The 57,671-nt window shown below is 44.6% G+C and carries 51 protein-coding genes, 1 rRNA gene and 1 other annotated feature (1 of these 53 running past the window's edge); of the genes, 32 read left to right on the top strand and 20 right to left on the bottom strand.

Annotation, left to right across the window (positions count from 1 at the left end):
- Positions 1-6 carry the beginning of a flavodoxin FldB gene (fldB, locus tag R7Q46_RS08795; protein ID WP_005381790.1) on the bottom strand. It extends 513 nt beyond the left edge of the window, so only the first 6 of its 519 coding nucleotides appear in the window; it begins with the start codon at positions 4-6; its stop codon lies off the left edge, out of view.
- A gap of 157 nt (positions 7-163) precedes the next feature.
- Between fldB and xerD the strand changes: the two genes are divergently transcribed.
- The 7 genes from xerD (at position 164) to R7Q46_RS08760 (ending at position 8,896) form a co-directional block, all read left to right on the top strand.
- Entirely contained in the window at positions 164-1,081 is a 918-nt protein-coding gene (xerD, locus tag R7Q46_RS08790) for a site-specific tyrosine recombinase XerD (RefSeq protein WP_005381788.1), read from the top strand.
- Between the two features lie 59 nt (positions 1,082-1,140).
- Positions 1,141-1,929, top strand: a complete 789-nt coding sequence (dsbC, locus tag R7Q46_RS08785) for a bifunctional protein-disulfide isomerase/oxidoreductase DsbC (protein WP_213960837.1) — start codon at positions 1,141-1,143, stop codon at positions 1,927-1,929.
- Positions 1,930-1,972: 43 nt separating this feature from the next.
- Positions 1,973-3,712: a single-stranded-DNA-specific exonuclease RecJ gene (recJ, locus tag R7Q46_RS08780; RefSeq protein WP_017821504.1), complete on the top strand. Its 1,740-nt coding sequence runs from the start codon at positions 1,973-1,975 to the stop codon at positions 3,710-3,712.
- Positions 3,713-3,885: 173 nt separating this feature from the next.
- Positions 3,886-4,984 (top strand): peptide chain release factor 2 gene (prfB, locus tag R7Q46_RS08775; protein WP_100068604.1). Its coding sequence is split into 2 segments (ribosomal slippage): positions 3,886-3,960 and positions 3,962-4,984, totalling 1,098 coding nucleotides; the frame shifts between segments, so codons are not numbered across the junction.
- Between the two features lie 34 nt (positions 4,985-5,018).
- Positions 5,019-6,536 carry a lysine--tRNA ligase gene (lysS, locus tag R7Q46_RS08770; RefSeq protein ID WP_005382861.1) on the top strand — a complete coding sequence of 506 codons (1,518 nt, stop codon included), beginning with the start codon at positions 5,019-5,021 and terminating at the stop codon, positions 6,534-6,536.
- A gap of 244 nt (positions 6,537-6,780) precedes the next feature.
- Positions 6,781-8,115, top strand: a complete 1,335-nt coding sequence (gene vpsR, locus R7Q46_RS08765; protein WP_017635067.1) for a cyclic-di-GMP-binding transcriptional regulator VpsR — start codon at positions 6,781-6,783, stop codon at positions 8,113-8,115.
- Between the two features lie 529 nt (positions 8,116-8,644).
- Positions 8,645-8,896, top strand: a complete 252-nt coding sequence (locus R7Q46_RS08760) for a hypothetical protein (protein WP_005381776.1) — start codon at positions 8,645-8,647, stop codon at positions 8,894-8,896.
- Between the two features lie 131 nt (positions 8,897-9,027).
- On the opposite strand, the gene R7Q46_RS08755 is transcribed toward R7Q46_RS08760, so the two are convergent.
- Entirely contained in the window at positions 9,028-10,062 is a 1,035-nt protein-coding gene (locus R7Q46_RS08755; protein ID WP_262647678.1) for an NADP(H)-dependent aldo-keto reductase, read from the bottom strand.
- 154 nt (positions 10,063-10,216) lie between these two features.
- Here R7Q46_RS08755 and R7Q46_RS08750 point away from each other — a divergent pair, with 154 nt between their 5' ends.
- Entirely contained in the window at positions 10,217-10,528 is a 312-nt protein-coding gene (locus R7Q46_RS08750) for a DUF6482 family protein (RefSeq protein WP_005381772.1), read from the top strand.
- Between the two features lie 15 nt (positions 10,529-10,543).
- Here the strand turns inward: R7Q46_RS08750 and mutH are convergent, their stop codons facing one another.
- Positions 10,544-11,224, bottom strand: a complete 681-nt coding sequence (gene mutH / locus R7Q46_RS08745; protein ID WP_213871853.1) for a DNA mismatch repair endonuclease MutH — start codon at positions 11,222-11,224, stop codon at positions 10,544-10,546.
- A gap of 619 nt (positions 11,225-11,843) precedes the next feature.
- Here mutH and rppH point away from each other — a divergent pair.
- From rppH to R7Q46_RS08720, 5 genes are all read left to right on the top strand, one after another.
- Entirely contained in the window at positions 11,844-12,365 is a 522-nt protein-coding gene (gene rppH, locus R7Q46_RS08740; RefSeq protein ID WP_005381953.1) for an RNA pyrophosphohydrolase, read from the top strand.
- A gap of 2 nt (positions 12,366-12,367) precedes the next feature.
- A complete protein-coding gene (gene ptsP / locus R7Q46_RS08735) occupies positions 12,368-14,614 on the top strand; it encodes a phosphoenolpyruvate--protein phosphotransferase (RefSeq protein WP_005385966.1) in 2,247 nt (748 codons plus the stop codon).
- 6 nt (positions 14,615-14,620) lie between these two features.
- A complete protein-coding gene (locus R7Q46_RS08730) occupies positions 14,621-15,412 on the top strand; it encodes a sulfite exporter TauE/SafE family protein (protein ID WP_005385965.1) in 792 nt (263 codons plus the stop codon).
- A gap of 87 nt (positions 15,413-15,499) precedes the next feature.
- The gene (lgt, locus tag R7Q46_RS08725; protein ID WP_005381948.1) at positions 15,500-16,321 is read left to right on the top strand and encodes a prolipoprotein diacylglyceryl transferase; all 822 of its coding nucleotides are present in this window, start codon (positions 15,500-15,502) and stop codon (positions 16,319-16,321) included.
- Between the two features lie 9 nt (positions 16,322-16,330).
- Positions 16,331-17,182: a thymidylate synthase gene (locus R7Q46_RS08720; RefSeq protein WP_005381947.1), complete on the top strand. Its 852-nt coding sequence runs from the start codon at positions 16,331-16,333 to the stop codon at positions 17,180-17,182.
- A 70-nt stretch (positions 17,183-17,252) separates the two neighbouring features.
- On the opposite strand, the gene R7Q46_RS08715 is transcribed toward R7Q46_RS08720, so the two are convergent.
- Together R7Q46_RS08715 and R7Q46_RS08710 are read right to left on the bottom strand one after the other, a co-directional pair.
- The gene (locus R7Q46_RS08715; RefSeq protein ID WP_053306894.1) at positions 17,253-18,395 is read right to left on the bottom strand and encodes a flavohemoglobin expression-modulating QEGLA motif protein; all 1,143 of its coding nucleotides are present in this window, start codon (positions 18,393-18,395) and stop codon (positions 17,253-17,255) included.
- A 147-nt stretch (positions 18,396-18,542) separates the two neighbouring features.
- The gene (locus R7Q46_RS08710) at positions 18,543-19,688 is read right to left on the bottom strand and encodes a Na/Pi symporter (RefSeq protein ID WP_025768431.1); all 1,146 of its coding nucleotides are present in this window, start codon (positions 19,686-19,688) and stop codon (positions 18,543-18,545) included.
- Between the two features lie 386 nt (positions 19,689-20,074).
- Here R7Q46_RS08710 and nhaR point away from each other — a divergent pair, with 386 nt between their 5' ends.
- Both nhaR and R7Q46_RS08700 read left to right on the top strand, forming a co-directional pair.
- Positions 20,075-20,965, top strand: a complete 891-nt coding sequence (gene nhaR / locus R7Q46_RS08705; RefSeq protein ID WP_005381942.1) for a transcriptional activator NhaR — start codon at positions 20,075-20,077, stop codon at positions 20,963-20,965.
- A 288-nt stretch (positions 20,966-21,253) separates the two neighbouring features.
- Positions 21,254-21,562, top strand: coding sequence for an ArsR/SmtB family transcription factor (locus tag R7Q46_RS08700; RefSeq protein ID WP_005381940.1), 309 nt, complete (start codon positions 21,254-21,256; stop codon positions 21,560-21,562).
- Positions 21,563-21,866: 304 nt separating this feature from the next.
- On the opposite strand, the gene rpsT is transcribed toward R7Q46_RS08700, so the two are convergent.
- Complete coding sequence (gene rpsT, locus R7Q46_RS08695) at positions 21,867-22,127, bottom strand: 30S ribosomal protein S20 (protein ID WP_005381938.1); 261 nt, start codon at positions 22,125-22,127, stop codon at positions 21,867-21,869.
- 305 nt (positions 22,128-22,432) lie between these two features.
- Between rpsT and murJ the strand changes: the two genes are divergently transcribed.
- From murJ to ispH, 6 genes are all read left to right on the top strand, one after another.
- On the top strand, positions 22,433-23,995 hold the full coding sequence (gene murJ / locus R7Q46_RS08690) for a murein biosynthesis integral membrane protein MurJ (RefSeq protein WP_318077443.1): 1,563 nt from the start codon (positions 22,433-22,435) through the stop codon (positions 23,993-23,995).
- Positions 23,996-24,064: 69 nt separating this feature from the next.
- Positions 24,065-25,000 carry a bifunctional riboflavin kinase/FAD synthetase gene (gene ribF, locus R7Q46_RS08685; RefSeq protein WP_005381933.1) on the top strand — a complete coding sequence of 312 codons (936 nt, stop codon included), beginning with the start codon at positions 24,065-24,067 and terminating at the stop codon, positions 24,998-25,000.
- 64 nt (positions 25,001-25,064) lie between these two features.
- Positions 25,065-27,893 (top strand): isoleucine--tRNA ligase, encoded by a 2,829-nt coding sequence (gene ileS, locus R7Q46_RS08680; RefSeq protein WP_167415020.1) that lies wholly within the window; start codon positions 25,065-25,067, stop codon positions 27,891-27,893.
- A gap of 73 nt (positions 27,894-27,966) precedes the next feature.
- Positions 27,967-28,476 (top strand): signal peptidase II, encoded by a 510-nt coding sequence (gene lspA / locus R7Q46_RS08675; RefSeq protein ID WP_025768433.1) that lies wholly within the window; start codon positions 27,967-27,969, stop codon positions 28,474-28,476.
- A 156-nt stretch (positions 28,477-28,632) separates the two neighbouring features.
- Positions 28,633-29,064 (top strand): FKBP-type peptidyl-prolyl cis-trans isomerase, encoded by a 432-nt coding sequence (gene fkpB, locus R7Q46_RS08670; RefSeq protein WP_005381922.1) that lies wholly within the window; start codon positions 28,633-28,635, stop codon positions 29,062-29,064.
- A gap of 23 nt (positions 29,065-29,087) precedes the next feature.
- Positions 29,088-30,053 (top strand): 4-hydroxy-3-methylbut-2-enyl diphosphate reductase, encoded by a 966-nt coding sequence (gene ispH / locus R7Q46_RS08665; RefSeq protein ID WP_005381920.1) that lies wholly within the window; start codon positions 29,088-29,090, stop codon positions 30,051-30,053.
- A gap of 46 nt (positions 30,054-30,099) precedes the next feature.
- Here the strand turns inward: ispH and R7Q46_RS08660 are convergent, their stop codons facing one another.
- The 4 genes from R7Q46_RS08660 to R7Q46_RS08645 all read right to left on the bottom strand — a co-directional run bounded on the left by R7Q46_RS08660 (position 30,100) and on the right by R7Q46_RS08645 (position 34,753).
- Positions 30,100-30,573, bottom strand: coding sequence for a low molecular weight phosphatase family protein (locus R7Q46_RS08660; RefSeq protein WP_213871856.1), 474 nt, complete (start codon positions 30,571-30,573; stop codon positions 30,100-30,102).
- Between the two features lie 71 nt (positions 30,574-30,644).
- Complete coding sequence (btsR, locus tag R7Q46_RS08655) at positions 30,645-31,373, bottom strand: two-component system response regulator BtsR (protein ID WP_005381917.1); 729 nt, start codon at positions 31,371-31,373, stop codon at positions 30,645-30,647.
- A gap of 31 nt (positions 31,374-31,404) precedes the next feature.
- The gene (locus R7Q46_RS08650; protein ID WP_005381915.1) at positions 31,405-33,075 is read right to left on the bottom strand and encodes a sensor histidine kinase; all 1,671 of its coding nucleotides are present in this window, start codon (positions 33,073-33,075) and stop codon (positions 31,405-31,407) included.
- A gap of 193 nt (positions 33,076-33,268) precedes the next feature.
- A complete protein-coding gene (locus R7Q46_RS08645) occupies positions 33,269-34,753 on the bottom strand; it encodes a carbon starvation protein A (RefSeq protein WP_005381914.1) in 1,485 nt (494 codons plus the stop codon).
- A gap of 280 nt (positions 34,754-35,033) precedes the next feature.
- Between R7Q46_RS08645 and R7Q46_RS08640 the strand changes: the two genes are divergently transcribed.
- Positions 35,034-35,375 carry a DUF2799 domain-containing protein gene (locus R7Q46_RS08640; protein ID WP_213871859.1) on the top strand — a complete coding sequence of 114 codons (342 nt, stop codon included), beginning with the start codon at positions 35,034-35,036 and terminating at the stop codon, positions 35,373-35,375.
- A 114-nt stretch (positions 35,376-35,489) separates the two neighbouring features.
- Entirely contained in the window at positions 35,490-35,762 is a 273-nt protein-coding gene (locus tag R7Q46_RS08635; protein ID WP_005381911.1) for a hypothetical protein, read from the top strand.
- 51 nt (positions 35,763-35,813) lie between these two features.
- On the opposite strand, the gene murQ is transcribed toward R7Q46_RS08635, so the two are convergent.
- Both murQ and R7Q46_RS08625 read right to left on the bottom strand, forming a co-directional pair.
- Complete coding sequence (gene murQ / locus R7Q46_RS08630) at positions 35,814-36,743, bottom strand: N-acetylmuramic acid 6-phosphate etherase (RefSeq protein WP_213871860.1); 930 nt, start codon at positions 36,741-36,743, stop codon at positions 35,814-35,816.
- Positions 36,744-36,779: 36 nt separating this feature from the next.
- On the bottom strand, positions 36,780-37,892 hold the full coding sequence (locus R7Q46_RS08625) for an anhydro-N-acetylmuramic acid kinase (protein WP_213871861.1): 1,113 nt from the start codon (positions 37,890-37,892) through the stop codon (positions 36,780-36,782).
- 99 nt (positions 37,893-37,991) lie between these two features.
- Here R7Q46_RS08625 and nagZ point away from each other — a divergent pair, with 99 nt between their 5' ends.
- The 3 genes from nagZ to tyrA all read left to right on the top strand — a co-directional run bounded on the left by nagZ (position 37,992) and on the right by tyrA (position 41,408).
- Positions 37,992-38,975 carry a beta-N-acetylhexosaminidase gene (gene nagZ / locus R7Q46_RS08620; RefSeq protein WP_005381905.1) on the top strand — a complete coding sequence of 328 codons (984 nt, stop codon included), beginning with the start codon at positions 37,992-37,994 and terminating at the stop codon, positions 38,973-38,975.
- A gap of 207 nt (positions 38,976-39,182) precedes the next feature.
- Positions 39,183-40,259, top strand: a complete 1,077-nt coding sequence (locus tag R7Q46_RS08615) for a 3-deoxy-7-phosphoheptulonate synthase (RefSeq protein WP_005381904.1) — start codon at positions 39,183-39,185, stop codon at positions 40,257-40,259.
- Positions 40,260-40,280: 21 nt separating this feature from the next.
- Positions 40,281-41,408: a bifunctional chorismate mutase/prephenate dehydrogenase gene (tyrA, locus tag R7Q46_RS08610; RefSeq protein WP_213871862.1), complete on the top strand. Its 1,128-nt coding sequence runs from the start codon at positions 40,281-40,283 to the stop codon at positions 41,406-41,408.
- A gap of 77 nt (positions 41,409-41,485) precedes the next feature.
- Here the strand turns inward: tyrA and R7Q46_RS08605 are convergent, their stop codons facing one another.
- The 3 genes from R7Q46_RS08605 to ettA all read right to left on the bottom strand — a co-directional run bounded on the left by R7Q46_RS08605 (position 41,486) and on the right by ettA (position 44,784).
- Positions 41,486-42,487, bottom strand: coding sequence for a M23 family metallopeptidase (locus R7Q46_RS08605; RefSeq protein ID WP_005381900.1), 1,002 nt, complete (start codon positions 42,485-42,487; stop codon positions 41,486-41,488).
- Between the two features lie 39 nt (positions 42,488-42,526).
- Positions 42,527-42,886 (bottom strand): PilZ domain-containing protein, encoded by a 360-nt coding sequence (locus R7Q46_RS08600; RefSeq protein ID WP_031781006.1) that lies wholly within the window; start codon positions 42,884-42,886, stop codon positions 42,527-42,529.
- A 230-nt stretch (positions 42,887-43,116) separates the two neighbouring features.
- A complete protein-coding gene (ettA, locus tag R7Q46_RS08595) occupies positions 43,117-44,784 on the bottom strand; it encodes an energy-dependent translational throttle protein EttA (RefSeq protein ID WP_005381894.1) in 1,668 nt (555 codons plus the stop codon).
- Positions 44,785-45,148: 364 nt separating this feature from the next.
- Here ettA and sltY point away from each other — a divergent pair, with 364 nt between their 5' ends.
- Together sltY and trpR are read left to right on the top strand one after the other, a co-directional pair.
- Positions 45,149-47,095 carry a murein transglycosylase gene (gene sltY, locus R7Q46_RS08590; RefSeq protein WP_411978763.1) on the top strand — a complete coding sequence of 649 codons (1,947 nt, stop codon included), beginning with the start codon at positions 45,149-45,151 and terminating at the stop codon, positions 47,093-47,095.
- Between the two features lie 13 nt (positions 47,096-47,108).
- The gene (trpR, locus tag R7Q46_RS08585; RefSeq protein WP_005381892.1) at positions 47,109-47,417 is read left to right on the top strand and encodes a trp operon repressor; all 309 of its coding nucleotides are present in this window, start codon (positions 47,109-47,111) and stop codon (positions 47,415-47,417) included.
- Between the two features lie 111 nt (positions 47,418-47,528).
- On the opposite strand, the gene yjjX is transcribed toward trpR, so the two are convergent.
- The 5 genes from yjjX to bamD all read right to left on the bottom strand — a co-directional run bounded on the left by yjjX (position 47,529) and on the right by bamD (position 52,518).
- Positions 47,529-48,062, bottom strand: a complete 534-nt coding sequence (yjjX, locus tag R7Q46_RS08580; protein WP_318077442.1) for an inosine/xanthosine triphosphatase — start codon at positions 48,060-48,062, stop codon at positions 47,529-47,531.
- Between the two features lie 24 nt (positions 48,063-48,086).
- Complete coding sequence (gene pheA / locus R7Q46_RS08575) at positions 48,087-49,265, bottom strand: prephenate dehydratase (RefSeq protein WP_017636154.1); 1,179 nt, start codon at positions 49,263-49,265, stop codon at positions 48,087-48,089.
- A gap of 12 nt (positions 49,266-49,277) precedes the next feature.
- Positions 49,278-49,399 (bottom strand) — a sequence feature (Phe leader region).
- A gap of 108 nt (positions 49,400-49,507) precedes the next feature.
- The gene (hpf, locus tag R7Q46_RS08570) at positions 49,508-49,834 is read right to left on the bottom strand and encodes a ribosome hibernation-promoting factor, HPF/YfiA family (protein WP_005381889.1); all 327 of its coding nucleotides are present in this window, start codon (positions 49,832-49,834) and stop codon (positions 49,508-49,510) included.
- A 325-nt stretch (positions 49,835-50,159) separates the two neighbouring features.
- The gene (locus R7Q46_RS08565; protein ID WP_318077441.1) at positions 50,160-51,641 is read right to left on the bottom strand and encodes a lytic transglycosylase F; all 1,482 of its coding nucleotides are present in this window, start codon (positions 51,639-51,641) and stop codon (positions 50,160-50,162) included.
- A gap of 148 nt (positions 51,642-51,789) precedes the next feature.
- On the bottom strand, positions 51,790-52,518 hold the full coding sequence (gene bamD / locus R7Q46_RS08560) for an outer membrane protein assembly factor BamD (RefSeq protein WP_005381876.1): 729 nt from the start codon (positions 52,516-52,518) through the stop codon (positions 51,790-51,792).
- Between the two features lie 136 nt (positions 52,519-52,654).
- Between bamD and rluD the strand changes: the two genes are divergently transcribed.
- The 4 genes from rluD to R7Q46_RS08540 all read left to right on the top strand — a co-directional run.
- Positions 52,655-53,632: a 23S rRNA pseudouridine(1911/1915/1917) synthase RluD gene (gene rluD, locus R7Q46_RS08555; RefSeq protein WP_005381875.1), complete on the top strand. Its 978-nt coding sequence runs from the start codon at positions 52,655-52,657 to the stop codon at positions 53,630-53,632.
- Between the two features lies 1 nt (position 53,633).
- Complete coding sequence (gene pgeF / locus R7Q46_RS08550; protein ID WP_213871864.1) at positions 53,634-54,362, top strand: peptidoglycan editing factor PgeF; 729 nt, start codon at positions 53,634-53,636, stop codon at positions 54,360-54,362.
- Between the two features lie 144 nt (positions 54,363-54,506).
- Entirely contained in the window at positions 54,507-57,080 is a 2,574-nt protein-coding gene (gene clpB / locus R7Q46_RS08545; RefSeq protein ID WP_005381873.1) for an ATP-dependent chaperone ClpB, read from the top strand.
- 522 nt (positions 57,081-57,602) lie between these two features.
- A 16S ribosomal RNA gene (locus tag R7Q46_RS08540) occupies positions 57,603-57,671 on the top strand; the annotation flags it as partial.

Raw genomic sequence — 57,671 nt, 5'->3', positions numbered from 1 at the left:
TTTCATTATATTCGTCGTTATTTGTGTTGCTGTTGTGGAAGATTCTAACCATAAATTGAGGAAGATTGCAGCGAATATCCTATGTGGGATGATTTTTTATGGTATTGGATTGGCAGGTGCTTTAATCTAAATACTGTAAATATAAACAGATAAGGAAGCATTCATGACGGCACAACAGCCTGTCAATCAACAGGATTTTTCGCTTGTTGAGCAATTCTTAGATGCGATGTGGATGGAGCGTGGTCTATCAGAGAACACGTTGGCTTCCTACCGAAACGATTTAATGAAGCTGCTCGTGTGGATGGAAAAACATCGATACCGTCTTGATTTTATCAGTTTGTCTGGCTTGCAAGAATATCAAAGCCACCTTGTAGATTTAGATTACAAACAGACGTCTCGTGCGCGTATGTTGTCGGCTATTCGTCGTTTATTTCAATACCTGCATCGTGAGAAGGTGCGTGCTGATGACCCGAGTGCGCTCTTGGTTAGCCCTAAACTGCCACAACGTTTACCCAAAGATATTAGTGAAGAGCAAGTGGACGCGTTGCTCGAAGCGCCAGACCCGAATGACCCTATAGAATTGCGCGATAAAGCGATGCTAGAGCTACTCTACGCGACAGGGTTGCGTGTGACAGAGCTCGTCAGTTTGACCATGGAAAATGTTAGCTTGCGCCAAGGGGTGGTGCGCGTGACTGGTAAAGGTGGTAAAGAACGTCTGGTTCCTATGGGGGAAAACGCGGTCGATTGGATCGAGACGTTCATTCAACAAGGGCGCCCTGCGTTACTTGGTGATACATCATCTGATATTGTTTTTCCTAGTAAACGCGCAAGACAAATGACTCGTCAGACGTTTTGGCACCGTATTAAGTACTATGCTTTGATAGCAGGGATTGATACTGATCAGCTGTCGCCGCACGTACTGCGTCATGCCTTTGCCACGCATTTATTGAACTATGGCGCAGATCTCAGGGTCGTACAGATGCTTTTAGGACATAGTGACTTATCGACCACGCAAATTTATACTCACGTGGCGACTGAACGATTGAAGCAGATCCACAGTCAACACCACCCAAGAGCATAACAATGGTTAGATTCATCCATGTCTTCTTGGAAAAACGATTTTACATTAAGGTGAATTTCATGAGCGTATTACGCCGACTAACTCTGCTGACTTTACCATTTTTTGTTACCGCTTGTGGTGCAGAAGAAAGTCAGGCTCAAACGGAGACTCCTGCGCAACAAGTGGCGCCAGCTGCACAAAGCGGCTTTGATGAAGCAGCATTAAAAACTAAGTTCTCAAAGCTTGGTTTATCTATCGTTGATATTCAACCATCAGACGTCGCTGGCTTATTGGAAATTCAAACCAATGGCGGGATCCTGTTTGCTTCAAATGATGGTAGCCATTTTATCGCCGGTACGCTTTATGCCATTAATGATGATGGCAGTTACAAAGATGTCATAGCAGAGCGTCAAGCGCCACTTAACGCCGAGAAAATTGCGCAGTTCTCCGATAGCATGATCGAATACAAAGCCAACGATGAAAAGTATGTTGTGACCGTATTCACTGATATCACATGTGGTTACTGTGTGCGTCTGCATAGCCAAATGCAAGGCTATAATGATCTAGGTATTACAGTGCGTTACATGGCTTACCCTCGCCAAGGTGCAACTGGCCCTGTGGCAGAGCAAATGGCAACGATTTGGTGTGCTGAAGATCCGGCGTCGGCAATGCACAACGCGAAAGTGAATCGTACATTTGATAACCCTGCGAAAGACTTGAAACAGTGTAAAGAAACCATCCAGGCGCATTACAATCTAGGTCGCCAATTGGGTATTTCTGGTACGCCAGCAATCTTCTTACCGAATGGCGAAATGGTTGGTGGCTACCTACCACCTGCAGAGCTATTGAAACGTTTAAAGCAACTATAATCCATTAGGAGCAGAGCCGGCAAAGTTGTCGGCTCTTTTAAGCATGATAGAAATTCAACGACGTCCTGAACCTGATCTTTCCCTTCTTCCTGATTCCATTCCTCCGATTCTTAAACGTATCTACATCAACCGTGGGATAACGGATCTTTCACAATTAGAAACGTCGGCCCGTGGGTTGCATTCATATCAAAAACTCGGGGGGATTGAGCAAGCTGTCGATCTTTTGTTTCAGGCGATAAAAGAACAAAAACGCATCATCGTTGTCGGTGATTTTGACGCTGATGGCGCGACAAGCTCAGCATTATCAGTGCTCGCGCTGCGTATGCTTGGTAGTCACAATGTGGATTACCTAGTGCCAAATCGTTTTGAAGACGGTTATGGGTTAAGCCCAGAAGTCGTTGACCAAGCCTTAGAGCTTGGCGCTGAGATGATCATGACGGTGGATAACGGCGTCTCATCAATCGAAGGCGTGCGTTACGCAAAAGAAAATGGCATTACCGTGCTCGTTACCGATCACCACTTACCAGGACAAGTGTTGCCTGATGTGGATGCAATGGTGAACCCAAACCTTGAGAGCTGTAGCTTTCCATCTAAAGCGCTTGCGGGTGTAGGGGTCGCGTTTTATCTCATGATGGCACTATGCGTTCATATGCGAAAACACAATTGGTTTGCAGAACAGGGGATGCAAGAGCCCAAGTTGATGGAATTGATTGACCTTGTTGCACTGGGTACCGTCGCCGACGTCGTTCCATTGGATGAAAACAACCGCATTCTTGTACACCAAGGTTTGCAACGTATTCGTGCGGGCAAAGCGCGTCCCGGCATCCAAGCGTTAATTGAGGTCGCTAAGCGCGATGCGCGTCGTTTAGTTGCGTCCGATTTTGGCTTTGCTTTAGGTCCACGTATTAACGCAGCAGGCCGTCTTGATGACATGTCTTTCGGTGTTGAACTGCTGATGTGTAACAACATCCACGCAGCTCGTCGCATGGCAAGTGAATTGGATGGCTTGAACCAGACTCGTAAAGAGATTGAAGAAGGCATGAAGCAAGAAGCGATGGCTTTCTGTGAGCGCCTTCAGTTTGGTGAAGGCAATGAGCTTCCTTATGGCTTAGCCTTATTCCAACGTGATTGGCACCAAGGTGTGATTGGTATTTTGGCTTCGCGCATTAAAGAGAAGTTTCATCGTCCAGTCATTGCATTTGCTGATGGTGGAGAAGGGACGATTAAAGGCTCGTGTCGTTCTATTCCGGGGCTACACATGCGCGATGCGTTGGATTTCATCGACACGCAAAACCCGGGTTTGATCATCAAGTTTGGTGGACACGCCATGGCAGCAGGCTTAACGATTAAAGAGCAGGATTTTGAGCGTTTCAGTCGTTTGTTTGATGAAGTGGTAAAAAAGGAACTCGATGAAGCGGCGCTAAAAGGCGTGATCATGTCAGATGGCGAACTTAAGCCGGAAGAGTTCTCTATGCATGTTGCTGAACAGCTGCGATCGGGTGGCCCTTTTGGACAAGCTTTCCCAGAGCCAATCTTTGATGGTGAGTTTAAAGTACTGCATCAAAAGCTGGTGGGTGAGAAGCATCTTAAATTGATGTTAGAGCCGCTTTATAAAGGTCACCCTACCAATGTGATGATCGACGGTATCGCATTCAATGTTGATCTACGTCGATGGCCAGATGCATCGGTTAAAACAGTACGTCTCGCGTATAAGCTGGATGTGAATGAATTTCGTGGTAATCAATCATTGCAATTGATGATCGACCATATCGAAGCTAAGTAATACCTAGATCAACCTTTCTTATAGAGTACGGTTGCCCCTAAGTGGGCGTAAAATTTTATGACCGTGCTCTCTCTCACCGCAATCTGATTTCTCATCCGAAATTTTCCTGTATCTCGGTCACATTTTTCAGTAGAATTTCTCGGTTAAATTCTATTCTAAAATGTTGAGTAAACATGTTTGAAATCAATCCAATTAAAAACCGTCTGCAGGACGTGTCTCAGCGCACAAATGTCCTGAGGGGGTATCTTTGACTATGACGCGAAGAAAGAGCGTCTAGAAGAAGTCAACGCAGAACTTGAACAACCAGATGTATGGAACGAACCTGAGCGTGCGCAAGCACTGGGTAAAGAGCGTGCATCACTAGAAGCGGTTGTTGAAACCATTGATCAACTAGAGCAAGGTGTGGAAGATGTAGAAGGTCTTCTTGAGCTGGCTGTAGAAGAAGAAGATCAAGAAACATTTGACGAAATTGAACCAGAACTTGCTGAGTTGGAAGAGAAGCTAGAAAAGCTTGAATTCCGTCGTATGTTCTCTGGCGACCACGATAGCTCTGATTGTTACATCGATTTGCAAGCTGGCTCTGGTGGTACAGAAGCACAAGACTGGACTAACATGCTGCTGCGTATGTACCTACGTTGGGCAGAAGCGAAGGGCTTCAAAGCTGAAGTGATTGAAGTCTCTGAAGGTGAAGTCGCGGGTCTTAAGTCGGCAACAGTTCGCATCTCTGGTGAATATGCGTACGGTTGGTTACGTACTGAAACGGGCGTTCATCGTCTTGTTCGTAAATCTCCGTTCGATTCAGGCGGTCGTCGCCATACGTCATTTGCTTCTGCGTTCATCTATCCAGAGATTGATGAAAACATCGACATCGACATTAATCCTTCCGACCTACGCATTGACGTTTATCGTGCGTCAGGCGCAGGTGGTCAGCACGTAAACACCACAGAATCTGCGGTACGTATTACGCACGTACCTACGAACACAGTGGTTCAGTGTCAGAATGACCGTTCTCAACATAAGAACAAAGATCAGGCAATGAAACAGCTTCGAGCGAAGCTATTTGAGCTTGAATTGCAAAAGCAAAATGCGGAAAAACAAGCTAATGAAGACGCTAAGTCTGACATTGGCTGGGGTAGCCAGATCCGTTCTTACGTATTGGATGACTCACGTATTAAGGACCTCCGTACGGGCATTGAAAACCGTAATACTCAAGCGGTTCTTGATGGCGATCTGGACAAATTTATTGAAGCTAGCCTGAAATCAGGTCTATAAAGCTTTTCACCGACAAAAACAGGATACATCGAAAATGACTGATGCTGTTCAAAACGAAACTGTACTAGAAGAAAATAAGCTGATTGCTGAACGCCGCGCTAAACTGGATGCAATCCGAAAGAGCTGCAAAGCGAACGGCCATCCAAACGACTTCCGTCGTGACGCACTAGCGGGCGACCTTCAGAAAGAGTTCGGTGAAAAGACGAAGGAAGAGCTAGAAGAGCTTAACCACGTAGTAGCAATCGCTGGCCGTATCATGGCTAAACGTGGTCCATTCTTGGTAATTCAAGAAACTTCTGGCCGTATCCAAGCTTACGCTGACAAAGCGGTTCAAAAAGTACTTAAAGAAAAATACCAAGGTCTAGATATCGGTGACATCATCGGTGTTAAAGGTGCACTTCATAAGTCTGGTAAGGGTGACCTATACGTGAACATGGAAGAGTACGAGTTGCTAACCAAAGCACTACGTCCACTTCCAGAGAAGTTCCACGGTCTAACTGACCAAGAGATGCGTTACCGCCAACGTTACGTTGACCTGATCGTTAACGAAGACTCTCGTCAAGCGTTCGTAGTACGTTCTAAAGTCATGTCTGCAATCCGCAACTTCATGATCTCTAAGCAGTTCATGGAAGTTGAAACGCCAATGATGCACGTTATCCCTGGCGGTGCGAGTGCGCGTCCATTCATCACGCACCACAACGCACTAGACATGCCAATGTACCTACGTATCGCGCCAGAGCTATACCTGAAGCGTCTAGTTGTTGGTGGTTTTGATCGCGTATTCGAAATCAACCGTAACTTCCGTAACGAAGGCCTTTCTCCACGCCACAACCCAGAATTCACAATGATGGAATTCTACATGGCGTACGCAGACTACAAAGATCTGATGGACCTAACTGAAGAACTACTAAGCTCAGTGGCGCAAGAAGTTCTAGGTTCAACGTCAATGCCTTACGGTGATGAAACGGTTGAGTTTGGTGGTACTTACACTCGTATGAGCATGTTCGAAGCAATCAAGCACTACAACCCAGACCACGCGCAAATCCAAGCGCTAACAGAAGAAGACCTACAAAACCGTGATCTAATGGTTTCTATCGCGAAATCTGTTCACGTTGAAGTAGAACCTTTCTGGACATGCGGTCAGCTTCTTGAAGAGATCTTTGGTGAAACAGCAGAACCTAAGCTAATGCAGCCTACGTTCATCACTGGTTACCCAGCAGATATTTCTCCGTTGGCTCGTCGTAGCGACGATAACCCGTTCTTTACAGACCGCTTTGAGTTCTTTATCGGTGGCCGTGAAGTAGCGAACGGTTTCTCAGAGCTTAACGATGCTGAAGACCAAGATGCACGCTTTAAAGCACAGGTTGAAGCGAAAGAGTCTGGTGACGACGAAGCAATGTTCTACGATGCAGACTACATCACTGCTCTAGAGCACGGCCTACCGCCAACAGCAGGCCAAGGTATCGGTATCGACCGTTTGGTTATGCTACTGACTAACACGCACACTATCCGTGACGTGATCTTATTCCCTGCAATGCGCCCGCAAGCGTAATTCGATAGGATGAGTAAAAAAACCACCTTCGGGTGGTTTTTTTTTGCCTTTTAGTTAAGGTAATTCAAGTTGTTGCACTTGCCTTTTAATGGGATATGCAAATAAACATTCGCCAAATCTCAATCTATTGCATAGTCTTAATACTGAGACAGACGTGAGGGGGCGGAGTCTCGATAATGTTACCCGCTCGCAAAGATAAGTTTGTGGCACAAAATTTCTATTAACAATGAAAAAGGGTTAGAGAATGGCTGGGCAGTTTAAGATGGATTCCATCCCGGGATCGCTTGTGGTAGTTGGCGGTACTTATGAGCCTTGGTTATCGGTACTGGAGCAAGTGGGCTGGAAGTGTCACCAAGTAGGTGATTTACGCAAAGCTAATACGCTGTTAGAAGATATTGGTCCATGTATCGGTATTGTTGATCTCAGCCATGACGAGTTCAGCTTGAATGGCTTGGCGAACTTAGTCAGCTCTCACAAACACGTACGTTGGTTAGCGTTTATTCGTGAATCTCAGCTTGGCACTGACACCATATGCCAGTTCATTGTTAACTTTTGTATCGATTTTTTCACAGCGCCGATCCCAGATGCACAGTTATTAAGCACAATAGGTCACCAGCTTGGCATGCTTAAGTTGGAGAAAAAAGTTTGGCCTAGTTTTGGTAGCAGTTTAGATATGGGTTTGATCGGTGAATCTATCCCGATGAAACGTTTACGCGATCAAGTGAAGCGCATTGGTCCAACGGACGTCAGCATTCTGATTTCTGGGGAAAGTGGGACTGGTAAAGAGGCGGTTGCTAGGGCCATCCATAAAGTCTCTTCACGCTCTCATAAACCGTTTATGGCAATTAACTGTCGCGCACTCAATGAACAACGTTTCCAAGCTGAAGTATTTGGTATTAACGCCGATGAAGATATGGAAGCATGCCTGCTTGAACAAGCAGATGGTGGCACCGTGTTGTTTAATGACATTCTTACCATTTCAAAAGAGCAGCAAATGAATCTGCTGAGATTCTTGCAAGAAGGCACCATTGATACTAAAGATGGCGTAAAAGCGGTTAACGTGCGTATTCTTGCTGCTAACTCGTCGGATGTTGAAAAAGCTTTGATTGACGGTGACTTCAATGAAGAGCTTTACCATTACATCAACGTTCTGCGCATCAATGTCCCTAGCTTGAAAGAACGTGCGAGTGACATCGCATTGCTGGCTCGTTTCTACTTACAAGAGTTCTCAAAAGAGTACAACTCGCAAGCAAAAAGCTTTTCTGAGGATGCATTCAAGGCACTGACACGTTATTTCTGGCCTGGAAATGTGCGTGAGCTTATGAACCAAGTGAAGCGAGCGGTATTAATGTCCGACAGCGTAATGATTGAAGAGCATCACTTAGATTTACCTCAACGTAATGACTCAAAGCGCAGCTTGAAATCAATCCGTGAGAAGAGTGAACGTGATGCGTTGCTGGTTGTTTTGGAATCTCATTCTGGTCAAGTTTCAAATGCGGCGAAAGAGCTCGGAGTTTCGCGTGCAACCATGTATCGACTACTTAATAAACATAACTTGATTTCCGAACAAGCCATGTAGTTGGCCTTTCCCTGTGTTAAATGGGCGAATAAATACAATAAAAGAGAGTGGCCACAGAGCCGCTCTTTTTATTTTTTGTTTGGTTTGATTTATAAAATCCGCAAATTTATATATTCCTCAGGTGAATATGTTATACGTAAAAGTATATGAAACTAAATTGCGGTGTATTGGTTTGTTTTTAATCAAAAAGGCAAAAAATGTTTGATATATATTCATCAAAGCTTACAATTTAACCGTAACTCAATGAGTTATACCTTTCATAAACGGATTAATTTTTAGCTAGGAGGCGCAAGATGAAACATTACGTTGTTAACACCACTGCTTGCGCTGATCGTATGCCTATCGCTCCGATAACCCTTAAATCGGATGATACCAATACCACTGGCTCACAAGATAAAAATTAATCCGTAACCTATCATATTTATTACTAGGCTGCGGGAAAGTAGCGGCTTAGTATCAACAGAATATTTCTGTTCATTTTACGCACTATTTTTCCCAGTCGAATACATCGATAATCGGAGAAAATATTATGCGTCACTCTATTTACTTACAATTGGCCACTTTGCTATTGAAAGCAGACCTTAAACGCGAAGAAAAGCAATGGCAGCGAACCATACGCCGAACTGCTCATGATATTCCATGGACGAATGTCCATCTATTGAGGGATATTGGTTTAGATCGCGATGGGCGTTCTACACGTGCCAATGTTCCGGATGCAGTAAAAGTTGAACGTCGAGTTCGTCACCTTCGTCGAGTCTTAACGTCGCGAATAATGACGTAATCGTTAGCGTGTTGGGCTGACTGAGTTGCTAACGAGTCATTCAACACGCTTAACTTTTTATATGAAGTATGACTTCATTGGATAAACAGCTGATCTTGAAGATCAGCTGTTTTCGTTTGAAGGTGGTACTGTTAAGGGCAAGGATTCGAGTAAGTTGTACCTATTGCTTGAATTTCAGTAAGTAGTTCGTCGCTAAGTTGCAAATCAATACTGTCGATATTGGCTTTTAATTGGTCTAGGTTTGTTGCTCCTATAATGTTAGAAGCAACAAATGGACGCTGATTGACAAACGCGAGCGCCATTTGTGCAGGGGTTAGACCATGCTCTTGAGCTAAATTGACGTAAGCTTCGGTCGCTTTAACACCTTGTGGAGTGAAGTAGCGCGCAAAACGCTCCCACTTAGTGCATCGAGCGCCTTCAGGTTTTGCCCCGTTTAGGTATTTACCACTCAGGCAGCCAAATGCCAAAGGAGAGTAGGCAAGTAACTGAACGCCTTCGTAATGGCTGATTTCAGACAAGCCAACTTCGAAGCTGCGGTTCAATAAGTTATATGGGTTTTGAATGGAGACAATTCTTGGCAAATCGTGTTTTTCTGCCAAACGCAGTAGCGACATCACCCCCCACGGCGTCTCGTTGGATACGCCGATATAGCGCACTTTACCTGCATTCACTAATTCAGTAAGCGCTTCCAACGTTTCAATTAACGTGACTTCTTCTTGTTTGTCAGGGTATGGGTAGTTGAGTTGACCAAAGCAGTTGGTTTGACGCTGCGGCCAATGTAGTTGGTACAAATCGACATAATCGGTTTGTAGACGATTAAGGCTGTCATCAATTGCTGTATGGATGTGGCGACGATTAAGGCTCATGTTGTCTCTAATGTGAGGAACATTGCGAGGGCCTGCCACTTTTGTTGCCAGTACTACTTTTTCTCTTTTGCCGCTTTTTGCCAACCAATTACCGATGTATTGCTCGGTGAGCCCTTGTGTTTCCGAGTTTGGCGGTACAGGGTACATCTCTGCGGTATCGATGAAGTTCACACCATGATCGAGGGCAAAGTCGAGCTGTTCAAAGGCGTCCTTTTCTGTGTTTTGCTCGCCAAACGTCATAGTGCCGAGGCAGATTTTACTGAGCTCAAGTGATGAGTGCGGTAGTTTTGTGTATTGCATATCACGTCCTTGAAGAGTTACCGACTAAATAAGTGACTCCAATATAGGGGATTTTTAGCCGCAATCGCAAATGATTTACGTATAAAGGAAGAGCAAACTCGAAAGCTACAGTTAGCCTAACTACACTTAAATGATCGTGTGAAGGAGGTATGTTATGCAGAAGCATCAATTGGACATGTGGCTACATGGTCCACATAAAGATACTTATAAAACTCCCAAAGTATTTGTGATTGGGTGTTCTGATGTCTCTGACTATCTTTTAGCTGTGGAGTACAAGCATCAACTTGAGCCGATTAAAGACGGTGAAGACCCGATACATTTTGGCTCTCTAGACTTAGTAAAAGAAGAACTATTGAGGCTAGGGGTCGATAAAGCGTATTTAAGGCTGCGCAATGCGTATGACGAATGTGGCACTGAAGAGGCAGCCTCGTACTGCGATATTGAGTTATCGCTCGTGACGCACTAAATAGCTGATATGGTTTTATTCTGGTTGAGTGTTAATGTAGTGCTTGAGTAAGATCTGTTCAGTAAACTGTGTTCTAAGGTAAAAGCCTCGGGGCAGAGTTTTCATCGGCTTACCATTTGAGTTGTATGCTTCGGTGAGCGCTTTTGCATTTGCGGCTTTAGGGCGAAGATGCAGCGCTTCTCCGTGTCTGGCGGAAATTTGATCAAATCTTCCCAAGACGATCATCTCCATTAACTCTTCCCAGTCATTTCGCAAAATCCGCTCTTCTTCTTCATCTGGTGACCAAATGAGTGGACTGCCCACACGTCTTTCAGGGAGTGGGATTTCTCGTTCTCCTTCTACGGGTACCCAAAGGACACGAGATAGCTTGTTTCGAACATGACTTGTTTCCCATGTAAGACCATGAACGCCAGTGAGGGGCGCCACAGAAACAAAGGTTGTTTCTAAAGGTTTGCCAGAGTAACTGATCGGAATACTTTTCAACTCGATCCCTAGTTTTGCGAAATCTTGTTGAGGTTTACTGCCAGCTGGAGCGCCCAAGTGCCATTCGAGTAATTGACCCACCCAACCTTTATCACGTTTTAAGTTTTCAGGAACAATCATATTCGCCTCGGCGGCCAACTCAGTAAAACTGAGTCCTGCCATATCATGCGCTCGTTCCAATAGCTCTGCTTCTGTTTGTGGTTCTGGTTTCATAGTTACAAGGTGGTATTACAAAAAATATAGTTTATCAAACTCCGACCAAATCTACTGTTTAAGATTTCACCGAGGCGGTGTAAGAACGATCAATTCATAACTTATCCACAGGTGGAGGAGGTATTGATAAGATCCTGACGAGGTCTGTATGAATAAACAGGGGTTAAAATGCATTTTTGGGGTTGATTTTGTTGTAATCATCTAAACGAATAGCAGGTGAGTGTGGATAAATAGCCTGTTGGTGGATCTTTGACCGATCTGAGTTTGGTGAAAAGATCATCAAGAAACTGAAGATCGAATTATCGTTATTTTTAAAAATAAATGCTTTTTTATCAATATTTTATGTTTGTTTTTTTGTTTCTTCATTTGTTTTGCTTTTGATGGGATTGAACTGAATTACTCATTTGAATTGAATTCTTCACAAAGTTATTCACAGAAAAGGTGAATAAATGTGGGCAATGTCTCACTCTTGTGTTGATAAGGTATGGTTTGATTAAAAGATATCCAAAAATGCTGAAAAGGTAATAAATCTTGCTCATATCACATCAGTAAGTTTGCTAGTAATGGGGATATGTGGAAAAATCACGGTAATAAAAAATTTATTCATAGAGGTTAGCCAGTGATAGATGGCGATGGTTACCGACTTAATGTTGGTATTGTGATATGTAATAACCATGGTCAGGTCTTCTGGGCTAAACGATACGGGCAACACTCATGGCAATTTCCACAAGGTGGGATTGACGAAGGTGAAACCCCTGAACAAGCCATGTTCAGGGAGTTATACGAAGAAGTCGGTTTAACGAAAAAAGACGTTAAGATCATTGCAACAAGTCGTCATTGGTTAAGATATAAGCTACCAAAGCGATTGGTGCGTTGGGACTCCAAGCCTGTTTGTATCGGCCAAAAACAGAAATGGTTTCTGCTGAGATTAGAATGCGATGAGTCTCGCATTAATATGCAACGCGGAAAATCCCCTGAATTTGATGGTTGGCGCTGGGTAAGTTACTGGTATCCAGTTAGGCAAGTTGTTTCTTTCAAGCGAGATGTTTATCGACGAGCGATGAAAGAATTTGCATCCTTAGCCATGCCTTTTCGAGAGAGAAAAGCGAAAGGGAAAAGAAAAAAGCAACGTAGAGGATAATCATGCTCAGTCAGCTAAGGGAAATAGTTGAGAAAGTCTCCAGGGTCGATGATGTGCATCTGGCACTCGATATATTGGTGAAAGAGACTTGTGCTGCCCTTAGTACTGAGTGCTGTACTATCTATCTTGCTAATGAAGAAATGCAGCGCCTTGAGTTAATGGCAACTCAAGGCCTTATTTTTGAAGGTGATAGTATTCATATCAACTTCAATGAAGGCTTGGTTGGGTTGGTAAAACGAAGCGCTGAACCCCTTAACCTTGCCGAAGCCTCAAAACACCCCGAGTTCAAATTCTTTCCTCAACTCGGCGAACAGATTTACCACTCTTTTTTAGCTACTCCAATCATTCATCGTAAACAAGTTTTAGGTGTGTTGGTGATCCAACAAAAAACGCCGCGCTTGTTTAGTGAAATGGAAGAATCGTTTCTTGTTACCTTATCCGCTCAGTTAGCGGTGCTCATTGCACATGCGCAGAATCTTGGGCATTGGCAGTTAGCATCTAAACCCACGGTATTAAAAGGTTTGCCTGCGTCTACTGGTGTCGCGATTGGAGAGTTTTGGTTCGACAATACCCAGCCGAGTTTATCGGATGTTTTCCCTTCGTCCACGTTAGATAAGGAACGCGAGCACGAGACACTACTGGTGGCCATAGAGCGAGCGTTAAATGACTTTCGCCGTATGCGGAAAAAGCTGGACAGTGAAATCAACAAAGATGCGCTTGCGATCTTCGATCTGTTTACTCACTTACTGAATGATCCGATGCTTCGCGGTGATTTGAAGAAGCAGATTGAAAAAGGAGATAGGGCAGACTGGGCGTTACGCCAAGTTGTAGAGTCATACTCGAATCGATTTGCCAGAATGTCGGATGTATACATGCGTGAAAGAGCGCAAGATATCCGAGAGTTAGGGCAAAGGCTGCTCTATTTTCTACACAACAGCGAGCAAGAAAATTCTGCAATTGATCGTCCCATTATTTTGGTGGCGAACGAACTCACTGCCACCTTGCTCGCTTCTGTACCTAAAGAGTTTTTGTTAGCCGTCGTATCATTAGAGGGAGGCGCAAACTCTCACGCTGCCATTTTATCTCGAGCTCTTGGGGTCCCTGCAGTCATGGGCGCCAACATTAATCCGGATGTGGTGAATGGCAAACTCGGGATAGTCGACGGCTATACGGGTGAGATCTTCTTAGAGCCAAACCGCCAGTTGTTGCGAGAGTATCGCAGCTTAGTAAGCGAAGAGTCTGAACTGTTTGCCATGGTAAACAAGGACCTCGCACTCCCTGCGGTTACGCAAGATAATCACCATATCGAAATTATGCTGAATGCGGGACTCAGTGCAGACAGTAATATTGCCATCAACACAGGTGTTGATGGTGTTGGGTTGTACCGAACTGAGATTGCATTTTTACTTCAGCATCACTTTCCTTCGGAAGATGAGCAGTATCATCAATACCAAGCAATACTTAACAGCTATCCGAATCAACGAGTAGTGATGCGTACTTTGGATATTGGTGGTGACAAACCTTTGCCGTATTTGCCCATTGAAGAAGATAATCCGTTTCTAGGCTGGCGTGGCATTCGTTTTACATTGGATCATCCAGACATTTTCTTGATCCAGCTGCGTGCAATGTTAAGAGCGAGTGCAGAAAGCGGAAACTTAAGTATCTTATTGCCAATGGTGTCAGGGGTAAAAGAGCTAGACGATGCCATTAGCTTGATTAATCAAGCTCACAGCGAAGCCGTTTTGCTTGATGATAGAATTCAATTCCCACAAATTGGGGTCATGATTGAAGTACCATCGATGGTGTATCTGTTGCCAACGATTGCTCACCGTGTTGATTTTGTTTCTGTCGGGACAAACGATTTAACTCAGTATTTATTAGCGGTAGATAGGAACAATTCGCGCGTAGCGGATGTCTATGAATCTATGCATCCTGCGGTACTGTTAGCGCTTAAGCAAATCCATGAGGTGTGTGATAAATATCAGGTGCCCGTGTGTATTTGTGGTGAGCTAGCGGGTGATCCATTTGGCGCTCTTCTCTTACTTGGGTTAGGGTATACCAGTTTGAGTATGAACACCTCCAACGTGGCTAAGGTGAAATATTTGATTCGTCATAGTCAACAAGAAGAATTAGAAAAATTAGCGGAGCAAGCAATGACAAAATCCTATGGGGAGGACATTCATCAAATGATGCATGACTTCTTCATTCAACAGGGCTTTGCGGGCTTTATCCGTGCAGGTAAAAAGTAGGAAATCGTGACCGTCTCTTTATTTTTGTTATTGTTGGCGCTAGGCGCTTTTGTGGGTGTGATGGCGGGGTTACTCGGTATCGGTGGTGGTTTGATTGTTGTTCCTGCCTTGTTGTATTTGCTTCCTCTTGCTGGGATCTCTCCAGAAATGAGTATGCACATGGCCTTAGCCACTTCGTTAGCGAGTATTATTGTCACGTCTGGCTCATCGGCGATGAATCACCTTAAGCTCGGCAATGTCGATATGTTTGTCGTAAAATGGTTGATGCCTGGTGTGGTCATTGGTGGCTTTGTTGGTGCCAATATTGCTGAGTGGATCCCTACACACTATTTGCCGAAAGTGTTTGGTGTCATTGTTCTTTGCCTGTCAGTACAAATGTTTCGTTCCATTAAAGTTACGAGCAGTAAACCTATGCCGAGCAGCCCTGTGACTGTAGTTTACGGCACGGGAATTGGTGTCGTATCAAGCCTTGCTGGTATTGGTGGTGGCTCACTGTCGGTACCATTTTTAAATAAACATGGGATAGAGATGCGTAAAGCGGTGGGCTCATCCTCCGTTTGTGGTTGCGTGATTGCTATTTCTGGTATGATCGGCTTCATCTTACATGGCTATAAAGTGGAAGGCTTACCTTCATACAGTATTGGCTATGTTTATCTTCCCGCTTTATTAGCGATTGCTATGGCCTCGATGCTCACAACAAAAGTGGGTGCGAAGCTCGCAACTAACCTTCCAACTGCGGTATTAAAAAAGATATTCGCGGTGTTCTTAATGTTTGTTGCAGCGACCATGCTGCTCTAAGTTTGTACCCAAGTCATTCTCGCTGAACCAAGCATCTAGAGGTTACTTGGGTATATTTATTTTGTTGTGATAAGAAGAGAATGATTTATGTCTCAGGGATATATTGAATTTCCCAATATTGATCCGGTTTTAATCTCTATTGGTCCTGTTTCGGTTCGTTGGTACGGTTTGATGTACCTTGTGGGCTTTATGTTTGCTCTATGGTTAGCGAACCGACGTGCGGATAAGCCTGGAAGTGGTTGGACACGAGAGCAGGTTTCTGATTTGTTGTTCGCAGGCTTCCTTGGCGTGGTGATTGGTGGCCGTGTAGGCTACGTGCTTTTCTACAATTTTGAGCTCTTCCTGGCTGACCCTTTGTATCTATTTAAAGTGTGGACCGGTGGTATGTCTTTCCACGGGGGCTTACTGGGTGTGATTACCGCGATGTTCTGGTATGCACACAAAAACGGGCGAACTTTCTTCGGTGTTGCTGACTTTATCGCGCCGCTTGTGCCATTTGGTTTGGGTATGGGGCGTTTAGGTAACTTCATGAACAGCGAGTTGTGGGGCCGAGTAACGGATGTGCCTTGGGCGATCGTTTTCCCAAATGGCGGTCCACTGCCACGTCATCCATCGCAGCTTTATGAAATGGCGCTTGAAGGTATCGTCCTTTTCTTCATTTTGAATTGGTTCATCAAGAAACCTCGTCCTCTAGGTTCTGTTTCAGGACTCTTTCTTGCGGGTTACGGAACCTTCCGTTTCCTAGTAGAATACGTGCGCGAACCAGACGCTCATTTGGGTTTATTCGGTGGCTTTATTTCCATGGGACAGATTTTATCCCTGCCAATGGTGGTTATCGGTGTCCTCATGATGGTTTGGGCATACAAACGTGGTCATTACAAAGACGAATTACCACAAAAGACGAAGTAAGGTATTGGTGTGAAACAGTATTTAGATTTGTGTCAACGCATCGTTGACCAAGGTGTTTGGGTTGAAAATGAGCGTACAGGCAAGCGCTGCCTGACCGTAATCAACGCGGATTTAACCTACGATGTTGCGAACAATCAATTTCCGTTGGTCACCACACGTAAAAGTTTTTGGAAAGCGGCCGTTGCAGAGCTATTAGGGTATATTCGTGGTTACGATAATGCGGAAGATTTTCGTAAGCTGGGCACGAAAACCTGGGATGCCAATGCCAACCTAAATGATGCCTGGTTGAATAACCCATACCGTAAAGGTGAAGACGACATGGGCCGTGTCTATGGGGTTCAAGGGCGCGCCTGGGCGAAACCTGATGGTGGTCATGTTGACCAGCTACGTAAGATAGTGGATGACTTAACGCGTGGTGTTGATGACCGCGGTGAAATCTTGAACTTCTACAATCCGGGTGAGTTCCACATGGGGTGCTTGCGTCCTTGTATGTACAGTCACCATTTTTCATTGCTGGATGATACGCTTTACCTGAATAGTACTCAGCGTTCGTGTGATGTACCGCTTGGCTTAAACTTCAATATGGTTCAAGTTTACGTATTCTTGGCGATTATGGCGCAAATTACGGGCAAGAAACCTGGTCAGGCATTTCATAAGATTGTGAATGCTCACATTTATGAAGACCAGCTTGAACTGATGCGCGATGTTCAGTTGAAGCGTGAGCCATTAAAAGCGCCGACGTTCCATATCAACCCAGAGATTAAATCTCTAGAAGATTTGGAAACTTGGGTCACACTGGATGACTTTTGGGTTGAAGGGTACGAGCATCACGATCCTATTCGTTACCCATTCTCAGTGTAACGAGTATCGTTCTTCAAGATATAGAAAAAGCTCCGAATGGAGCTTTTTTCTTTTTTGTACTTAGAAGGTATTATTTTAGTGCACTGACAATATAACGGTGAATTGGGTTGGTCTGCATCGGTGTGGACAGTGCCGGGCTAATAAACTTAGGTTGAGTGAATATTTCTTTACTCACTAATGAACGGATAAGCTCAAAGTACTTCAGCTCTGTTTTCCCGCACAACAATAGTGAAAAGTCATCGCCCAATTTATCATAGGCATTGAGCACCTCTCGGAATCCTCTAAGATACAAGTAATCCTTCGTTAAACCTCCACCTCGATAGACTCGGGCAGTCGTTGTAAATGCTTGAAGATCAGAAGCTTTATACTGTTCTTTTAATAGCATGAACGTATGGCGGAAATCGCGATCCTTGATCATCGACTCTACTGCCAGAACTCGTAAGGCTAAGGTTCTTAGGCGCTTGATACTGAAATGTCCTGACAGATACTCACATAATATAGCCAGCCCTTCTTGAGTGTTGGTATTGGCAGGACAACCTAAGCTCAGGACTTTTAGCGGTTGTTGACGACCGTTAAGCGTAGTCAGGAGATGTACTCCCATTTCATGATGTGCAAGAGCCTCCAGCTCATCAGTGGTGATGTACGCCGCGTGGTTAATTTTGACTCGAGATCCTGAAACTAGTGCGTTTGCTAACATCCCGTCCAACACCTGTATTTCACATTCATACCCATTGCGTTGAGCAAAATTTTGCATGAAACGTGCTATTGCACGGCTATCGTGCTGAGGTTCTTTTTCTTCTTCTGTAGGAAGGTGCAATATGAAATGGGCGTTGGCAATATCTTTGGCGCTCGGTTCCCCATAATAGCGTAAGGAGTTATAAAGAAACTCTTGCGTACCTATGGTATTCACTTGATCCAGTTTATCTGCATAAGACTGAATTACATCCGCGTACAGCCTCTGCAGTTGGGTGTCTTGAATGTTTTCTAGAGGTAGCTCATATAGACGTCGCTTTGCACTGTGGGTATCTACGTTAGTAATTGAATATTGAAAATTAGGCTCTTGAGAATATTTGTTTTTAATGAAACGTTCTCTTTCTTGAGCATAATTAAGAGGATTCACGCTACTAAGGATATCAATATCAGCAACCAGTTGGGTTAGGTTTTCGTCTATTGCGAGTAGCTGATCAGAAATAGCGTCATTAAGCTGCGTCATGTTGTCGACTCCAAATGAGATAGCTCAGCATAAGCATGCTGATGTGGCTCAAATTATCACCGGACAATCGATTTGAACAGTTTAATTATCATAAAAAAGACTCCACGATGTGGAGCCTAAACAATAAGCGATGGTATGTCGTTGTTGTTACGTTGTTAGGGCTAGAATTGCACCTGGTAGAATAACGAATACTGACATTAGGTAACCACCAACAACTGCTTTATTCTTAATAGCCATTTCAGAAATCATCTCAGCGCCTTTAACCGGAATCTCACGTAGGAATGGAATTCCAAAGATAAACAGCGTCGCCATGATGTTAAATACTAAGTGGACTAGAGCGATTTGTAGTGCGAATACTGCGAACTCTCCAGATACCGCTGTCGCTGCTAGTAGTGCCGTAATACAAGTACCTATGTTAGCACCCAGTGTGAAAGGGTAGATATCTCGTACTTTCAACACGCCAGTACCAACCAACGGAACCATTAAACTTGTCGTGGTTGAGGAAGATTGCACTAGAACGGTCACGATTGAGCCTGATACGATGCCGTGAATAGGACCACGACCGATGGCGTTTTTCAAAATTTCACGTGCGCGACCAACCATTAGGCTCTTCATCAATTTACCCATCACGGTGATTGCAACGAAGATAGTCGCAATACCCAAAGCAATAAGCATGACGCCGCCAACAGTATCACCGAAGGTAGAAAGTGGCTCTTTAATTGCGCCTACGACTGGCTTTGTAATTGGTTTAATAAAGTTGAAGCCTTTAATGCTCATATCACCAGTAGCAAGCAGTGGAGAAACAAGCCAGTGAGAAACTTTCTCTAAAATGCCGAACATCATTTCCAACGGAAGGAAAATAGCGACAGCAAGCAAGTTGAAGAAGTCGTGAATGGTTGCACTTGCAAATGCACGTTTGAACTCTTCTTTACAGCGCACGTGGCCAAGAGACACAAGCGTATTGGTCACTGTGGTACCAATGTTAGCACCCATCACCATAGGGATAGCGGTTTCTACAGGTAAGCCACCTGCAACCAAGCCTACAATAATAGACGTTACAGTACTTGAAGACTGAATTAAGGCTGTTGCCACCAAGCCGATCATTAGACCTGCAACTGGGTGTGCGGCAAATTCAAATAGCACCTTAGCTTGATCGCCAGTTGCCCATTTAAAGCCACTACCAACCATAGATACTGCTAGAAGAAGCAGATATAACATGAATGCCAAGTTAGCCCAGCGTAACCAACGAGCTGTGCTCGAAATTGGTGCCACTGTTGAAGTAGCTTGGTTCATCATAATTTTCTCCGTTGACCTTTCAGTTCATTTTTCGGTCTGTAGTTGAATCTGCGGGCGATGTTAGAGAACAAATATTTCAGTAATATTACAGATTTCTTGCTGTGAGAGATTTTTATTGTTCTTTTTGATAATGGCGTAAAAGAGGAAGAAAATTAATTTTTAACTTGTTGATTTTAATGGTTAAATTTTGATTTCGTTTTGTTTGGTTTTTGCGTTTTTTTTGTAGAGAAAATGCGCCTCAGTTCAACTTTTATGACAGTGTTGACTTTATACTTTCGGTAAAACTTATGCTTTTGTAAGGTATTGTATGGTTTTGTCGAGTTTATTGTTTGTCTCTGTCACATTTGGTATAAAAAGTATCACTTTCTTTTCGGGACTCGATCATGTCACATCTAAACTACAACCATCTCTATTATTTCTGGATGGTGTGCAAACAGGGCTCTGTAACTAAGGCGGCTGACGCGCTCTTCCTGACACCGCAAACCGTGACAGGACAGATTAAAGCGCTTGAAGAGCGCATGAAAGGAAAGTTAACCAAGCGCAATGGTCGTACAGTTGAGCCCACTGAGTTAGGTCAGCTTGTGTTTAAGTACGCCGACCGGATGTTCGGTTTGAGCTATGAGATGTTAGATATCGTCAATTACAGCCAGCACTCGAACATTCTATTTGAAGTTGGTGTAGCCGATGCATTATCTAAACGCTTGGTCAGTAAAGTACTGATGACGACCGTCCCGGAAGATAACAGTATTCATTTACGCTGTTATGAATCGACCCACGAACTGCTACTTGAACGCCTTTCTCAGCACAAGCTAGATATGATCCTTTCGGATTGTCCCGTTGATTCTACTCAAAGTCCTGGCCTTTATAGCAAAAAGTTGGGTGAAAGTAGCATGAGCTTTTTTGCTTCTTCTGAAATTGAAAATGTGCGATTCCCTGAGATCTTGGAACAAAAAAAACTTCTGATTCCCGCGAGCCGAACGGCTATGGGGCGTAAAGTTATTCAATGGTTTGATCGTCAAGGCCTTCAACCCAATGTGCTAGGGGAGTTTGATGATGTTGCGTTGATGAAAGCTTTTGCTCGGTACCACGATGATGTGATTTTCTTGGCACCGACCGTATACATGTCGGAGATTGAAGACGACCGAAATTTACAGCTAATTGGCCATGTCGATGGGCTAAAAGAAGAGTACTACGTGATTTTTGCGGAACGAATGATCCAACACCCCGCGGTAAAAAATGTTTGTGATGCTGATTTCAGTCAAATGTTTGAGTAAACCCGTATCGTTGCGTAAATAAATAGATTACTATCAATAAAAATATAATTCTAAATAATATCTAAGTAAGCAAGATACTTGTTTTAGTGAGCAAAACTATTAATTATTGATGGCGCACCAATTAAAATCCTTGGTGGATAATATTGGTGTATCACTAACAACTAAATTAGAGGTTCTAATAATGAAGACTCTGGAAGTGTATCTTGATTTTCTTAGATATATAAATCAGTGCAACACAACAAGCTGGCCAGGGTTGGAATAAGTAAGTTGTAGCTAGAGGTCCAACACATGAATCTACAAGAAATGGAGCAGAACTCCGCAAAAGCCGTCGTGTTGCTCAAAGCGATGGCAAACGAGAGACGCCTACAAATCCTTTGTATGCTGCATAACCAAGAGCTGTCCGTGGGAGAGCTGTGTGCAAAGTTAGAGCTAAGCCAGTCGGCATTATCTCAGCATCTTGCTTGGCTTCGCCGTGATGAGTTAGTCACGACAAGGAAAGAAGCACAAACGGTATACTACACATTAAAGAGTGATGAAGTGAAAGCGTTAATAAAAACACTGCATAGTCTTTATTGTGCTGAGAGTGCTCAACATTAATTAAATAGTCCTAATATACTGCTCATCTTAGAGTGTGAATCTAACTTGTTGGAATATTTGAGAGTGGCGTTAAACTTTTGATGATAGGGTACTACTCATCGACCAATTTGCTTTGTTCTCAAGTGTTTTATTAGTGCTTTCTAGTTTGAGCGTTATATGGGTAATGAATAAGCTGATGTCTTTAAATGGGACATTCAGAAAAAGAAAAGCTGGCATTGCCAGCTTTTTTTATTAAGAAAATTTTGTAGATATAAAAAAACCGACACAAGGTCGGTTTTTTCTTCACTGTAAAATCAGGACTCTATTAAAGAGCTTTGATTTGTGCAGCGAAACGAGACTTATGGCGAGCTGCTTTATTCTTGTGAATAAGGCCTTTAGTTGCCATGCGGTCTAGGATAGGTGTAACTACAGCGAATGCAGCAGTTGCAGCTTCTTTGTCGCCTGCTTCGATAGCAGCAACAGTTTTCTTCATGTAAGTACGCATCATTGAGCGACGGCTAGCATTGTGCTGACGACGTTTCTCAGCTTGGATAGCGCGCTTCTTAGCAGATTTACTATTTGCCAAGGGTCTAACTCCCAAAAACTTAGTTCTGTGACAATTTAAGGGCGAGGAATATCCCTCATTTGCGCTTAAATGTCAAATGATTTGTGCAAAAACCGATCTAAGCCAAAACAAATTTTGGTAAGAGAGGTTATCGCGGTTAAGATGGCGGGGATTCTAACAGCATTTTTATACCAATGCTAATAATTATCCGCGAAAGGCACACTTATTCCTTACAACCCGCGGATAGATTTTTGACGTCTATTTGCAGCACCTGTCAGAGAAACAGTATAGGGTTAGCTGTCTTATGGTGATATTCCGAGGTTACAGTGAGTAAACGACTACTCAAGTCTGGCATGATCGTCAGTGCTATGACATTTATTTCCCGCGTTCTTGGCCTAGTTCGTGATGTTGTAGTGGCAAATTTAATGGGGGCAGGAGCAAGCGCAGACGTTTTTTTCTTCGCCAATAAAATTCCTAATTTTTTACGACGTTTGTTTGCTGAAGGTGCTTTTTCCCAAGCGTTTGTACCTGTTTTAACGGAAAGCCATGCTCAAGGCGAAATGGATAAAACTCGGGAGCTCATTGCTCGTGCAGCGGGCACATTGGGGGTGATAGTCTCAATTGTTACCATCTTAGGTGTTCTAGGTTCCGGTGTGGTGACTGCACTGTTTGGTTTTGGTTGGTTCCTAGACTGGATGCATGGTGGTCCCGCGGCTGAGAAGTTCGAACTTGCTAGCGTGATGCTCAAGATTACCTTTCCTTATTTATGGTTCATCACTTTTGTTGCCCTATCGGGAGCCATTCTCAATACACTAGGTAAGTTTGCGGTTTCTTCGTTTACTCCCGTCTTCCTCAACGTAATGATCATTTTGGCAGCATGGTTTATCTCGCCGCAGATGTCACAGCCAGAGATTGGTCTTGCCATCGGTGTTTTCCTTGGTGGTTTGGTTCAGTTCTTATTTCAAATCCCTTTCCTTATTAAAGCGGGGGTTATGGTTAAGCCGAAATGGGGCTGGCGCGATCCGGGCGTGGTGAAGATCCGAACCTTAATGATTCCTGCTTTGTTCGGTGTGTCGGTAAGCCAAATCAACTTGTTGTTTGATACTTTTATTGCCAGCTTTCTGCAAACCGGTTCGATCAGTTGGTTGTACTATTCAGATCGCTTGTTGGAATTCCCGTTAGGTCTGTTTGGTATTGCTATTGCAACGGTGATTTTACCAGCATTATCACGCAAACATGTTGACGCACAAAATGAAGGATTCGCACAAACCATGGACTGGGGGGTGCGCATGGTGATCTTACTTGGCCTTCCTGCAATGCTTGGTTTGATGGTACTGGCAAAACCTATGTTGATGGTGTTATTCATGCGAGGTGAGTTTTCGCCACAAGACGTACATCAAGCATCATTGTCACTCTTTGCTTACGCTTCAGGCTTGTTGAACTTTATGCTGATTAAAGTGCTCGCTCCGGGTTATTACTCGCGTCAAGACACTAAAACGCCAGTGAAATACGGCATCATTGCGATGGTGACCAACATGGTATTTAATGCAATTTTTGCGTACTTCTATGGCTACGTTGGCTTGGCTATCGCGACGGCACTATCGGCATTTGTGAATATGGCACTACTGTATCGTGGCCTGCACATCGCAGAGGTATACCAAATCACTAAGCGAACCGTCTTCTTTATTATACGTTTAGCTATTGCTGGCGCGGCGATGGTGGCGGCAATCTTATGGCAACTGGAAGATATGTCAGTATGGCTGGGCTGGAGCTTTGCTCACCGAAGCGCGGTGCTAGGGATGTTGATCGGTTTAGGAGCCGTGGTTTACCTAGTGGTTCTATTTTTAACTGGTGCGCGTTTAAAAGACCTAAAAGCTGGGACAGACTGAGGGTGATTAGTATATAATCCGTCAGTTTCACACAGTGTAAAGTAAAACAGAGGCAGAAAGCAGTATCCAATGGAACTGATTAGAGGCATTCACAATATCAACCCGCGACATCATGGTTGTGTGCTGACTATTGGCAATTTCGATGGTGTCCATAAAGGCCATCAACAAGTATTGCAGCAAGTGTCTGAGCAAGCGGACAGGCTATCCTTGCCTTCTGTTGTGATGACCTTTGAACCTCAGCCGATGGAGCTGTTTGCCAAAGACAAGGCACCTGCAAGGTTGACGCGATTACGCGATAAGTTCGTGCAATTGAGTAAGCTCGATATTGACCGCTTACTGTGTGTCAATTTCAATCGCCATTTTGCAAGTTTAACCGCGGAAGAGTTTATCCGTGACTTGTTGGTCGAGCGTTTGGGTGTTAAGTTTCTTGTCGTTGGTGATGATTTCTGCTTTGGCAAAGGCCGTACAGGTAACTTTGCAATGCTGCAGGAAGCAGGGGAAAAATACGGCTTTGATGTCGTAAGTACCCAGAGCTTTTGTTTACAACAATTACGTGTCAGCAGTACGGCTATCCGTCAAGCGCTGGCGCGTGACGATTTGCATTCCGCGCAACAGATGCTGGGAAGAAACTACAGCATCAGCGGTCGTGTTTCTCATGGAAGAAAGCTAGGTCGAACCATTGGATTCCCTACTGCAAATATTCCTTTGAAACGCTGTGTTTCTCCGGTTTCCGGAGTCTATGTTGTTCAAGCGCTTGGCTTAGGAAATAAGCCAGTTGGTGGTGTTGCTAATATTGGTCAAAGACCAACCGTCAATGGTGTTCGCCAACAGTTAGAAGTGCACTTATTCGACTTTCATGCCAATTTATATGGCAAGCAACTAGAAGTGGAACTTTTGCATAAACTTCGAGATGAGCAAAAGTTTGAGTCGTTTGAAGCACTTAAACAACAAATCGAATTGGATGCTGAAGCAGCAAGGGTGTGGCTGCGTCAGCTTAAGCGTTGAGCGGTTTATTCCACCGTTCAACATAATGTCTAATTTTCGCCCAATATAACGGAATTAAGAATCGATGAGTGAGTATAAAGATACCCTGAACTTACCTGAAACAGGGTTTCCAATGCGCGGCAACCTGGCCAATCGTGAGCCAGAAATGCTTAAGCGTTGGTACAAAGAAGATCTTTACGGTGAAATCCGTAAAGCTAAGAAAGGCAAAAAGTCATTCGTATTGCACGATGGCCCTCCTTACGCAAATGGTGACATTCATATTGGTCACGCACTAAACAAGATTCTTAAAGACATTATTATTAAATCCAAAACACTTTCAGGTTTTGACGCACCTTACATCCCAGGCTGGGACTGCCACGGTCTACCAATCGAATTAATGGTAGAGAAGAAAGTAGGTAAGCCAGGCCAAAAAGTGACAGCAGCGGAATTCCGCGAGAAATGTCGTGAATACGCAGCTGGTCAGGTTGAAGGTCAGAAAGAGAGCTTCAAACGCCTTGGTATCATGGGTGAGTGGGACAAGCCATACCGCACTATGGATTTCGCAACTGAAGCGAACATTATTCGTGCTCTTGGTAAGATCGCAAGCAATGGTCACCTGCTAAAAGGTTTCAAACCTGTTCACTGGTGTACAGACTGTGGTTCTGCTCTTGCTGAAGCGGAAGTAGAATACAAAGATAAAGTATCGCCATCTATCGACGTTCGTTTTAAAGCGGCTGACGAAGCGGCACTGCTATCTAAATTTGAACTGACAGAAGGTCATGAAGGTCACGGTGACGTATCTATCGTTATCTGGACAACAACACCTTGGACACTGCCTGCAAACCGCGCAGTATGTCTACGTGATGATCTAGAGTACGTGCTTATCCAAACAGAAGGCGACAACGCTGAGCGTATCATCGTTGCTGCTGAGCTGGCGAAAGACGTAATGGACCGTGCTGGTATCGAGCACTTCCACAACCTAGGTTTTGCGAAAGGTGCGGATCTTGAGCTTTCTCAATTCCAACACCCATTCTACGATTTCACTGTACCGGCGATCCTTGGTGATCACGTTACAACTGATTCAGGTACTGGTGTTGTTCACACTGCACCTGGTCATGGTCAAGAAGACTTCGCGGTTGGTAATAAGTACAACCTAGAAGTAGCAAACCCAGTTGGCTCAAACGGTGTTTACCTACCAGATACAGAGCTATTTGCTGGTCAGCACGTATTTAAAGCGAACGATGCAGTAGTAGAAGTACTAAAAGAAAAAGGTGCATTACTACACCACCACGCTTACGAGCACAGCTACCCACACTGTTGGCGTCATAAGACTCCAATCATCTTCCGTGCTACACCTCAATGGTTCGTTTCTATGGACCAAGCTGGCCTACGTGCTAAAGCATTAGAGTCAATCAAGAATGTAGAGTGGATGCCTGAGTGGGGTCAAAGCCGCATCGAAGGTATGATCGAAGGTCGCCCTGAGTGGTGTATCTCTCGTCAACGTACTTGGGGTGTGCCAATTGCTCTGTTTGTTCATAAAGAAACAGCAGAACTTCATCCAAACACGCTAGAGCTGATCGAGAAAGTCGCTAAGCTGGTTGAAGAGAAAGGCATCCAAGCATGGTGGGATGTCGATGCAGCTGAACTACTAGGTGCTGACGCTGACCAATACGAAAAAGTGCTAGATACGCTAGACGTATGGTTCGATTCAGGTGTCACTCACTTCTCTGTTGTTGATGCTCGTGAAGAGTACAACGGCAACAGTGCAGACCTATACCTAGAAGGTTCTGACCAACACCGCGGTTGGTTCCAATCTTCTTTAATTTCATCTATTGCGATGAAAGACGAAGCACCTTACAAACAAGTACTGACACACGGTTTCGTGGTTGATGGTCAGGGTCGTAAGATGTCTAAATCTATCGGTAACGTGGTTGCGCCAAAAGACGTAACCAACAAGCTAGGTGCTGACATTCTTCGTCTATGGGTTGCTTCTACAGACTACACGGGTGAAGTTGCGGTTTCTGATGAAATCCTAAAACGCAGCGCAGATGCGTACCGTCGTATCCGTAACACAGCGCGTTTCTTCCTAGCTAACTTGAGCGGCTTCAACCCTGAAACAGACATCGTTCCTGTTGAAGAGATGGTTGCGCTAGATCGCTGGGCGGTTGGTCGTGCACTAGCAGCACAAGAAGAGATCGTTAAAGCATACGAAGAGTACAACACACACGGTGTGACTCAGCGTCTAATGCAATTCTGTTCGATCGAAATGGGCTCTTTCTACCTAGACGTAATTAAAGACCGTCAGTACACAGCAAAACGTGGCGGCAACGCTCAACGTAGCTGTCAGACTGCGCTTTACTACATTGTTGAAGCGCTTGTTCGTTGGATGGCTCCTATCATGTCGTTCACTGCAGATGAAATTTGGAACGAAATGCCAGGCGAGCGCGACAAGTTCGTATTCACTGGTGAGTGGTTTGACGGTCTATTCGGTCTTGCTGAAGGTGAAGAGCTGAACAACGAATTCTGGACTGAGATCCAAGCGGTTCGTGGTGCGGTTAACAAACTTCTAGAAGATGCGCGTAAAGAGAAAACCATTGGTGGTGCACTACAAGCTGAAGTGACTCTATTTGCTGATGACGCACTAGCGGCGAAGATCAACAAACTTGAAGATGAACTGCGCTTTGTTCTACTAACCTCTGCTGCGAAAGTTAAGCCTCTGGGTGAGAAGACTGATGCAGCACAAGCGACGGATATCGAAGGCTTGTTTGTTGAAGTAGCTGCAGCTGAAGGCGAGAAGTGTGACCGTTGTTGGCACCACACGCCAGACGTAGGCACAATCGAAGGTCACGAGAAGATCTGTGGTCGTTGTGTGTCTAACGTAGACGGCGAAGGTGAAGTACGTAAATTCGCGTAATTGCCTAGAACGACTGAACTTTTTTTAAAATTAACAGCCCCAGTATTTACTGGGGCTGTTTGTAGGTAAAGTAATGAGTGAAAAAGCACTGACGTTAAAGCAATCTGGAGTTCGCTGGCTGTGGTTAGCAATTCTGGTATTTATTGCAGATATTGGCATCAAATTGGTGGTGATGGACAACATGGGCTACGGATGGGCAAACCGAATTGAGGTGTTGCCATTCTTCAACCTACTTTACGTTCATAACTACGGTGCCGCTTTCAGCTTCTTGAGCGATCAAGCTGGTTGGCAGCGTTGGTTATTTACAGGTATCGCGTTTGTTGTGACGGGTCTTTTGACCTACTGGATGAGCAAGCTTCCAGCAAAAGAAAAATGGAACAACATTGCTTATGCACTGATTATTGGTGGTGCAGTGGGCAACGTGTTTGACCGCGTCGTTCATGGCTTTGTTGTTGATTACCTAGACTTCTTCTGGGGTAACTACCACTGGCCAGCATTCAACCTTGCTGACATGGCGATATGTATTGGTGCCGCGATGATTATTCTTGACGGCTTTCGAAAGAAAGACGAGGCGAAAGCCTAAGTAGTGGCAGTGTATATTGCGAAAAGTTGAATAACCCTAAGCGTCGCCCGTTGATTCGAGCGACGCTTTTTATTATGTTGGAGCGCCAATCATCATATCAATGTATAAAAAGACCAAGCTGACAGCGTAATAACCCAAGAACAAGGAAGCAGTAACGTGACAACAATAACCAATGAATCGGTAGTAACCCTTCACTTTACGATTAAAATGAAAGACGGATCGGTTGCAGATAGTACTCATAACATGGGTAAACCAGCGAAGTTTGTTATGGGTGATGGAAGCTTGAGTGAAAACTTTGAGCAATGCTTGATCGGCCTCGAAACAGGCGCACAAAAAGCGATTGAGCTAAAGGCAGAAGACGCGTTTGGTATGCCAAACCCTGATCATATTCACTATATGGATCGCACTAAATTTGTAGGTGATGCAGAAGTGGAAGTTGGTACAATCATGGCCTTCAGTGGCCCTGATGGCATGGAAATCCCGGGCATTATTACAGAGATTGCAGGCGATTCAGTCACTGTGGACTTCAACCATCCTCTAGCGGGACAAGACGTGACTTTCGAAGTTGAAATTTTGTCAGTAGAATAGCGAACCCAATAAAGATAATTTCCATGAGCAATGAAATGAAAATCCTATTAGCTAACCCACGCGGCTTTTGTGCTGGTGTAGACCGTGCGATTAGCATCGTAGAGCGTGCGCTAGAGATGTATCAGCCACCGATTTATGTGCGTCATGAAGTGGTGCATAACCGTTTTGTGGTTGAAGGTCTCAAACAGCGTGGTGCTATCTTCGTTGAAGAACTGCACGAAGTGCCAGACAACAACATTGTGATTTTCTCCGCTCATGGTGTATCGCAGGCGGTTCGTCAGGAAGCCAAGCAGCGTGATTTGACCGTATTTGACGCAACGTGTCCTTTGGTAACCAAAGTGCATATGGAAGTGGCGCGTGCGAGCCGTCGTAATATGGAAGTGGTTCTGATTGGTCACGCAGGTCACCCTGAAGTCGAAGGTACGATGGGGCAATACGCCAGTGAAACCGGTGGTATGTACTTGGTTGAAACTCCAGCCGATGTTGAGAAACTGAAGGCGATTGTGAAAGATCCATCCGATCTTCATTACGTAAGCCAAACGACGCTTTCTGTCGATGAAACTGCCGATGTTATCGAAGAGCTACGCCGCGTGTTCCCAGATATCCAAGGTCCACGTAAAGACGATATCTGTTACGCGACACAAAACCGCCAAGATGCCGTACGTGAATTAGCTGGTGACGTAGATGTGATGGTTGTGGTGGGTTCTAAAAACTCATCAAACTCTACACGTCTTAAAGAGCTAGCTGAAAAGCTAGGGACACCTGGCTACTTAACCGACTGTCCGGAAGATATCAAACCTGAGTGGTTCGAAGGCAAAACAAAGGTCGGCGTGACTGCGGGAGCATCTGCTCCGGAAGAGCTCGTTAATCAGATTCTAGAGCGAATCAAAGAACTCGTTGGTGCCGAAGCGGTTGATGAAGTACTTGGCCGTGAAGAGAATATGTTCTTTGAAGTACCTAAAGAACTGCAAATTAAGCAAGTGGATTAGTCTCCATTTATCGAATATTCAAAAGGCGACCTGTGGGTCGCCTTTTTTACATCTCTCTTAACTCATTTAGGTAATCACGAATTTGGTCTTTTCCTAAACCATCGATAATCATATCAGACATCTTCGTGATTCTTCGCTCAAGCGATTGAGCAACCTTTTCGCAATGTGCGTACATGTCTTCATCAGAACCATCGGTCGGAAAAGCATCAACTTGCCAGTTTACTCGAACACCACCTGCAAGCCACTGAGGAGCGGTTTCTTGATGTAAAGAATCACAGAGAATAATAACGATGTCGGGAAGAAACTGAGTTCGCTCCTCCCATGAATGCGTGTGGATATGCGGAATGGGGAGTTGGTGGTCATATAAATATTTTTGCACCACTGGGTGCACCTTGCCTGTGGGATGTGAGCCTCCACTGGTGACACTAAAATCTGCTGGCAGGATATTGGTTGCGATTGACTCCGCGAGGACGCTTCGTCCAGCGTTGTGCTTACATATGAATAAAACTTTATACATCATCGCCTCGTCTTTTCGGAGCGTCCTATTTATACGCTAGCGGAAACTCAGCGATGATGTGTGAAGTTTTTGTGTTAGTGGCTAATGCCGAGCATCTCTTTGAGCACCTTTAAGTAGCGGCGGCTTACTGGTATCTCAAAGCCTGTTTTGGTAATGATTTCCGCTAACCCATTTTCCAGTAACTTGATTTCGCTAATCGCTTTAATACTGACTAAGTATTGACGATGGCAGCGGACTAGAGGGGTTTTCTCTTCCAACGTTTTTAATGTCAGTTGGGTGCTCGCGGTTTGGCTGGTGGAGCGTACATGCACGCCGCTGATATCACTGTAAGCACATTCCACCGTGTCGGTGGCCATGATAACGATGCGGTTGTGTCCGATGCACGGTATCTGATCCAACGTGTCAGGTGTAATAGCAGACAGTTGTTGCGTTAGGGCGGATTGGCTAATGACTTTGTTTAGTCGTTTGACCGTTTTAGTTAACCGGCATGGGTCGACAGGTTTGAGCAAGTAATCAAAGGCATTGTCTTCAAATGCTTGAATCGCATACTGATCATAAGCCGTGACAAAAACCACATAAGGCATGGTTTCTGGATCAAGCATCCCTAGTAATTCAATCCCCGTGACTTGAGGCATTTGGATATCGAGAAACACCACATCAGGCTTGAGTTCATTGATTTTTTTTAGGCCAAGGATTGCGTTTGAGGCATCGCCCACGACCTCAACTTGGCCTGTTTCATCCAGTAACTCTGCTAGCTCTTCACGAGCAAACTGTTCATCATCAATGACGAGTGCGGTTAACATCCAACATTACCTTTATTGCTTCAGCGTGCTTTTATGATTTTGGGGGAATGATAAAGCTCATTTTAGTAAATTGATGTGGCTCGCACGTAATTTTTAGCGCTGCATCACGTCCAAATTGATTAGTGAGACGTTTGTCGACAATTTCTAAACCTAGCCCTGAGTGGTTTTCTTTTGGCGGTTCAAAACTGCCTGCGTTGTCTTCGACGGTAATCAAGTGACCTTGTGGGTGTGCTTCGCTGTATATATGAACTTTACCACCTTCAAGCATGTTTGAAATGCCATGCTTAATGGCGTTCTCAACCAAAGGCTGGAGTGTAAAGCTTGGTAATTTGATGTCCAGCAATTCAGGTTGAATATCGATTTCAACCTCTAAGCGGTCCGTAAAACGCGCTTTTTCGATGCTCAAGTACGAGTTCACATGTGCAAGCTCTTCCTTTAACGTCACGGTATTAATGTTCTGCTTTAAATTGCTGCGGAAGAAGTGCGATAGATTTTGGATTAGCTCGCGCGCTTTGTCAGGGTCACGACGAGTAATCGCACTAATAGTATTGAGTGCATTAAACAAAAAGTGTGGATTCACCTGAGCGTGAAGCAATTTTATTTCTGCTTGGGCGAGTAAGGCTTGTTGTTGTTGGTAATCGCCATAAAGGATTTGGCTAGATAGAAGCTGGGCTATTCCTTCCGCCATCGACATGTTGGCCGTCGAGAACAATTTACGCTTCGGTTCATACAGCTTTATGGTACCAATGACCTCTTTCCCTGCACGCAGTGGGATGATCAGCGCAGATCCGAGCTTGCAATCTTTTGCAATGGAGCATTGGTATGGACGCTCCGCGCCATCAAGATAAATGATGTCGTTTTTCTCCATGGAGTCTAATGTGCTTTGCGATGAAATCGGCGTGTTTGGTTTATGGTGATCATCGCCAATGCCCACAAACGCTAAGATTTTTTCTTGGTCAGTAATCGCGACAGCGCCCACTTTGGTTTCTTCGTAAATAATACGTGCGATTTTCTCTGCGTTTTCGGTGTTGAAGCCGTTGCTTAGAATTCCCACTGAGCGATCAGCAATGGTGAGCGCTCGACGCGAAAACGTCGCAGAAAACTTTTCAAAGATTGCTTTTCTGTCTTGCAGGATACTCATGAACAACGCCGCACCAAATGAATTCGCGATGATCATAGGCGCTGCAATAGCGGACACCAGTTCATAGGCTTGATCAAAAGGTTTCGCGACGGCGAGCAGCAAAATCATTTGCACCACTTCTGCAACAAACGTAACGCTGAATACGACGCTTGGATTAAACAGCAATGCGCCTTTATTTCGCTTGATAAGGTAAACGTGGAGCAAGCCACCAATTACGCCCTCGGCGGTGGTTGAAATTGCACAGGCTAGGTCAGTAAAGCCACCAAGAGAGTATCGATGGATGCCACCAGTAAATCCGACGGCGAAACCTACAACAGGTCCACCAAACAGCCCGCCCATAACTGCGCCGATCGCACGAGTATTGGCAATAGCATCGTTGATGTGCAGACCGAAATAGGTGCCGAGAATACAAAAGCCAGAGAAGAGTACGTAACAAATTAGGCGGTGGCTTAAGCGCGAAGAAATACTTAGCAAAGGTAAGATGATTGGCGTTTTACTTAGCATGTAAGCCAAAACTAAGTACACACACATCTGTTGTAAAAGGGAGATGACCAGTTCCATAGTGAACCTAACCTAGAATCAATGTTGTTATTGTATACCTAAGTAACCTCAAGATGCTTGGCTCAGATAGATAAGAACAGCTAAGTAAATGATGCTGCGCTGTGCTTTCTGAGTCTTAAAGTGACTTGGGTATAAAACAAAAAGAGCCTGCAATTGGCAGGCTCCTATCTTAGTCACTCAGATGTGACGAGTATTACGCTGTTTCTGATACGGCTTGTGGTTTCTCTTCGTCAGCCAGTTCAGTTTCACCTTTACCTTTAGAGGTTTTGATAACGTAACCTGTCACAGCTAGGGCAAACACAATACCTACGATAGTTGATAGTTGCATTGGCAGACCAAAACCTAGCGAGCTGTTGTTTAAGATGAACGTGACACATACCGTGGTCATGAAAATAGCTGGGATAGTGGTAATCCAGTGCAGCTTGTTGTGACGCAGTAGGTAAGCGGACGCAGTCCAAAGCATCATTACCGCTGTTGTTTGGTTTGCAAAACCGAAGTAGCGCCAGATAATGCCGAAGTCTACTTGAGTTAAGATACCGCCGATAACGAACAGTGGAAGTGCCATCAGTAGACGGTTACGTAGCGTTTTTTGTTCCATGTTGAAGTATTCAGCAAGGATCAAGCGGCTTGAACGGAACGCTGTATCGCCAGACGTAATTGGTAGGATAACCACACCCAGGAACGCAAGGATACCACCGAACACACCTAGCAGACCAAATGATGCGCTGTATACCACGTTACCAGGGCCACCGTTTTTCACAGCTTCTGATAGAGCGTCTAGAGAGCCGAAGAAAGACAGAGCGATAGCACACCAAATTAGCGCGATAACACCTTCACCAATCATTGCACCGTAGAATACGAAGCGACCGTTTTTCTCATTTTCCATACAACGCGCCATCAGTGGAGACTGAGTTGCGTGGAAGCCAGAGATAGCGCCACATGCGATAGTGATGAACAATGCAGGCCATAACGGCATGTCATTTGGGTTGAGGTTAGAGAACATGTCCGAAACTTGGAAGTCACCCATTACTGTGTGTTCGCTAGAGAAAGCAACGGCTGTCATTAGGCCAACAGACATAAAGATAAGTAGGGCGCCAAACAGTGGGTAGAAACGACCAATGATTTTATCGACAGGAACAATCGTCGCAATGATGTAGTAAGCAAAAATAGCAATAACCATTGTAGTCATGCTTACGCTCAAGCTTGTTTGATCATTGATGAGGTTAGTAATCATGCCAGCAGGGGCTGAAACGAACACTACGCCAACTAGAAGCAATAGGACAATGGCAAAAATATTCATAAAGTGTTTTGCGCCATTACCTAGGTAGCGACCTGTAATGGTAGGTACAGATGCACCGCCGTTACGCACTGAAAGCATGCCTGAGAAGTAATCGTGTACTGCACCAGCAAAAATACAACCGACTACAATCCAAAGCATCGCCGCAGGACCGTATAGTGCCCCCATGATCGGGCCAAAAATTGGACCAACACCTGCGATGTTAAGTAGTTGAACTAGGTAAACTTTCTTTGTTGACATTGGAACGAAGTCAACACCGTCCGATTTGGTGTGAGCTGGCGTTTGGCGTTTTTCATTGATGCCGAAAATCTTCTCGACGAAAGCGCCGTAGATGAAGTATCCGCCGATTAGGGCTGCGACACAGGTTAGAAACCACATCATAGCAATTGTCCTTGGTCTTAGTTGGGTAGGGTAATTTTTTAATCTCAGGATGCATGTTATGCGTCACTTGTGTTAAATGCATTCGGTTAGTAGATGAGTGGTCGAATAGAGCACTGAGTGGTCGATATGCTGCTTGAGCGGTTTTTAAAAATGGCGAAAGGCTGATGACAGTCTTGAGCGGCTGATTTGAGTCATCAGTGGTTAAATCTGCAAGCTCAGCGGCAAGCGCCAATAATTAGTGGTAAGCTTATTTTTGAAAACAATTACTTAAGGAAGAACCATGAAAAAGGTAACGGTAGGTCTGGCACTGGCTTTACTTGTAGGATGCACAGCAACGACAGCAGATCTTGCCAAGTCGGGAGATTGGCATCAGATCGGATATCAAGATGGCATAACCGGACACACATCGCGCACGATGAGCGAGCTTCGTGAGTTGGGTAGTGTTAAGCAAAGTGACTACGACCAAGGTTATTTAGAAGGTTTACGTGAGTACTGTAATCCTGCTTTTGCGTATCAAATGGGGTTATCTGGTCAGTATTACGAAGGGGTTTGTGAAGGTACTGAGCAAGCGCAAAAATTCCACATGGAATGGCAACGTGGTTGGAATGAATACTCAAATTGATAGTCAATAAAGCCGTTGTTACACTGTCTGCATCACATAAATGTGGCAAAATCTTCCTTATTAAACTATGTTCACATTGCTTGATAGTGAGCACAGAAAAAAAGGAATCACATTATGTCAACGCAAATGGCTGGTGGCTGGAGTCCATTTCATGAACTCACAGCAGAGAATAAAGAAGTATTTGCTAAAGGTATCGAGGGGTTTGTCGGTGTCAAATACTCCCCTTTGGTTGTGGCTACTCAAGTCGTAGCCGGACAAAACTATGCGTTTTTCTGTAATGCAGAAGTTGTCTACCCTGGAGCACAACCATACCCAGCAATGGTTCATATGTTCAGTGACCTTGAAGGTAAAGTCGGTATTACTCACATTGAACGATTGAACTACTAAATTAAGCCATAAAAGGCGCCTGACTTTTAAATAAGTGAGGCGCTTTATTGATTAAGATTGATTAGCTTGCTCGATCACGACTTTTCTTAAATATCCTTGCTTGGCGTTCAGTTGCTCAGTTGCGCTTTCTCTATCCAGCCCGGTTAAAATCATCAAAATCGCTAACTTGGCGTCGTAGTCCGTTTCTTTGAGCGCCGTTTTAGCCTCTTGGTTAGTACAATCTGTTGCTTGCATAACAATACGAGCCGCTCTTGCAACTAGCTTTGCATTCGTCGCTTTCACATCTACCATTAAGTTCTGATAACTTTTGCCCAGGCGAATCATGCTTGCGGTAGTGAGCATGTTCAGTACGAGTTTTTGTGCTGTCCCTGATTTTAAGCGAGTGGATCCCGTTAACGCTTCAGGTCCAACAACGGGGCTAATCGCAATATCAGCAATATCTGCAATCGGAGAGTCAGGGTTACAAGATAGTGCTACAGTGGTGGCACCAAGCTCGTTCGCATACTCTAAGCCACCAATCACGTAAGGTGTTCGTCCACTTGCCGCAATACCAACGACGACATCGCGTTGTGTTAGCGTATTCTCTTTAAGATCTTGCTCACCCAATGCTGGATCGTCCTCCGCCCCTTCTTTTGCACGGAACATTGCCTCTTTTCCACCAGCAATAATACCAACGACCATCTCTGGATCTGTGCCAAAAGTTGGTGGGCATTCTGAAGCGTCCAAAACGCCAAGTCGACCACTGGTACCCGCACCGATGTAAAACAACCGACCTCCGACCTTAAATGCTTCCGTGATCTTATCAACGGCTTCAGCGATCTCAGGCAACACTTTTTCAACGGCAAGAGGAACGAGTTTGTCCTGTTGGTTGATGCGTTGAACAATATCGAGAGAAGGCAGCAAGTCGATGTCCATGGTGTCTGGGTTTCGCCCTTCAGATACCAGATGGGATAAAGCTGCGATAAGTGCATCGTTCGTCATAATGAATTAAGCCTTTTTGTTTAGGATCTATTGCCCTTAATTTTTTGAATAGAGTACACCCAGTGAAGCGAGACGACTTGCCCCCGTAACTTCCGGTAAGTTGCTAGGGAGGCCGTGAATATGGCGCTGCGCAAGCCAAGCAAACGCCATTGCTTCCATGTAGTCGCCATCAACGCCTTTTTCTGCCGTTGTCGCAACGCTCCATTGTGGCAATAACTTAGCTAGTCGCTGCATCAAAAGTGGGTTTCTTGCTCCACCGCCACAGACCAATAGTTGAGGTGTGATGCCATGAGAAAACTTGTCGACTTCGTTGGCAATGGTAATTGCAGAATACTCGCAAAGTGTACGTTGTACGTCTTCGATTGGTAAATTGTGATGGGCCAGTTGTTGATGCAGCCAGTCAATATTGAACAGTTCTCGTCCGGTACTTTTAGGGGCTGGCATGGCGAGGTAAGCTTCTTTGAGTAATTGAGTCAACAAAGTAGCGTTTACCGTTCCTTTAAGTGCAAATTGTGCATCTTCGTCGAAGCTTTGCCCAGTATGCAGCGCACACCATGCGTCTATCAACATATTGCCCGGGCCTGTGTCATAGCCAATGACTGGTTGTTCTGGATACAGTACCGAGATATTGGCAATGCCTCCAATGTTAAGTACCACAGTTGTGGAATCCTGCATCGCAAAAATGCTTTTATGGAAAGCAGGGACGAGTGGGGCACCTTGTCCACCTAGCGCCATGTCTTTACGACGAAAATCCGCTACCGTATCAATGCCTGTTTTGACCGCGATAATGTTTGCATCGCCCAATTGAGTGGTAAACGGCAAGTTTCCGGTAGGCTGATGGAACACTGTTTGACCGTGATTACCAATCGCACGAATTTGCTCTGCGACGTAACCAGACTTATTGAGCAGCTGTAACACAGCATCTGCAAATAGGTGGCCGAGCTGGTGGTCAAGTTCACCTATGGCTTTTAAATTTGTTGCTTGACCGGTACAAACAGATAACAGCATGTCTTTTAGTGCTGCGGGCATTGGGTAGTCGTCGTGCGCAATCAGGCGAACATGCTCATCGCTTATTTCAACTAGAGCGGTATCAACACCATCCATACTCGTTCCAGACATCACACCAATGTACAGTTCGTTAAATTTCATAGCCGATCTCGTCAATTCTTCATTCACTTATTGTAAAGCAAATCTGAAGCGAATAACCTCATCGAATACGAGATATTCAGCCGATTTTGAGGAGAAAACATGGGACCGTTATGGGTTGACGTTGCGGGGTATGAACTGACCGCTGAAGACAAAGAAATCTTGGAGCATCCTACGGTTGGTGGCTTAATTCTATTTGCTCGCAACTATCATGATAGCGAACAGCTTCAAGCACTTACTCAATCCATCCGAAAGGCGGCTAAGCGCCCGTTTTTGATCGGTGTGGATCAAGAAGGCGGCCGAGTACAGCGCTTTCGTGAAGGTTTCTCATTAATTCCTGCTGCTGATGAGTACGCTAAACATCAAAATGGTGAAGAGCTTGCTCGTATGGGCGGTTGGTTAATGGCAGCAGAGCTGATTGCCCATGATATTGATTTAAGCTTTGCCCCGGTACTTGACCAAGGCCATCAATGTAAAGCGATCGGTAACCGTGCATTCGGTGAAGATGCCGATACCATTCTTCGCTATAGCACTGCATATATGCAGGGAATGAAGAGTGTTGGCATGGCAACGACAGGCAAGCACTTCCCTGGACATGGTGGCGTGATTGCAGACTCACATCTAGAAACACCATACGACGAGCGCAGTGATATTTTTGAACAAGATATGGCGATCTTCAAAGCGCAAATTGATGCCGGTATTTTAGATGCCATGATGCCTGCTCACGTGATTTTCCCACATTATGATGCTCAACCAGCCAGCGGTTCTGAATACTGGTTAAAACAGGTCCTGCGTCAGCAATTGGGTTTTAAAGGTTTGGTTTTTTCGGATGACTTGACCATGGAAGGCGCTGCGATCATGGGCAGCCCTGCCGAGCGAGGTGCTCAAGCATTGAGAGCTGGCTGCGATATGTTGTTAATGTGTAATAAACGAGAAGCGCACGTTGAGGTATTAGACAACTTACCGGTTTCAACCGTGCCACTCGCGGATGGATTACTGAAAAAACAGTCATTTTCTCCAAGCGAACTTAAGCTATCTCAAGAGTGGAAAGCGGCGAGTGAAGCGATGAAACGCTTGACTAGCTAAACCTCTTGTAAAAGATTCAAAACAGCGATTAGAAGCCAAAGTTAATTATGCTTTGGCTTTTTATTTAACTGTAAACTTTAATTTACAATAAATGTTTTTTATTCTGTACGCTTGTTTTTCTTTTTTAGCCTGTTATCTTGTCGTTAAAGCTTAGTTGTCTCACCAAGGGTTTGGTTGGGTGTAAAAATAAATATACAGGTTAGAGTTATGCAGAAAAGTGAGTTGAGCAATATTAATATTATCGAAGAACAGGTTCTTATTACTCCGGAGGAACTAAAAACCAAGCTTCCTTTGAGTGAAAAAGCACGTCGCTTTATTCAAGAGTCTCGTCAAACTATCGCTAATATTATTCACAAGAAGGATCACCGCCTGCTTGTTGTATGCGGTCCATGTTCTATCCACGACGTAGAAGCGGCGAAGGATTACGCAAAGCGCCTTAAAGCACTCTCTGAACAACTAAGTGACCAACTGTATATTGTTATGCGTGTTTACTTTGAGAAGCCGCGCACCACGGTCGGCTGGAAAGGCCTGATCAATGATCCACACCTAGACGGCAGTTTCGATATTGAACACGGTCTGCATGTTGGACGCGAACTTCTGGTGGAGTTGGCAGAGATGGAAATCCCGCTCGCGACTGAGGCTCTAGACCCAATTAGCCCACAATACTTGGCGGATACTTTTAGCTGGGCTGCAATCGGCGCACGTACGACGGAGTCACAAACTCACCGTGAAATGGCAAGCGGCCTGTCTATGCCAATCGGTTTTAAGAATGGCACCGATGGCAGTTTGGCAACCGCAATTAACGCGATGCAAGCTGCGTCCTCTAGCCACCGTTTTATGGGAATTAACCGTGAGGGACAAGTCGCACTGTTAACCACCCAGGGCAATGCTAATGGACATGTGATCTTACGTGGCGGTAAGCAAACTAACTACGATTCGGTATCAGTCACTGAGTGTGAGCAAGAGATGGCGAAATCTGGTCTTGATGCTTCATTAATGGTGGATTGCAGTCACGCCAACTCACGTAAAGATTACCGTCGCCAGCCATTAGTCGCGGAGGATGTGATTCATCAAATCCGTGAAGGCAATAAATCTATTATCGGTCTTATGATTGAAAGCCATATCAATGAAGGAAATCAATCTTCTGACTTAGCTCTTGAAGAGATGAAATACGGTGTATCTATCACTGACGCATGTATCAATTGGGATTCAACTGAGGCACTATTACGTCATGCACATGAAGAGCTAGTGCCTTTCTTAGAAAATCGTCTAAAGGCTAATTAATACAGGATTTAAGGAACATCAATGGCAGTTGAACTTAACGCATTACGCGATCAGATTGATGCAGTCGACAAGCAAATGTTGGAGCTATTGGCTCAGCGTTTAGCGCTCGTAGAGAAAGTTGGGGAAGTAAAAAGCGAACATGGTTTGCCAATTTATGCTCCAGACCGCGAAGCGGCGATGTTAGCTTCTCGTCGCGCTGAAGCTGAAAAAATGGGAATTCCTCCACAGCTTATTGAAGATATTCTGCGTCGAACAATGCGTGAGTCTTATGCCAGCGAGAAAGATTCCGGTTTTAAGTGTTTGAACCCTGATTTACGCTCAGTTGTTATTATTGGTGGTAATGGTCAATTGGGTGGCCTGTTTGGGCGTATGTTCAAATTGTCGGGCTACCAGGTCAAAGTTCTCGGCAGTAAAGACTGGGATCGTGCGGATGAGATTCTAGACAACGCGGGTTTAGTCGTGGTCACGGTGCCGATCCATCTAACGGAAGGGGTGATCGAAAAACTGGGGAACTTGCCGCAAGACTGTATTCTGTGTGACCTGACTTCTATCAAATCGAAGCCTCTGCAAGCAATGTTGAATGTGCATCAAGGTCCTGTGGTTGGTTTGCACCCAATGTTTGGCCCAGATGTTCCGAGCCTTGCCAAGCAGGTTATTGTGTACTGTGATGGCCGTGGTCACGAGCATTACCAATGGCTATTGCAACAGTTTGGGATTTGGGGCGCAAGCTTGTGCCAAATCGATGCACAAGATCACGATCATGGCATGACGTTGATTCAGGCGTTGCGCCACTTCACGTCGTTTGCTTACGGTATGCACCTTAGCAAAGAGAATCCGAACATCGATCAGTTGTTGAAGTTAAGCTCGCCAATCTACCGCCTTGAATTGGCGATGGTGGGACGACTGTTTGGTCAGGATCCGAACTTGTACGGTGATATCATTTTCTCTTCTCAAGAGAATATCGATATGATCAAGCGATTCCATCAGCGTTTAGGTGATGCAGTAGCGATTCTGGATAGCAGAGACAAAGCGCGATTCATCGAAAGCTTTAAGCAGGTGAGTGATTGGTTTGGTACTTATTCTCAACAATTTATGAATGAGAGCCAAAACTTACTCAAACAGGCGAATGATAATATTCATCGCGGCTAATCACGGGTCATTTAGCCGTGCAGAGTCCGAAACAAAAAGAGCAGCGTAAGCTGCTCTTTTTCGTGTTGATGGACAAATCAGTTCGTCGCAGTATTACTCGTATCTTCACTTGATACTGTGTTGATACTGGTATCGCGATAGGGTGAATTGGTTAAATTGACTTGTAGGCGTACAACGTTATCAATCAATTGAACCAAAGGTCCCCATTTCACTTTTTTCTCTTTTTCAAAGACGTCATTGAAGTTTTCTGGCGTCCACTCCATTAAGTATTGAGGGTTGAGTGCTCGTCCGAGGAAGCGTACTTCATAGTGCAAGTGTGGCCCTGTGGAGTTGCCAGAGTTACCGCATTGAGCAATGATGTCGCCTTTACTAACAAACTGACCGCTTTTCACTTTGAAGCGTTGTAGATGAGCAAAGGAGCTCATAAAGCCAAATGAGTGACGAATGGTGACATAGTTACCATAACCACGATTGCTCGGGCGAACGGTTTCCACCACACCGTCAGCCGGTGCCAGGATCTCTTCTCCTCTTTTACAAGTCAGATCGATACCAGTATGAACATGCCTCTTACCTGAAATCGGATTAATACGACTGCCGTAAGAAGAAGAAATACGTTGGTATGTGACTGGACTGTCATTTGGTATCAAACGGAACATCGTCGCTCGAACAGCAGAATCGATAGCGGCTGCGTCAATTCGCTCCTCTAACCCCATGCTGTTCTCATCGATCATCAACTCTTCGTCTGCGAGACCTAAAACCGATTCAACGTCGAATACCCGTTTGCCCAATAGCTGAATTTGATTGTTTTTGTCCGTCAAAGACTGGGAAAGCGAATGATTGGTATCAAGCTGTTCTTCGTAAAGAGCCGTCACTTCGGCCTTTTCACTTTCCAGTTTGGCGATGATTTGTGTTAGTTCGTCTTTATTGTGCATCTGCTGCTGATTAAGGTACCACGCGCCACCAACGACGGCGGGTAATGCCAATACTGAAGCAAATACTGCTAGGACCGAACTGCGGCCCAAATAGAACTGCTGATCGCCGTCTTTCGTCGGGATCTGCATGATGATTTTTTTAGACATAGTTATTGTTACTTAAATAGGCGTTCATTTATTTTTCTCCTAAAAACCAGAGAGGTGCTCTAACTCTCGATTCAGAAGGTCGTTATTGCCTACATTCAATTCTATAAATCGTTTTAGTTGGCTAATGCTTTCGATGTCTACCTTAGCGATCTTCAACCTAATCTCACACTTAGAGACATTCACAATTTGCGCTTTTAACGTAATCACTTGTTCGGATTGATCAAATGAAAAAGTCACATGGACTGGAAGGGTTGGATCCAAAGCCTCAGTCTCTTCCACTTTCATGAGTAAACCATGCAAGGAAAGATCTTGAATCCTAGCTTCAATTGCCAAGTCACGTTGTTCTATCTTAGCTGGAGCTTGATGGAGAATACGTGAAAAGCGTCGTCTCTCTGTCATATGAATATTCTCGTCAGGTCGTCAAACAGAATTGAATAGTATATCAATACGAACAAAAAGTGTTCGATTGTTGTTTGAAAAGTGTCGAGGTCGCTACAGAGTGACGTAAGTGCAATGTCATGTTCTTAACGAACGAGACGGGCTAATGAGCTCTTTTTATAACAAAGAAAACAAAGGCCGCTATGATAGCGGCCTTTGTACAAATTACAATCAAACTTTGTGGGTTGCGATTACTTCGCAATACGCTTGTATTTGATACGGTGTGGTTCTGCGGCTTCAGGACCCAATGTTTTCTTCAACCAATCCATGTACTCTGTGTAGTTACCTTCGTAGAAGTTAACTTGGCCTTCGTCACGGTAGTCAATGATGTGGGTCGCGATACGGTCAAGGAACCAACGGTCGTGCGAGATAACCATTGCACAACCAGGGAACTCTAGTAATGCTTCTTCTAGAGCACGCAGTGTTTCAACGTCAAGGTCGTTGGTTGGTTCGTCGAGTAGCAACACGTTGCCGCCCGCTTTAAGCAGCTTCGCAAGGTGGACACGGTTACGCTCACCACCCGATAGTTCACCAATAATCTTTTGTTGGTCACTGCCTTTAAAGTTAAAGCGTGAACAGTATGCGCGAGCTGGGATTTCGAAGTTGTTGATCTTAATGATATCAGCACCTTCAGAGATCTCTTGGAATACGGTTTTAGAATCGTCCATGCTGTCACGGAACTGATCGACCGATGCCAGTTTTACTGTATCGCCCATCTCAATTGTGCCCGAGTCTGGTTGTTCAGTACCACTTAACATCTTGAATAGCGTCGATTTACCTGCGCCGTTAGCACCGATGATACCAACAATCGCACCTTTAGGGATGCTGAATGACAGGTCATCAATCAGAACACGACCGTCAAATGACTTGGTCAGGTTCTTCACTTCAATAACCTTATCACCTAGACGCTCACCTGGTGGGATAAACAGTTCATTGGTTTCATTACGTTTTTGGTGATCAGAGCTTTGCAGTTCTTCAAAGCGAGCCATACGTGCTTTTGACTTCGCTTGACGACCTTTAGGGTTTTTACGTACCCACTCAAGCTCTTTCTCGATAGTCTTTTGGCGAGCACTCTCTTGGGAGGCTTCTTGTTGTAGACGAGCGTCTTTTTGCTCCAGCCATGAGGTGTAGTTGCCTTCCCATGGGATACCTTCACCACGGTCCAGTTCTAAGATCCAGCCCGCAGCGTTATCTAGGAAGTAACGGTCGTGGGTGATGGCTACTACGGTACCTGTGTAATCCACTAAGAAGCGCTCTAGCCAAGCCACTGATTCTGCATCTAGGTGGTTGGTAGGTTCATCAAGCAGTAGCATGTCTGGCTTAGAAAGTAGCAAGCGACAAATAGCCACACGGCGGCGTTCACCACCTGATAGGTGCGCAATTTTTTGGTCCCATTCAGGTAAACGTAGTGCGTTTGCTGCACGCTCAAGCGCATTTTCTAGGTTGTGGCCATCTTTCGCTTGGATAAGGGCTTCTAGCTCGCCTTGCTCTTTTGCAAGTGCGTCGAAGTCTGCATCTGGTTCAGCGTATGCTGCGTAGACTGCGTCCAAACGTTTCAGAGCGTCAGCAACGTCAGCAACCGCTTCTTCAACAACTTCACGAACGGTTTTTGATTCGTCTAATACTGGTTCCTGAGGTAGGTAACCTACGTTTAGACCAGGTTGTGGACGCGCTTCACCGTCGATATCCGTGTCGATACCTGCCATGATACGTAGCAGTGTGGATTTACCTGCACCGTTCAGACCTAAAACACCGATTTTCGCACCAGGGAAGAAGCTCAGAGAGATGTCTTTAAGAATTTGACGCTTAGGTGGCACAATTTTGCTCACCCGCGACATGGTATATACGTATTCAGCCATTGCCGATCGTTCCTAAATTAACTGTCATTCAAACCCATCATTTTATACCAAGTGCTTTGTTTTTGTTACCGCATTGCAAGAATTTCCCTAACGAATGGATTTCTTATTTTGAGCTGACCGGAAACTTACACGGTTAGGGTATACACTTTTGTTATTCGTTAAGAATGACGAAGTGTTTTCTATGCGAGTTAGAAACGCTTTGTCTCCATCGTCTTAAAAGTTTGACGAGTACAATTTTTAATACACTAAGTTGCTTTACATGGACATCTGCATTCTGTGTAAATAGATGCATGTGTGAAAATTGCCTTAACATCACATGAACTCTAACAAAACTAGGCTTTAGGGCAGTATATGTCTGGGGAAAATGACACAAATGAGATTCAACGTATCTGAATTGGCTAAAAACGTATGCTGCGCCGCCGCGTTGTGTGCTATGAGTTTGAGTGCTAATGCCGCGCTGAGTTTGGAAAAGCAGCGCGAAGTATATGAGCAAGCTCAAGATTTATTAGATAAAAATGACATCGACGGATACCTTTCGATTCGTCCTAAAATTTCTGACTATCCACTAACGCCTTATGTGGATTACCGCACTTTTATTAGACAGTTACCGGAAAAGTCACCACAACAGGTGAACGAGTTTATTTCTGAGCACGAGTCTTTTCCATTTTCTCGTCGAGTTCGCGCTCCATACCTCAATCATCTTTATAAGCAAAAAGATTGGAAAACCATTACTGAGTTTCAAAAAGTCATTCCTAGTGGTGAGCGTTACCAATGTATTTTCTACGTCGCTCAATTAAAGCAAGGCAAGAAAGTCGCGGCGTTTAAAGGGGCTGAACATATGTGGTTACGTGGCATCAGCATTGCTGATGAGTGTGACCCATTATTTGAAGCATGGGACAAGGCGGGTGAGCGTACCGATGAACTGATTCTACAGCGTATGTTACTGGCGTTTGATGCTCGTAATGGCGGTTTGATGAGTTACTTGCTCAAACTGCCTAAATCAGCGCAGGCAAAGCAACAAGCCAAAGAAATGAAAGCGTTGTTTGATAATCCTTCAAGTGTTGCGGAATTCGCGAAGAAAAAACCTGCGAATGATTTTAATCGAGCGCAAAGTGAATATGCGTTAGAAAAGTTGGCTCGCATGAACACTAGCCAAGCACAAGGTGCGTACGATGCCGTCATTAAAGGACAGAAGTTTTCTCCAGAAAAAGCGCAAGAACTTGCCGACTATATTGCATTTCGATTGACTCGTACGGAGTCTGAGTCATTAGCTAAATGGCGCGATGATAAAACGAAAACCAGTCAGTACTTACCGTTGATTGAAACGCGCATCCGCTTAGCGATTCAAAATGCAGATTGGAAAGGCGTACAAGAGTGGATTGCTGTTCTAAATAAAGAAGAACAAGCCACGCTACGCTGGCAATATTGGCTTGGAAGAAGTGAAATAGCGTTAGGTGATGACATCGCGGGGAAACAGCGTTTAGCAACTCTGCTTGGGCAACGAAACTTCTACAGTGTGGCTGCCGCCAATGCAATCGGGCAATCAATCAAATACCCAACGCATACGGTTAAGTTGGACAAGAAAGTTGTTCAACCCTATCAAGACTCGCTAGCTCGTATCGAAGAGTTGATCGCGACGGATAAAATCGCAGCAGCGAAGAGTGAATGGGCACACTTACTGCGCCGCGTAGGGAAAGATGAAAAGGTGATGTTGGCGGCTTATGCATCATTTAAACGTTGGCATAACCTAACGGTGACCGCGAGTATCCAAGCGCAGATGTGGGATAATATCGAACTTAGGTTCCCAATAGCACACCGCTGGTGGTTTAATTTTTATGCGAAAAAGCACAAAATTGATCCCGTCACGATGATGTCTCTCGCTCGACAGGAAAGTGCGTTAGATGTTGAAGCCCGCTCTCCAGTTGGCGCTCGTGGTCTTATGCAGATCATGCCTGCAACGGCGAAGTACACGGCACGTAAATATAAGTTGAGTTATCAAGGTACGCAGGATCTCTACAATGTAGGAAAAAATATCGAGATTGGTAGCCATTATTTGCAAGGTTTATTAGAGGATTACGATAATAATCGTATTTTTGCTCTTGCTGCTTATAATGCAGGTCCTAACAGAGTAAAAACGTGGCGAGAGCGTACCCAAGGAAAAGTGGATGCTTATGCCTTTATTGAGGCAATTCCATTTAAAGAGACGCGCGGTTATGTACAAAACATCTTGATGTTTGAAACATACTATCGTGATCTTTTGGGTATCGATGGCGCGTTCTTGAATCAACATGAGATCAATACCAAGTATTGAGTGAGGTAACTTGATGTCGCACGAACCCGAGTATAAAGACTGGCAACAGATTATTGAGCTAATTCGAACAAGTATGGGCACCCAGCAAGATGACATGCTGTTAACTATGCTGATGTCACGTGATGAGAGAGAGTCATTAATATCACGCGTTAATATAATTAACGAACTTCTTAAAGGAGAATTATCTCAACGTCAGATCAGTCAGATGCTTGGTGTGGGCATTGCCACCATTACTCGTGGCTCTAACGAACTAAAGTCGAAATCTGATGAAGAAAAAGACAAGTTGAAAGTCTTGTTAGAACAAGTTGCGGTATCTAAGTAGACAGTATATCCAATTTGCTTTTAGGTCTTGGTGTTACAAGTGACTAAGATAACGTATTACAAAGGGCGGAAATATCCGCCCTTTTTGCGTATCTAGAGACTAGGCTGAGTGTTATAAATTTGAAGGAAAATGCTCAGGGTTTGTGAATGGAATTAAAGCCAGAATCAAGGCTTGGTGATAGACCGAGCTTCGAGTTAGCTGGTTTTGGGTTAGCAGGCTAATAGCGCCACCTTTCTGTTTGATATTATCAGTACCAAACACTTCGTCCATTACATCTCCCAACTCATTCGCATCCTTGAGTTTTTCCAAGACTTTTGGCGGCAACATTAAGCTTGCAGAACGAGATTCACCGCGGTGAGTCTCTGACTCAACCACCATCCAAGCAAACGTCACGTTTGCTTCAATTCCCGCTTCGAGACCGACATAGTAATCCGCGTTTGGCATCTCTACTTTTGCGTTTTTGACGCGGTTTAGCGCACCACGATGAGTTTCTTCATTCGTCATGGGCTGATCTGCGACCTCACTCGGTACACTGATGCCAACGAAGTTGAACTCTTGATGCGGAAATGCATTACGAAATGCACTTTGAACTGCATTAATTTTGGCTGGGTTTAGCGATGCGATTACGACTTTTTGGGGTGCCATGATCTTTTTACTCACTGGTGTCTATTAACTCAATTTTACTTGCGTAGGCTTTACGTTCTCACTCGGGTAACAGCCTAATACTTTCAAGTGCTTAGTGATTTTTGTTAGCTCTTCAAGTGCCTGTTGCATTTCTGTCGAAGCAAGATGTGATGTCAAGTCTACGTAGAACATCTCTTCCCACGGGTTCCCCATAATTGGGCGTGATTCCAGCTTGGTCATATTGATGCCGTAACGTTGCAGCACTAATAGTGTTTCAACCAATGAGCCTGCCTCTTGGGAGGTCGACATGATCAATGTGGTTTTTGCTGGAATCTGAGTAGAAACTTCAACCGGTTTACGAGCAACCACGATAAAGCGAGTATGATTTTCGGTTTGGTTTGCGATGTTGCCTTGAATTGCTTGCAAGCCATATAGCTTACCGCTTGATGCATTACCAATTGCAGCCACATCATCACGATCCATCTCTTGGACTTTCTGCATTGCATCTGCTGTGCTCGCGCAGGACTCCAGCTTTACCCCTTTCATACGGCTTAAAAACTCACTGCACTGTTGGTGTGGCTGAGGGTGAGAATACAGCGTTTTAATATCTTCCAGACGAATGTCTTTTTTCGCAACCAAGCAGTGTTCGATTGGTTGAGTCAGCTCTCCAACGATGTAAAGCGTCGTGTGTTGTAGTAAGTCATACACTTCATTAATAGAGCCTGAGCTGGTGTTTTCGATTGGCAGAACGCCATAATCAGCATGGCCAGATTCAACCGTTTGAGTCACTTCTTTAAAGTGCTCGCAGTTGAGCTCGATAAGCTCTGTATTTTTACGACTGAAGTATTCGCGACTTGCCAAGTGCGAATAAGAGCCTTTGGCTCCTAAAAAAGCGACGCGAGCAAGTGGCTTACGGCTTTGCTGTGGGTTAACGAGATTTTGCAGATAACTTTGTTGAAGCAGAACTGAGTCTTCAATGATGGTATGGAAAAGTTTAGTGATGTACTGCGCGTCAAGTTCGTATTTATCTTGGCCATTAGAAATCAGCTTGACCAATAATTGCTGTTCACGGACGGCGTCGCGAACAGGCTTTGAGGTTTGTACTTTGCTTTTGGCTACTTCAATGCTGAGTTTACGGCGCTCAGACAATAAGCTGAGAAGTTGGTCATCCAACTCATTCAAGCGTAAACGAATTTCTTCGAGGGAAATAGGTTGGTCAGTCATCAATTCTTTCCTTATAAAAAAGCCTCCCGATTTGGGAGGCTTTCTGTTTGTTTTTGACTTTTCTTTCACAAACGAGTTCGCCCCTCCAACTATGGGAGGAAAAAGAAGTCAAAAATAAACAGTGAGGTTAAATGCATAAATAGTGCTTAATTTATGAGTGTTTAAACACAATAAGCAAGGCAGGGGAGAGCGTCAAGCAAAAAAATAGCGCCTTTCGGCGCTATTTCCTCAATCTGTTCAGTTTACTCTTCTTCTTCCACTAGCTCAGGCTTACTTGCACGTCGAGCTTCAGGTTTGTGGGTCAGCTTGTTCAATTGTCGTTCTAGTTTTTGCTCCACTTCGTTGATAGCTGCGTAAAGATCTTCGTGAGTTGCTGAGGCAATGAGCTGGCCTTTAGGAACTTTGATAACCGCTTCGAATTTCTTCTGTTTGTTTGGTTCCTCACTGAAAGTTGCTTGGCAACCAATTAGGTCTACTTGCCATTTCTCCAGTTTTTTAAATTTGCTCTCAATATGAGCTCGGATTGCAGAGGTGATTTCGATGTTTTTGCCAGTGATATTCATTGTCATAAGTGTTTTTCCTCTGTTGCATCCCTCATGGGTTGAGTTCAGATTACCGCTTTAAGCATAAAAAAATGTGATTCAGGTCATTATTTTGCTCGGGTTTTTTATGATGAAAAATGAATGTGATCTCACTCAAGAACTTCTGAGATTTATCGTGAAATTGCTTGTTATCGGTTAGTAAATCCGTAGATTGGATAGAGTACTCAGCTGAAAACGGCCTCGTTTTTAGGGAAGTTTTACGGCCTAATATTTGAGGTGGTTAAAATTTAACTACACGTAAGGTGTGATGACGATCACTGAGTCTTTCCAATGAATCCATTTAAAAAGCCGCTTACTGTACAAGCGGCTTTTTACTGTCTGGCATTTGGCTGACTTTTCGTAGCGGTATCATGAAAATGGGGTCTTTTGGGGCTAGTGAAACCCTTTCTAGACTTTTGACTTGGTCCAAGCTTTCTAGTTGTTTGTATATTATGTAGTAGCGATTAATGCTTGTGACGTACCCAACCGTTGAGCTTAAACTTTTCCGCATAACGACTTCAACGTTATTAAACCAAACATTAGGATCGTAACCTTGTTGGGCTGCACGCTTACGAATACGCTCTACATTGCCGGGGCCCGCATTGTAAGCCGCCAATGTAAAGTAGAGTTTATTTTGTGCAGTAATATCAGGGTCACTGAAGTACTGCTTACGCAAAAAAGCTAAGTATTTCACTCCAGCATGAATGTTGTTTTCTAATTGTCGAACATTTTTGATATTGATATTCGGATCTTGAGCTGTGCTAGGTAGGACTTGCATTATGCCAACGGCACCTCGACTTCCAACTAGGTCGTTATTAAATCCTGATTCCTTGTAAGCGATTGCAGCGATCAGTAAATAGTCGATATCGTATTTCTCACCATAGCGTGAAAATAGCGCCGCGAGTTTTTCTAGTTGAGCAATTTTCTTAGGGTTAAGAGCTCTGTTCAACCATCCCGTATTATCGATGTATTTACCGTAAATAACGTTACCGAGTAGTGTCCCAGAGCGAGACTTCTGGATGAACTTATTCACGACGGCTTTTAATTTGGGACTATTTTCTCGCATTGCCCAAGCAATTTTGCCATTTTTGCGGATAGGGATTTTTTTGTGCACCCGAATATCATCCATCACTTTCAGCCAAAGCTGGGCTTTATGGCTATCGAGAACAATGGCTTTGACGTAACCATTGTTGAGCATTCCGACCAGCTCATAATCTTGAAGTGTTTCTTCAATAAAGTGCACGATAACAGGCGGTAAGCCTTTTTTGTTTAGTTTCTTATTTAGTGTCTGAATGCTTTCAAAGTAGCTAGAGCTGGCGCGCACCCAAATCTCTTTGCCGCTCAGTTGTTCGATTTTCGTCATCGTTGGTGTGCTTTTGTTTGTCACTACCCACTCTTGAATGTCAGTGAGAATGGGTGAACTGAACTCTACTTTCTGTTTGCGCGTGTCGGTAATAGTCAGGTTGGCGACAACTAAGTCACCTGAACCGTTTTCTAAGGCTGGCAGTAGCTGGTCGCGGGCAACAGGAATAATTTGTACGTTAAGCTTTGGTTTGAGTTTACGAAGGTCTTTTTCGAAATGCGCAAGCAATTCCGCGCCTATGCCTTTTGGTGTGCCGCCCTCAATGTAGTAAAAGCCTAAATCGGCAGAAACTAAGACGCGCAGTACATTCTTATCTTTGATGACATCGAGGTCCCCAGTGTAAGGAGGCTGTTTGAGCGGCGAGATTTGCAGTGCGCAAACGGAAGCAGACAATAGGAGCAGCATAACTGCGCAAAGCTTAGATATCGTCACGTTCACATCCTTTTTATAAAGGGGGGAGGAGAACTTTAAGCATATGTGGAGCTAGGAAGATCATCAAGAAAGGGCTGAATACACTATTGAGAGTAATAAAAAACCGCCACGGTAAAAACGGTGGCGGTTCAGTTTAAAGCAAGTTCAATTACTTCACAGGGTTGAGCTCGATAAGCTTTTCAGTTCTTGCTACGGCGTCTTCCAAACCAAGTTGCTTGTAGGCCTCTAACTGGATAGTCAGTGACTTACGTGCAGCTTCTGTGTCTGGATACGCTTTTTGTAGCTCTTGGCTACGATTAATAGCAGCGACCCAAGCTTCACGGCGAAGGTAGAAGTCAGCAGTCGCTAAATCATAGTTCGCTAGACGGTTTTTCAGCGCGACCATACGTTTTTGTGAATCTTCTGCATATGGGCTATTCGGGTAGCGTTGAAGCAGTTTTTTGAAGTCATCAAACGCTTTTTTTACCGGTTCAGGATCGCGATCGCTTCGATCTACGCTGAATAAATCATGCATAAAGTTACGATCTTGCGCCATGTGGCTTAGACCTCGCATGTACAGCACCCAATCCATCTTTTCATGGGTTGGGTTTAAACGCATAAAGCGAGAAATGGTTGCCAAGCCCAAAGCAAGGTCGTCGTTTTTGTAGTACGCATAGATTAGGTCAAGCTGCACCTGTTCTGAGTAGGCACCGAATGGGTAACGTGAGTCTAATGCTTCCAGTTTCTCAATTGCAGAAAGCCAATTACCACTTTGAAGAGAAATCTGTGCGTCTGCATACAGTTCCGAAGGCGGCACATCAGGAACGATTTCTTCTTTGCTTGCACATCCAAACAGAAGGGATACCGCTAAAAGGCCTGTTAAAGTCTGACGTTTCATATCAGGAGTCTGTTCCTTGAATCTAAATATTTCTTAAGCTGCCGTTACTTTCTTTCCAGTAACAGATACAATGACGTAATAGTCTATTTTTTCACAGTCGTGAGCATTAGTCTCACAGTTTTTAAAAAAGTTCGATATGGCTCAGCAGATTGTATTAACAAATACCGTAAAAGATAGCCAGTTAGGTCAACGTTTAGACCAAGCTATCGCCGAATTATTCGCGGACTTCTCTCGCTCGCGCCTAAAAGAGTGGCTGCTTGATGGGAAAGTTCAAGTTGATGGTGAAGTTGTCACTAAACCTCGTACCAAAGTAATGGGTGGCGAGGAAATTACATTGCAAGCCGAGTTAGAAGATGAAGAACGCTGGGAAGCGCAAGATATCCCGCTAGATATTGTCTATGAAGATGAAGATATTATCGTTATCAACAAACCTCGTGACTTTGTGGTTCATCCGGGCGCTGGTACGCCTGATGGCACTGTACTTAATGCGTTGTTGCATCATTACCCTGATATTGCAGAAGTACCTCGTGCAGGTATCGTGCACCGTTTGGATAAAGACACAACGGGTTTGATGGTGGTGGCGAAAACCGTTCCTGCACAAACTCGTCTGGTTCGCGCACTGCAAAAACGTAATATTACTCGTGAGTACGAAGCGATCGCTATTGGTCGTATGACTGCGGGCGGTAAAGTGGATCAACCTATTGGTCGTCACTCTACTAAGCGCACGCTTATGGCGGTGGCACCAATGGGCAAACCAGCCGTAACGCACTACCGTGTTGCTGAACGCTTCCGCGAACACACGCGTATTCGCTTGCGTCTAGAAACGGGTCGTACGCACCAGATTCGTGTGCACATGTCTTATCTTCAGCATCCGCTGCTCGGTGATATTGCATATGGTGGACGTGCTCGCATCCCGACAGGTGCGTCTGAAGAGCTAACGGCAATGATCCGGGGCTTCGATCGCCAAGCATTGCACGCAGTAATGCTGCGCTTTGAGCACCCAATTACGGGCGAAGTTCTTGAGTTTCATGCTCCAGTGCCTGATGACATGGTTGTGATGACTGAAGCGCTTCGTCAAGATACAGAAGAGCACGGCTTACCGGAAGAATTCTAATATGAAGACGATCATTCCGAATTGGCCAGCGCCTAAAAATGTCAAAGCTTTCGCCTCAACACGCATAGGCGGATTTTCGACAGGCCCTTACCAAGGGCTAAATTTAGGTACTCACGTTGGGGATGATTTGTCTTTAGTAGAGAAGAACCGAGCTTGGTTGGCGCAACAGGCAAGCATGCCAAATGCGCCAATCTGGTTAAACCAAACGCATTCAACCGTTGTGGCTCAAGCAAATGAACCAACAACACAGGTGCTTGATGCGGATGGTGTATTTACTTCTTCAAGCCATGTTGTTTGTTCAGCGATGACCGCCGACTGTTTACCTGTATTATTGACTAGTACACAAGGTACGCAAGTAGCCGCTGTTCACGCAGGTTGGCGCGGCTTAGCAAATGGCATTGTCGAAAATGCGTTAGCGTTGTTTTCTGGTGAAGTGATAGCGTGGCTTGGCCCCGCCATTGGCCCTCAAGCCTTCGAAGTGGGTGAAGATGTTCTGCAAGCTTTTGTTGATTTTGATTCACAGGCGAATCAAGCATTTGCTCCACGCGATATCGACGGTAAATGGTTTGCTGACATGTCGGTGCTGGCAACGCAACGTTTAAACCGAGCTGGTGTGACACAAGTGTTTGATTCTGGACTTTGTACTTACCAAGATAAAGCCTCTTTTTACTCTTATCGCCGTGATGGTAAGACTGGTCGACAAGCAACCTTTATTTGGATCGAAGACTAGCTATAAGCACCAAAGTGCTAAGATGCATACTACTATTTTTGCAAAGCTATCTTTATTCATTCACTCCCTTGAAATTCCCCACCCGAGTATCCATCTTTCTAACTGTCAAAAGAATTTCCTTTAGTTGAGGTTAGGAAGGTAGATATGCGTCTTGATCGATTCACAAGTAAGTTTCAAATCGCTATCTCTGATGCTCAATCACTAGCGTTAGGGCGCGATCATCAATATATCGAGCCAGTTCACCTCATGGTGGCTTTGCTTGATCAAAATGGCAGTCCAATTCGTCCATTGCTTACTATGCTGGATGTGGACGTAACGCATTTACGCTCTAAATTGAGTGAAATGTTAGATCGATTACCAAAAGTCAGTGGCATCGGTGGGGATGTTCAGCTCTCTAGCTCGATGGGCACATTGTTTAACCTGTGTGACAAAGTGGCGCAAAAGCGTCAAGACTCCTATATCTCGTCTGAAGTCTTCCTGCTTGCCGCTTTAGAAGACCGCGGACCATTGGGGCAATTACTCAAAGAGATCGGTTTAACAGAGCAAAAAGTCAGCCAGGCAATCGAAAAGATCAGAGGTGGTCAAAAGGTCAATGACCCGAATGCAGAAGAGCTTCGCCAAGCATTGGAAAAGTTCACCATAGACCTTACCGAGCGTGCAGAGCAAGGTAAATTAGATCCTGTTATCGGTCGTGATGATGAAATCCGTCGTACTATCCAAGTATTGCAGCGTCGTACTAAAAACAACCCAGTGATTATCGGTGAACCAGGCGTAGGTAAGACAGCAATTGTTGAAGGCTTAGCGCAGCGCATAGTTAACAATGAAGTACCTGAAGGTCTGCGTGGTCGCCGTGTGCTATCACTGGATATGGGCGCACTGGTTGCTGGTGCTAAATACCGTGGTGAATTTGAAGAGCGTTTAAAATCAGTATTGAATGAACTTGCTAAAGAAGAAGGCAACGTCATCCTCTTCATTGATGAGCTACACACTATGGTCGGCGCTGGTAAAGGTGAAGGCTCAATGGATGCGGGCAACATGCTAAAACCGGCATTAGCTCGTGGTGAGCTGCACTGTGTTGGCGCAACAACATTGGATGAATATCGTCAGTACATCGAAAAAGATGCAGCATTAGAACGTCGTTTCCAAAAAGTGCTGGTGGATGAGCCGACCGTTGAGGATACCGTGGCGATTTTACGTGGCTTGAAGGAGCGTTATGAGCTTCATCATCACGTCGAAATTACTGACCCAGCGATTGTTGCTGCGGCGAGCTTGTCACATCGCTATGTCTCCGACCGTCAGTTGCCGGATAAAGCGATCGACTTAATCGACGAAGCGGCTTCAAGCATTCGTTTACAAATTGACTCTAAGCCAGAGTCCTTGGATAAGCTTGAGCGTAAAATTATCCAACTCAAAATTGAGCAACAAGCACTAAGTAACGAGCACGATGAAGCGAGTGAAAAGCGTTTGAAAGCGCTTAATGAAGAACTCAATGAAAAAGAGCGAGAGTATGCTGAGCTAGAAGAGGTTTGGAATACAGAAAAAGCAGCTCTTTCTGGCACTCAACATATTAAGTCTGAGCTTGAACAAGCTCGTATGGACATGGAGTTTGCTCGCCGTGCTGGCGATCTAAACCGTATGTCGGAGCTTCAATATGGTCGTATTCCTGAACTTGAGAAGCAGTTAGATCTTGCAACCCAAGCTGAAATGCAGGAAATGACGCTATTGCGTAATAAAGTAACCGACAACGAGATTGCAGAAGTACTTTCTAAGCAAACCGGCATTCCGGTATCCAAGATGCTAGAAGCGGAAAAAGAGAAACTACTTCGTATGGAAGACGTGCTGCATAATCGTGTGGTAGGGCAAAGCGAAGCGGTCTCTGTTGTATCGAATGCCATTCGTCGTAGTCGAGCTGGGCTTTCTGATCCAAACCGACCAATTGGCTCCTTCTTATTCTTAGGTCCAACTGGTGTGGGTAAAACAGAGCTTTGTAAGACACTTGCGAGCTTTATGTTCGACAGCGAAGATGCGATGGTCCGTATCGATATGTCTGAGTTCATGGAGAAACACTCAGTGGCAAGATTGGTGGGTGCGCCTCCAGGCTATGTCGGATATGAAGAGGGTGGTTACTTAACGGAAGCGGTTCGTCGCAAGCCGTATTCGGTAATTTTGTTAGACGAAGTAGAGAAAGCGCATCCGGATGTATTTAACATTCTGCTGCAAGTTCTCGATGATGGGCGTTTAACGGATGGTCAAGGTCGTACTGTTGACTTCCGTAATACGGTTGTGATCATGACATCTAACTTGGGTTCATCTCGTATCCAAGAGAATTTCGCAACATTAGACTATCAAGGTATCAAGAGTGAAGTGATGGATGTGGTTAGCAAACACTTCCGCCCAGAGTTCTTGAACCGTGTTGACGAAATCGTGGTGTTCCATCCACTTGGTCAAGAACACATTAAGTCCATTGCTTCTATTCAATTGGAACGTTTGGCGAAACGACTAGAGGAGAAAGGCTATCAACTAGAAGTTTCCGACAAAGCGCTCGATTTGATCGCTCAAGTTGGTTTCGATCCTGTGTATGGTGCGCGTCCTTTAAAACGTGCAATTCAGCAGAATGTCGAGAATCCGTTAGCCAAATCAATTCTGTCTGGTGAAATCGTTCCAGACAAGACAGTGCAGCTAATTGTTACTAATGACCAAATTTGTGCTCATCAATAATTGTATGGATACAGTAAAATTGAGATAAAAATCACACTAAAGGGGCCGTTTGGCCCCTTTTCTATAGTTTTTTAGAGTCTTTTGTCTGTTTTCTATACGAATAAACTAAAAAGGTGAGTTTTTTTAAAAAATGCACTTGTGTTCTTTAATGAACTCCCTATAATGCGCCTCCGTTGTCACGGGAAAGCAAGTGAAGCGGAACCTAAACAACTACGGTTAGTGAGTTAAAATTAACTCGCAGATAAATAACTTAAAAAAGTGTTTGACACGATAAGTTATCTAGCTAAAATAGCTGTCCACTTTGAAGAGAACTTCGAAGTGTGCTCTTTAAAAATATAGACCTATCAATCTGTGTGGGCACTCGTTGATGATAATCCAATTAGAAGCTTAGGCTTAAAATTAGGTTTCAATGATACGAAGTGACCATTGAATCGAAAGATTCAGCACAGTCAATTCAAACATTACTTCTGCTATTTATTAGCGAAAGGAATGTTCAGTATTCATTGAGCCGAACAAAATCTTAAATTGAAGAGTTTGATCATGGCTCAGATTGAACGCTGGCGGCAGGCCTAACACATGCAAGTCGAGCGG

Source organism: Vibrio sp. 811 (assembly GCF_033339195.1).
The sequence above is the reverse complement of the archived record's forward strand: the minus strand, read 5'-3'. Positions and strand labels throughout refer to the sequence as shown.

Coding starts and splice junctions, on each gene's coding strand:
- tyrA (WP_213871862.1), top strand. CDS start 40,281: ATGGCAGTTGAACTTAACGCATTACGCGATCAGATTGATGCAGTCGAC.
- nagZ (WP_005381905.1), top strand. CDS start 37,992: ATGGGACCGTTATGGGTTGACGTTGCGGGGTATGAACTGACCGCTGAA.
- R7Q46_RS08615 (WP_005381904.1), top strand. CDS start 39,183: ATGCAGAAAAGTGAGTTGAGCAATATTAATATTATCGAAGAACAGGTT.
- R7Q46_RS08605 (WP_005381900.1), bottom strand. CDS start 42,487: ATGTCTAAAAAAATCATCATGCAGATCCCGACGAAAGACGGCGATCAG.
- dsbC (WP_213960837.1), top strand. CDS start 1,141: ATGAGCGTATTACGCCGACTAACTCTGCTGACTTTACCATTTTTTGTT.
- sltY (WP_411978763.1), top strand. CDS start 45,149: ATGACACAAATGAGATTCAACGTATCTGAATTGGCTAAAAACGTATGC.
- R7Q46_RS08600 (WP_031781006.1), bottom strand. CDS start 42,886: ATGACAGAGAGACGACGCTTTTCACGTATTCTCCATCAAGCTCCAGCT.
- R7Q46_RS08755 (WP_262647678.1), bottom strand. CDS start 10,062: ATGCAATACACAAAACTACCGCACTCATCACTTGAGCTCAGTAAAATC.
- mutH (WP_213871853.1), bottom strand. CDS start 11,224: ATGAAACCAGAACCACAAACAGAAGCAGAGCTATTGGAACGAGCGCAT.
- ptsP (WP_005385966.1), top strand. CDS start 12,368: ATGCTCAGTCAGCTAAGGGAAATAGTTGAGAAAGTCTCCAGGGTCGAT.
- xerD (WP_005381788.1), top strand. CDS start 164: ATGACGGCACAACAGCCTGTCAATCAACAGGATTTTTCGCTTGTTGAG.
- vpsR (WP_017635067.1), top strand. CDS start 6,781: ATGGCTGGGCAGTTTAAGATGGATTCCATCCCGGGATCGCTTGTGGTA.
- R7Q46_RS08710 (WP_025768431.1), bottom strand. CDS start 19,688: ATGAACCAAGCTACTTCAACAGTGGCACCAATTTCGAGCACAGCTCGT.
- R7Q46_RS08625 (WP_213871861.1), bottom strand. CDS start 37,892: ATGAAATTTAACGAACTGTACATTGGTGTGATGTCTGGAACGAGTATG.
- rluD (WP_005381875.1), top strand. CDS start 52,655: ATGGCTCAGCAGATTGTATTAACAAATACCGTAAAAGATAGCCAGTTA.
- bamD (WP_005381876.1), bottom strand. CDS start 52,518: ATGAAACGTCAGACTTTAACAGGCCTTTTAGCGGTATCCCTTCTGTTT.
- nhaR (WP_005381942.1), top strand. CDS start 20,075: ATGTCACATCTAAACTACAACCATCTCTATTATTTCTGGATGGTGTGC.
- R7Q46_RS08640 (WP_213871859.1), top strand. CDS start 35,034: ATGAAAAAGGTAACGGTAGGTCTGGCACTGGCTTTACTTGTAGGATGC.
- clpB (WP_005381873.1), top strand. CDS start 54,507: ATGCGTCTTGATCGATTCACAAGTAAGTTTCAAATCGCTATCTCTGAT.
- murQ (WP_213871860.1), bottom strand. CDS start 36,743: ATGACGAACGATGCACTTATCGCAGCTTTATCCCATCTGGTATCTGAA.
- recJ (WP_017821504.1), top strand. CDS start 1,973: ATGATAGAAATTCAACGACGTCCTGAACCTGATCTTTCCCTTCTTCCT.
- R7Q46_RS08700 (WP_005381940.1), top strand. CDS start 21,254: ATGAATCTACAAGAAATGGAGCAGAACTCCGCAAAAGCCGTCGTGTTG.
- R7Q46_RS08760 (WP_005381776.1), top strand. CDS start 8,645: ATGCGTCACTCTATTTACTTACAATTGGCCACTTTGCTATTGAAAGCA.
- R7Q46_RS08650 (WP_005381915.1), bottom strand. CDS start 33,075: ATGGAACTGGTCATCTCCCTTTTACAACAGATGTGTGTGTACTTAGTT.
- ileS (WP_167415020.1), top strand. CDS start 25,065: ATGAGTGAGTATAAAGATACCCTGAACTTACCTGAAACAGGGTTTCCA.
- R7Q46_RS08715 (WP_053306894.1), bottom strand. CDS start 18,395: ATGACGCAGCTTAATGACGCTATTTCTGATCAGCTACTCGCAATAGAC.
- pgeF (WP_213871864.1), top strand. CDS start 53,634: ATGAAGACGATCATTCCGAATTGGCCAGCGCCTAAAAATGTCAAAGCT.
- R7Q46_RS08660 (WP_213871856.1), bottom strand. CDS start 30,573: ATGATGTATAAAGTTTTATTCATATGTAAGCACAACGCTGGACGAAGC.
- lspA (WP_025768433.1), top strand. CDS start 27,967: ATGAGTGAAAAAGCACTGACGTTAAAGCAATCTGGAGTTCGCTGGCTG.
- yjjX (WP_318077442.1), bottom strand. CDS start 48,062: ATGGCACCCCAAAAAGTCGTAATCGCATCGCTAAACCCAGCCAAAATT.
- R7Q46_RS08750 (WP_005381772.1), top strand. CDS start 10,217: ATGCAGAAGCATCAATTGGACATGTGGCTACATGGTCCACATAAAGAT.
- trpR (WP_005381892.1), top strand. CDS start 47,109: ATGTCGCACGAACCCGAGTATAAAGACTGGCAACAGATTATTGAGCTA.
- ispH (WP_005381920.1), top strand. CDS start 29,088: ATGAGCAATGAAATGAAAATCCTATTAGCTAACCCACGCGGCTTTTGT.
- R7Q46_RS08645 (WP_005381914.1), bottom strand. CDS start 34,753: ATGATGTGGTTTCTAACCTGTGTCGCAGCCCTAATCGGCGGATACTTC.
- ribF (WP_005381933.1), top strand. CDS start 24,065: ATGGAACTGATTAGAGGCATTCACAATATCAACCCGCGACATCATGGT.
- lgt (WP_005381948.1), top strand. CDS start 15,500: ATGTCTCAGGGATATATTGAATTTCCCAATATTGATCCGGTTTTAATC.
- pheA (WP_017636154.1), bottom strand. CDS start 49,265: ATGACTGACCAACCTATTTCCCTCGAAGAAATTCGTTTACGCTTGAAT.
- ettA (WP_005381894.1), bottom strand. CDS start 44,784: ATGGCTGAATACGTATATACCATGTCGCGGGTGAGCAAAATTGTGCCA.
- hpf (WP_005381889.1), bottom strand. CDS start 49,834: ATGACAATGAATATCACTGGCAAAAACATCGAAATCACCTCTGCAATC.
- btsR (WP_005381917.1), bottom strand. CDS start 31,373: ATGTTAACCGCACTCGTCATTGATGATGAACAGTTTGCTCGTGAAGAG.
- R7Q46_RS08635 (WP_005381911.1), top strand. CDS start 35,490: ATGTCAACGCAAATGGCTGGTGGCTGGAGTCCATTTCATGAACTCACA.
- lysS (WP_005382861.1), top strand. CDS start 5,019: ATGACTGATGCTGTTCAAAACGAAACTGTACTAGAAGAAAATAAGCTG.